This is a genomic window from Oleidesulfovibrio sp. (assembly GCF_047973035.1).
Classification (GTDB): Bacteria; Desulfobacterota; Desulfovibrionia; order Desulfovibrionales; family Desulfovibrionaceae; genus Oleidesulfovibrio.
The window spans coordinates 57,672-105,812 of sequence record NZ_JBKEBF010000035.1 but is presented as its reverse complement, the minus strand read 5'-3'; the positions used below and the strand labels follow the sequence as shown (position 1 = coordinate 105,812).

Sequence of the window (48,141 nt, the reverse complement as noted above, 5' to 3'; positions counted from 1 at the left end):
GCGCTTCTTCTCTCCGTAAAAAACTTGCCGCCGATACTTTGGCGCAAACACTACGTGGTATTTGCAGTTCCATTTTGTGTGGGCTAAACTCTTAGTGTCACCCATTGTGGCCTCCTTTTGATTTGCCACCTGCAGTTGCCAGACCGCAGGGATTAGTTAGCAAATCAAAAGGAGTTTTACTAATATCTCTATAGCTTTAAGCTTTACGGAACCCCCCGCCTAGCGGGGGGTTTTCTGCATACAAAAAAGCGGAGCGTATTTACGCTCCGCCACGTGTTAGCTGTTTTTCAAGTGACTCACTGCATTTTCGAACAGTACGGTACCCAGAGTGTCTTTTTCTCCTCTGGTCCAACCGGGGTGGTTTGTTTCGTGGTTAAAGGCTTCGGGATGAGGCATCAAGCCCAGCACACGACCGGAAGGATCAGTAAGACCCGCGATGCCGAGAGGGGAACCGTTGGGGTTCCAGGGATACTCCTGAGTAGGCTCAAGGCGTTCCGGATCGGCATATTGGAACACGATAAGATTTTCGTCAACAAGCCGCTGCAACGTTGAGTCATCTTTGGGGATTAGCTTTCCTTCTCCGTGTCGTACAGGAATGTAAAGCGAAGAAACACCCTTGGTGAAAATGCAGGGGCTTTTGTCGTTTGTCTTCAGGTGGCACCATCGGTCTTCATATCTTGCAGAGTCGTTATGGCTCAAAGAAACCTGGCGCTCAAAGTAGAGTGAATCAAGAGCCGGAAGCAGGCCAAGCTTTACAAGCAGTTGAAAACCATTGCAAATACCCATAATCAATCCACCTTTTTCAAAAAAGCCTTTCAGCTGGTTCAAAAGAGGTGTACCGTCAGCGGTGGTGGCATGCCGCCATCTTTGCGCCGCAGCCTGAGCAGCTCCCAGATCGTCACCATCAAGGAAGCCGCCGGGAAAAATGAGAAAATTGAAATCATCAAGACGGGTTCGTCCTGTCTCAAGATCAGAAAAATGGGCAATTTCTACAGTATCGGCACCAGCGATACGAGCGGCGTGCGCACATTCAACTTCGCAGTTGGTACCGTAGCCGGTAATAACCAGCGTATTCACCTGGGTCATTGTGACTCCTGAAAAAGTTTGCTTGACAGAGGAATGTCCATTCCGTAGCAACACACGTTTGTGCGTGCGGAGATATCCGGGCAGTTGCTGTTTGGAACCGCTGATAATAGTGACAGCCCCTGTCGGCGTCAATGGCTGACGGGGGATGTCGTTTTTGATATGATCAACTGTTGCTGTATGAAATGACCAGTCTTTGCGGCCATTTCTGAATCTTATCTTTGCCGAGGCAGGAGTTACATGAAAACCAAGTTTATCTTTATTACCGGCGGTGTGTTGTCATCGTTGGGCAAAGGTCTGGCTGCAGCCTCTATCGGAGCACTGCTGCAGGCTCGGGGACTAAAAGTCACCATCCAGAAGCTTGACCCCTATATCAACGTGGATCCGGGAACGATGAACCCGTTCCAGCATGGTGAAGTTTTTGTTACCGACGATGGGGCAGAAACCGACCTCGATCTTGGTCACTACGAGCGCTACCTTGGCGTTCCCATGAGCCAGCGTAACAACTACACCTCCGGCTCGATTTACCATCGCGTTATCACCAAGGAACGCCGTGGCGATTATCTGGGTGGTACCGTACAGGTTATTCCGCACATCACCGACGAAATTAAAAGCGTTGTGATGAATCTTGCCAGTGATGACCTTGACGTAGCACTGATTGAAATCGGCGGAACCGTCGGTGACATCGAGGGGCTGCCTTTCCTTGAAGCTATCCGTCAGTTGCGCTCAGATCTGGGGCGTGATCGCTGCATGTACATCCATCTTACGCTTGTCCCGTATCTCGGGGCAGCAGGTGAGCACAAAACAAAGCCCACCCAGCACAGCGTAAAAGAACTGCGCAGTATCGGCATTCAGCCCGACATCATTCTATGCCGTTGCGAAAAAGCCATTACAGACGATTTGAAGTCCAAGATTGCTCTTTTCTGCGACGTAGAAAAAGACGCCGTTTTCTCGGCCGTGGATGTAAAAAACATCTACGAAGTACCGCTGTCTTTTTACGAAGAAGGCTTTGATCAGAAAATTGCCATCATGCTGCAGCTTCCAGCTAAAAATCCGGAACTGGGCAAATGGCAGGAGCTGGTTGAAACCTGTGCTAACCCGAAAGGTAAGGTCACCATCGGTATTGTGGGCAAGTACGTCGACTTGAAAGAAGCCTACAAAAGCCTCCATGAAGCCCTTGTTCATGGTGGTGTGGCAAACAAGCTGGCAGTCGACTTTAAGTACGTTAACTCCGAACTGATTACATCCGACAACGTAGAAAGCTCACTCGAAAGCCTCGACGGAATTCTTGTTCCCGGCGGCTTCGGCAGCCGTGGTGTTGAAGGCAAAATTCTTGCCATCCGCTATGCACGTGAAAACAAAGTGCCTTTCTTCGGTATCTGCCTTGGCATGCAGTGTGCTGTAATTGAATACGCCCGTAACGTGGCTGGCCTGTCCGCTGCAAACTCTGAAGAGTTTGACGAGCAGACTCCCGATAAAGTCATCTACCTGATGACAGAATGGTATGACTTCCGCAGCAAGCAGGTAGAGCGCCGTGACTCCGGCAGCGAAAAGGGTGGCACCATGCGTCTTGGTTCCTACCCCTGCAAGCTGGTTAAGGACACCAATGCACATGCCGCATACGGTACTGATAATGTAGACGAACGTCACCGTCATCGCTTTGAGTTCAATAACGCATACATTGAGACTCTCGAAAAGGCAGGTCTGGTGTTCAGCGGGCTTTCTCCCGACGGAGAGCTTGTTGAAATCGTTGAAATTAAGGACCACCCCTGGTTCCTTGGTTGCCAGTTCCACCCTGAATTTAAATCTTACCCCATGACTCCCCATCCGCTTTTCCGCGACTTTATCAAGGCTGCGGGACAACAGGCCGCAAAGACCAAGCGGTAACGCTGAGACTCCTGTCTTTTACGGGGCACACTTCGGTGTGCCCCGTTTTTTTAGACTTTCAATCCGCTGCTGAATCAGATAGGTTTCCAATGCTTTTTTGGTTACACTGGTCATAATTCCAACACGCAATTGTCCGGCCAGTTAAAAATGTAACCTCATTTTCCTATTTCAACTCAGAGCAGTTATGAAAAGATCTTCTTCAGAATTATATTCCACACTTTGTAGCGGAAATTTTATTATTGCGGGCCCCTGCGTACTTGAAAGTTACGAGCTTGCGCTTGAAACTGCACATGCCGTGCGTGAAGCAGCAGGCGCCCATGGTCTGCCTGCCGTTTTCAAAAGCTCCTTTGACAAGGCAAACAGGACATCTATTACAAGCTTTCGCGGCCCCGGGCTTAGCAAAGGGCTGGAGTGGCTGGCGCGCATTCGCGAAGAGACCGGCCTGCCGGTGATCACTGATATCCACGAGCCTGAGCAAGCGGCGCCAGTTGCCGCAGCGGTAGATATAATGCAGATTCCTGCCTTTTTGTGTCGGCAGACCTCTTTGTTGCAGGCAGCCGCAAAAACCGGAAGCATTGTGAATGTGAAAAAAGGGCAGTTTGTTGCCCCTTGGGACATGCGTCCGGTTGTTGAAAAAATTAACGAAGCAGGGAATAGCCACGTCATGTTGACCGAACGCGGTGCTAGCTTCGGGTATAATAACCTTGTTGTTGATTTTCGCTCATTCTCGATCATGAAAGCTCTGGGCGTTCCGGTCGTTTTTGATGCCACGCATTCCGTCCAGCTGCCTGGCGGGCAGGGCTCCTGTTCTGGCGGCGACAGAAATCATGTGCCTGCACTTGCCAGAGCTGCAGCAGCAGCGGGTGCCAACGGAGTCTTCATGGAATGTCATCCTGACCCGGATAACGCGTTATGTGATGGTCCCAACAGTTGGCCGCTGGCAAAACTCGATGCGCTGGTAAGTGACCTTAAAAGCATCTGGAGTCTGGAATATGCGTGCTAGAGAACTTGCGCGCAATATCCGCCTGCTTGTTCTGGATGTAGATGGCGTATTGACCGACGGCGGCCTGTACTACTTTGGTGATGAGAAAATTGGCAAACGCTTTAATGTTCAAGACGGGCTGGGGATAAAGATGGCTCAGTCTGCCGGCATTGCCATCGCCGTCATCACTGGTCTGCACTCTGAAGCAGTTGAAAAAAGGGTTCGCGAACTTGGTATTGAAGAGTATCATCCCGGGTTCACATACAAAGCGGATGTTCTGAAGCAATTGCTGCAAAAATATGATCTTCAAGCTGAGCAAGTTGCTTTTTTGGGCGATGACTGGGTTGACCTTGCCGCTCTTGGTTTGGTCGGCCTTCCCATGGCCGTGGCAAATGCTCAACCGGAAGTAAAAGAAATTGCAAAACTGGTTACAGATGCCCGCGGGGGTGATGGTGCTGTACGCGAAGTTATCAGATTTATTCTGGAAGCCCAAAACAAACTGGCTCCTATGCTGAAGGAGTGGTCCGTATAAATGACCCGGAGAAGAGTATACTGGATAATTTGCCTGCTGGTGCTTTGTGCAGGGCTAATCGCGTACTCCATCTTGGGACATCGCTATACAAACGAAGTGCGCCGCACTGTATCAGATAAAGAGCCTGCCGCTGAGGGTAATGTTGACCTCGCTTTATCCGGCCTACGCCTGAATCAGGGTGAAAAAGGTAAAAAGCTCTGGAAGCTTGATGCAGAAAAAGCATTCTACGACCAGCAGGGCGACACTATCCGCATCCAGAAACCCGACATTGTTTACTACCTTTCTGATGACCAAGGTGAGTTGTTGGTTAAATCTGCATGGGGTGAAATCAAGCAGGTTGAACAGTTTATGCGCCTCTGGGAAGCGGTAGTGCTGGTTCAGACTGATAAAACTCTGAAAACAGAACTTCTGATTTATCAGGGTGGCTCCAGAGTTCTGACGATGCCGGATAAAGTGTGGTTGGATACAGCTTCAATGAATGGCACAATGCATGACGTGGTCTGGGCTCTTGATGACAACGTAATTCGATCTCGCAGCGATGTTGCAATGACTCTGTATCTTGAGGACAAGCTGGGCGAGATTGTTAAGGGAGAGAAATAAGATGAAAAAATATTTGTTGTATTTTGCTGTAGTCGGTCTGTTTACACTTACAATGCATGCCGGAATTGTTCATGCTGCGGATGATGAAATCCCTACGTCAATCACTTCTAAAACAATGACTTATGATGCAAATGCGCAGATCATAGTTTTTGAAGAGGATGTTTACGTGCTGCGTGGTGATTTCGAATTGTGGGCAGACAAAATCACAGTACATATTGATGAAAAAGCCGGAGCCGCGGAAAAGAAAAAAGAAGCAGAAGATCAGGAGATTGACGCCGGGCAGATTGAGCGGCTGGTAGCAGAAGGAAACGTTCGGATGAAACGGCAGACAAAATCCGGCGAATGCCGCAAAGCTACCTATACCGTAGCCAGCGGTGTGCTGGTGATGGAAGGCGACCCGATTCTGCGCGACGAAGGCAACAGCATCCGCGGGCAGGAAATCCGTTTTTATGTTCATGAAAATAAGAGTGAAGTTCTCGGCGCGCCTGACAAACCCGTAAACGCCGTATTCTCCGCCCCTAAGAGGACTAAGAAGTAGATGGCTGTCATTCAGGCTGAAGGACTGCGTAAGCAGTATGGTTCGCGAGAAGTTGTAGGCGGTGTGTCTCTGAATGTTCATCAGGGGGAAATTGTCGGTCTGCTGGGTCCTAACGGGGCAGGGAAAACGACTACATTTTATATGCTGATCGGCATTGTAAAGCCAAATGCCGGAGTCGTGAAACTGGATGACATCAGCATTTCCGATTGGCCCCTGCACGAAAGAGCCCGCGTCGGCTTAAGTTATCTTCCTCAGGAAAGTTCCGTTTTCAAAAAGCTTACGGTCACGCAGAATCTGCAGATGATTCTTGAGCATGTAGGCATTTCGAAAAAGGCCCAACGGGAAAGAGCGCAGGAATTACTGGAAGAATTCGGCATTACCCACATTGCAGACTCGTACGCCATGCATTTGTCGGGTGGGGAAAGGCGCAGGCTGGAAATTGCCCGTGCTCTCATCCGCGATCCGAAATTTATTCTTCTTGATGAACCCTTTGCGGGCATCGATCCACTGGCTGTGGATGATATTCAGGAAATTATTAAAAAGCTTCGTGAAAAAGGCATCGGCGTACTTATTTCTGACCATAACGTCAGAGAGACATTGAATATTTGTGATCGCGCCTATCTGGTTTATGAAGGCAGAATTATTCTGGAAGGGACGCCGGAAGCGATTGTAGCAGACCCCAAAGCCCGGAGTGTGTATCTGGGCGAAGGTTTCTGTTTGTAGGCACAGTTGCATCAACAGGGTATATGTGGCAGAAAAGAGGTGTGGAATGTATTTTGGAATGATTTTTGGATATGAATATCCTTCAAGCTATTTCCAATCAGATTTTGCAATCATAGCGAATCATAGAACCTTTCCGCGCAACTGTATTGTTCTGGATTTCAGTAGCATCTAAACTCCTGTTTATAACTCTAACTAGTTTTTATTAAAGGGTTCGGTTGAACAATGGCCTTAGAGTTACGACAACAACTTAAACTTGCACAGCAGCTTGTAATGACGCCTCAGCTTCAGCAGGCTATCAAGCTGTTGCAGCTTTCTCGTGTCGAACTCGTAGAAACTGTTCAGCAGGAGCTGCTGGAAAACCCATTTCTGGAAGAAACAATCGAAGAACGTGCCCCGCAGCAGGCTGAAGAGCGTGCTCCAAGAGCGGAAGAGGCAGACTCCTTCCGTCAGGAGCTTGTTCAAAATGCTGACTGGGAAAACTATCTGGGCGACTTTGCCAGCACTGGCAGACAAGCCGGAGGACGGGATTCCGAATCTCCTGAAGAGATGACTGCGTTTGAAGCACGCTATTCATCTCACCCCACGCTGGAAGGGCACCTGAGCTGGCAGCTCAGACTGTCTTCGATATCTGAAAAACAGGTTGAAATTGCCGATGTGATAATAGGCAATCTTTCTTCTTCCGGATATCTGCAAGCTTCGATCGAGTCTATTGCCGAAATGGCCGATGCAACTGAAGAGGAAGTGGAAAAAACGCTGCACACACTTCAAAGGCTTGACCCTGTAGGCGTGGCAGCACGAACTCCTCAGGAATGTCTGCTTGTTCAGATTGAGGTGCTTGGATACGATCGTGACCCGGTTCTAGTAGAGCTGGTCCGCGACCACCTTGAAGATCTTGAGAAGCGCCGATACAAGCCGCTGCTTCGCAAATATCGTCTGGCAATGGACGACCTTAAAGAATATCTAGATTTAATTCTGACTCTGGACCCGATGCCCGGAGCCAGTTTCGGATCGGAACAGCCGACATATGTTAGCCCGGATGTGTACGTTTACAAAAGTGAAGATGATTTTATTATTCTTTTGAATGAAGACGGATTGCCTCATCTTCAGCTAAATGAATTTTATAAAGACGGCATCAAATCTGCCTCTGACAAAGAGAAAGACTACTTTCAGGAAAAGATGCGCTCGGCTTCGTGGTTGATAAAAAGCCTGTATCAACGCCAACGCACCCTGTACAAAGTTGTTGAAAGTATTATTAAATACCAAAGAGGTTTTTTCGAAGATGGCGTTTCCAAGCTTCGTCCGTTGATTCTCAAAGACATCGCAGACGATATAGGAATGCACGAATCGACAGTCAGCCGCATTACGACCAACAAATATGTGGCGACTCCTCATGGTATTCTTGAATTGAAATTTTTCTTTAATAGTGCACTGGCGCTCAGTGATGGCACTGAAGTAGGGTCGGAAAGCGTAAAGGCGCTGATTAAAAACCTTATTTCAGAAGAGAATCCAAAAGAACCGCTCAGTGACGAAAAAATCGGAGAAATTCTCAAAGAAAAGTTGCAAGTCAATATTGCTCGAAGGACCGTGGCGAAGTATCGTACAGCTATGGGAATCCCATCATCCTCGAAACGCAAAGAGGTTTTCTAGAGGTTTTGGGGCTTCCGGCAGAAATGCCTGATCTTGAATCTCAGGAGGTTTTATGAACATCGCATTCACTTTTAAAAACTTCGAGCCGTCTGAACATCTTAAGAAATACGCAAACCGCCGATTTGAGAAACTCGGGCGTTTTTTAAGCAAGTCCGAGAACCTGGAGTTGCAGGTTCTGCTAAGCGTTGATAAGTTCCGCCACAAGGCAGATGTGCAATGCTCCGGTGACGGACTTAACCTCTCTGCTGTAGAGCAGAGCGAGGACATGTACGCGACCATTGATCTGGTGCTAGATAAGCTGGAAGCACAGGTCAAGAAACACGCAGAAAAAACAAAAGGTAAGCGCCGTACCAGCGGAGATAACAGTGTGCGCATGGATGTGTTCAGTTACACAGACTCTGGTGGGGTGAAAGAGCGCACCATCATTGAAACTGATGAAATTGATCCCAAGCCCATGCATATCGACGAAGCCGCCATGCAGCTTGATGCACTTGATTACGAATTCCTCGTTTTCAGAAATGCAGAAAACGGGCGTGTAAATGTTATCTACCGTCGCAAAGATAGCGACTTCGGGCTTATCGATCCGGGATTCTAATAATGAAACTGGGTGAATACCTAGATAAAGAACTTATAATTCACGAACTTTCCGCCAGCACCAAAAACGAGGTGCTGGCGGAACTCGTGAAGCCGGTTGTGAGCAAATACCCAGACCTGTCAGGTGAAACGATTATACGTATCCTGCAAGACAGAGAAAATTTGGGAACCACCGGAATCGGCGATGGAATTGCAATCCCTCATGGCAAAGTGGACGGTCTGGAGAAAATTATTCTTGTTGTCGGACGCAGTTCAGACGGGATTGACTTTGAAGCGCTTGATTACAAGCTTTGTAATGTTTTCTTTCTTGTTCTTGCTCCTGAACAAGTGGCAGGAATGCATCTGCGAATACTCGCCCAGATTTCTCGCCTTCTGAAAGATAAAGATTTCCGCAGCTCGTTTGCGCAAGCAGCATCCGCGCAAGAGCTCTGGACACTTCTGCAGCATGCATAGCAGCGTGTCAGCTGTGGCCCCTGTTGCAGGATCTTTTGTCATCCTGTGTTATTGCGGATGGTTTAGCTAGATGGATACCAGCGAAAACCTGCCTGTCATGATCGTTACCGGTCTGTCTGGAGCAGGTAAAAGTACTGTTCTCAATGTTTTTGAAGACCTGCGTTTTTTTACGATAGACGGTCTTCCTGTTGGCGTAGTGGCAGATCTTGTAGAGCATCTGGCGCGTGATGCCATGGGGCGCTATCGGGGCGTTGTTCTGGGAATGGATATACGTCAGTTTGACTTCCTTGATGATTTCGAAGGAGCAATGGGCAGGCTGGCAACTTTGGGAGTTGATCCCAAAATTATCTACCTTGAAGCAAGCAATGCTGTTCTGGTGCGGCGTTTTGCCACTACACGCAGACCTCATCCCCTTGAAGGAGGGGAAAAAGGACTGGAAGCCGCAGTAGAGCATGAACGGGAACTCCTGCGACCTGTTCGTGAGCGGGCAGATCTGGTTCTTGATACCACGGACTTTTCTATTCACGACTTGCGACGTGTTATTCAGAAAAAGTGGAGTACACTTGGGGGGAGCTTGAGAAGTCTTCGTGTAAACCTGATCACATTCGGCTTTAAATATGGTGCCCCTTCCGATGCCGATATGGTTTTTGATCTACGCTTCTTGCCGAACCCTTACTTTGAGCCTGCTTTAAAAGAACTTTCCGGTCAAGATCAGGAAGTACAGGACTTTGTGCTGGGGTGTGAGCAGGGAAAAATGTTCTTTCAACGTTTTTTAGACTTTATCTTGTTTCTTTTACCTCAATATGAGGCAGAAGGACGTTATCGAGTAACCATTGCCATCGGCTGCACGGGTGGAAAACATAGATCAGTTTCTGCAGCAGAGGCCTTGCGCGATGCTTTGAAAAAGTCTGATTATGCGGTAGCATTAGAACATCGCCACATCAATTTAGGCTGACAGAATTAATTAATAAATATCAATATAGCAGACTTTGCCATGTCATCTGAATCCACTGTCGATGAACCCATTGTAGGGGTTGTTCTGGTTACACATGCTGATTACGGCTCAGCGCTTTTGCGTGCTGCAGAATTTATTCTTGGCCCGTTGTCTGACTGCACCTCTGTCAGTGTTGACGGTACGCAGCAGGTTGGTGAAACCATCGACAGACTTAAAGAAGCTGTCCACAAGCTTGATAGAGGCAAAGGGGTAATCGTCCTGACTGACATGTTTGGCGGTACTCCGACAAATTTGAGCCTCTCCCTGTTGGGCAGTGCTGATATCGAAGTAGTCACCGGAGTAAATCTGCCTATGTTGCTGAAGGTATTTTCCGGACGTACTATGCAGTTGCAGGAACTGGCCCACGAGGCCAAGGAAGCCGGCGGTAACGGAATAGTTGTAGCCGGTGAAGTGTTACGACGTAAGACTCGGAGTAAATAGCTGTTATGTGGGTTCGAGTGGACAACCGTCTGATTCACGGTCAGATAATTGAGACATGGCTTCCGTATACCGGAGCCAAACACCTACTGGTTGTAAACGATGAACTTGCAGCAGATGATCTGCAGCAGCAGATAGTTTCGCTGGCCGTACCGGGCAGAGTGAGCATTACTTTTGTACGGGTAGACGAGCTGGATGACTTCGTTACGCGGCGCGGGGTGCCTCTTGATGACACGCTGGTTCTTTTTGCCAACTGTAAAGACGCAAGACGCAGTAGTGAAAAAGGATTCGCGTTTCAGGTGTTGAATATCGGCAACCTTCATTATGCTCCCGGAAAACGACAATTATGTCCTCATGTTGCGGTCTCAGAAGATGACGAAGCCTGTCTGCGTTTTTTTAAACGCAATAACGTGTCGCTCGACTTCCGGTGTGTTCCCAACTCGCCGGTGCAAGTAAAGGGCTGGTCATGATCTTTTCGATAAATTCGATTTTCTGGGCTCTTCCCATCGCTTTTTTTTTGCCCTCTTTTCCGTCACCCGCTTCAGTATTAATCTAGGCTTTTTTGAACGTCCGCTTGCGGTCGGCTTTTTATGGGCCATTATGACCGGAGAGTGGGAATTCAGCCTTAAGCTTGCTGTTTTTTTTGAGTTACTCTGGCTTGATCTGTTCCCTGCGGGAACCTATATCCCTCCTAATGTCGTTGCTTGTCTGCTGTTGACAATAGCAGGCAGTGAATACTTCGGGTTACGTTCTTCCGAAGAAATCGCAGTCCCCTTATTGTTGTCTTTGCCTGCCGCTTTTATCAGTTCAAAAATTGAATATATTCATAGAGCAATGCAGGATAAATCGTACAATCGGGCGCTGTCATGGGGCAGGGCAGGGCGCGGGGCCGCTTTTGCGGGCGATAGAGAAACAGCGCCCTATGGTATGATCATCTGGAAGGCGACAGGTGAACTTCTTGCGATGCAGGCTGTGTTTTTTATGCTGTCTCTGCTTGTGCTAATTGGCACTATCATAGGACTTTCGTCGCTGATGGGGCACTTGCCCTTTATAGAAGGGGTAAGCTGGAACTCGTTATGGTTTGTAAGTGCTGTCGGGGGCGTTCTTGCCGTACGAATACCAAGAGCCTACGCGATATTCATTGCAACTTGCTGTTTATTTTTATTTTATGCCCTCAGCGTTTAGCTGGGGGCTTTTCTTTTTTTCCTCTTTTTTTTGCATATTGGCGAGGATACCTCTTGGCAGTCGCACTTGATTGTGCTATTTGGCACAAACTCACTTGGCGCTAGGCGATCATTCGCTTTTCTAACAAGATTTATGGAGGATTCCACCATGGCTGTACTCGTAATGGGTCACATGAACCCCGACACCGACTCCGTTATTTCCGCAATTGCTGTTGCAGACCTGATGACCAAGCGCGGCACCGAAGCTGTTGCAGTTGCTCAGGGTGAATGCACTCCTGAAAGCAACTACGTACTTGAAAAGTTCGGTCTGACTGCACCTGAAGTTGTTACTTCCGTTGCAGGTAAAGAGCTGATCCTTGTTGACACCACCGATGGCGCTCAGCTGCCTGCTGACATCGCTGATGCCGACCTTAAGGGTGTTGTGGACCACCACAAGCTTGGTAACGTGACCACCTCCAACCCTCTGGAAATGTGGGTATGGCCTGTAGGTTGCTCCTGCACCGTTATCAAAGCTATGTACGATTTCTACGGCGTGGAAGTTCCTAAGGGTATCGCCGGCGGTATGCTGTGTGCAATCCTCAGCGACACCGTAATGTTCAAGTCCGTCACCTGTACCCCTCAGGACAAAAAGGCTGTTGAAGAACTGGCCAAAATCGCCGGTGTAGAAGACATCATGGCTCTGGGCATGGAAATGTTCAAGGTTAAGTCTGCCGTTGAAGGCGCTACCATGAGCGAACTCGTTTTCCGTGACTACAAAGATTTCGACATGAACGGCAACAAAGTTGGCATCGGCCAGTTGGAAGTTGTTGATCTGACCATTCTTGATCCTGTTAAGGATGGCCTGTATGAAGAAATTCAGAAAGTGAAGGCAGAAGGCCGTCATTCTGTATTCCTGCTCCTGACCGACATCATGAAAGAAGGCAGCGAAATGCTGATCGTTTCTGATGATGCAGCTGTTGTGGACAAAGCTTTCGGCGTAAAAGCAGAAGGTCGTTCCGTATGGCTTGACGGCGTAATGAGCCGTAAGAAGCAGGTTGTGCCTAACTTCGAAAAGGCATTCAAATAGGTTGTTGAGTTTCTGATGGCAAAGCCCGCCGGTGCAACCGGCGGGCTTTTTATTTTGGAAAGAAGAATAAAGTTGAACAGCTATCTTTTTTGCTGAAAAAAAGCGGAAAGTTGAGCGGAGCACTCTTTAGCGCTGACACCGCTCATATACCATACTTTATGGTTATGGTATGGCTGCTCCAGTCCATCAAAACAAGAGTCTACTGCTCCCGCCTTAGGGTCAGCGGCACCATAAACCACGCCTGAAAGGCGCGCATGAACAATGGCACCGGAACACATCTGGCAGGGTTCTAACGTTACAACCAGAATTGCTCCATCCAGCCTGTAGTTTTTTACCGCCTGACAAGCATTTCTGATGGCAACAATTTCTGCATGGGCACAGGGATCATTACATGCAACGGGGCAGTTGCGCCCCCGTCCGAGAATCTTTCCCTCCTTGCTTACGACCACAGCGCCTACAGGCACTTCACCTGCTTTTTCGGCACGGGCGGCTTCTTCCAGTGCAAGCGCCATCAACTCCTTCCAGCTATTCCAGCCGGAAGGGGGCGAAGGGATGATTTTCATCATGTGTTTCATTTGTACTTAGATAATTACATGCCGTTTGATGTAGTTGACAACCTCTTCGGGAGTATCTTTAACCGTAATAAGATCAAGTTCTTCCGCTCTAATGAACCCTTCGGCAACCATTCTGTCTTTGATCCAGTCCAGCAAGCCATTCCAGTAGCTGCTGTTGTACAAAATGATAGGGAAAGGCTTGATACGTTTTGTCTGCGTCAGAACAAACGCTTCAAACAGTTCATCCAACGTGCCTATTCCCCCTGGCATAACAACATATGCCATGGCGTATTTAATAAACATCAATTTGCGCACAAAGAAGTAACGGAAGTCACAACGGGTTGTAATATACTTATTGGAGCTTTGCTCAAAGGGCAGGTGGATATGAAGCCCCACGGACTCTCCGCCTGCTTCAGCCGCACCTTTATTGCCAGCCTCCATCAAGCCGGGGCCGCCACCTGTAATTACGCCGTATCCGGCTTGGGAAAGCAGCGCTGCAAGTCGCTCTGTTTCCTGATACAGGGGCTGACTGGGGTCTACTCGTGCTGATCCGAAAATGGATACGCAATTTTCAAGATCGTTCAGGCTTTCAAAGCCATCAACAAGCTCGGCCATTATTTTAAAAAGACGCCAGGATTCCTTAGTAGACAACGTATCAATAACATATTGCTTTGATTGGCTCATGTTTTTCTCCTTAATATATTCGTCAGTATAGAGTTTTGTGGCTAATCCCGCAATCCACTGAAATTTCTTGCGCTCGCCCGTCAGTCTGTTCATTATGACAGCACGCCCCCTTTAACACAGAGGTTCATACATGAAAGTTCAGTTTCTTGGCGCTGCGCGGACTGTTACCGGCTCTTGTTATATAATTGAAGCAAATGGCGTCCGTTTTGCTGTCGATTGCGGTATGCATCAGGGCAACAACGAAATAGAAAAACGAAATTACGATACCAGTGTGTATCACCCTGCAGAGCTTTCGTTTTTTCTGGTCACGCATGCACATATTGACCATACCGGGCTGTTGCCCAAAATGGTCCGTGATGGCTTTTCCGGCTCAATTTACTGTACAGAGCCTACACGTGATCTGCTTGAAATTATGCTGCAAGATAGTGCCAATATACAAGAAATGGAAGCTGAATGGCAAACACGAAAGCAGAAGAGAAAGGGAAAGAAGCCTGTAGACCCGCTGTATACGCAGGCTGATGCGGCACGCGTATCACGTTTTTTCCAGCATGTGGAATACAACACGCCGTTTTCCCCTGCTGAAGGAATCACCGTTACGTATAAGGATGCGGGCCATATTCTCGGTTCGGCATTTATGGAAATTGAAATCAGCGGAAACGGGCAGTTTTCACGATTGATTTTTTCAGGTGACCTTGGCAAACCCAACTCGCTTATTGTTCGGGACCCGGAGAGTGCTGCAGCGGCAGATTATCTTTTTGTGGAATCGACTTACGGAGACCGGAACCACAAAGACGAAAGCAACAGCAGGCAGGAATTTGCAGACGCTATCGCCTATAGCTACGCGGCAGGAGAAAAAGTCATCGTCCCCGCCTTCGCGGTTGAGAGAACGCAGGAAGTCCTGTACACCCTTTTCCTGCTGCAGAAAGAGGGTAAACTACCCATTGATATGCCCATATTTTTAGATAGTCCGCTGGCGATAAGGGCAACGGAAATATTCCGTAAGCATCCGAAGTTTTTTGACGATGATTTGCAAAAGCTGCTTATGTCAGGGGAAGACCCCCTTTCAATGCCTAACCTGCATTTGACAACGAAAACACAGGAATCGCAGGCTATTAACAATCATCAAGGGCCGGCTGTTATCATTTCTGCCAGCGGAATGTGTAACGCGGGCAGAATAAAGCACCATTTACGACACAACATCTGGCGTTCCGGTGCAAGCATTGTTTTTGTAGGGTATCAAGGTGTCGGTACCCCCGGACGCAGAATTGTTGATGGCGCACAGACCATACGCTTGTTCGGAGAAGATATTGCCGTTCAGGCAAAGGTATTCACTATTGGCGGCTTTTCCGGACACGCAGGTCAGCAGCAGATAGTAGACTGGATCGGCAAGTTTGCCACAGAAGATTTGAAAGTGTTTCTTGTGCATGGTGAAGAAAAAGCACAAAGCGCTCTCAAAAGACTTTTGGCAGAACGATTTAAGGTTGATGTCAGAATCCCCGGCTATCTGGAAGAAATCGAACTTGCCCCCGGGCAGGCGGTTGTTACGACTGAACAACCCAAACGGTATCAGGCTCAGGTCAATTGGGATTTTCTGCTTACAGAGACAGAGGCACGCATTGCTCAGCTTCAGGCTCATAAGCAAGACATCGAAAAACGTGACTGGGCACATCAGATAGAAATACGTGACAGATTGCTTGAACTTAACAATGAGATGCTCAGCATTCTCTCTGAACTATAACAGCTGTATACTATTATGAAAATTATTGGTGGTGATTACGGTGGACGTAATCTGAAGACGACAGTAGGGCCAGGGTACAGGCCGGCAATGGCTAAAGTACGGAAGGCGCTTTTTTCCATGCTGGAAGCGCGTGGCGTACACTGGCCTGAATGCAGGGTTCTTGATCTGTTTGCCGGAAGCGGCAGTTGCGGCTTTGAAGCTCTCAGCCGTGGTGCGCAAGAGGCTTGGTTCATAGAAAATAATCCTAAGGCTGTAAATGTTATCAAAACAAATGCAGCAACCTTAGGCGTGGAGCAATCCCGCTGGCAGGTCTTCTACGAGGACGTGAATAAGTTTTTACGTGTGGCACCTGCACGTCCTTTTGATCTGGTGCTGATTGATCCGCCTTACGGTAAAAATTTTGTCAGTCCTGCGGCAACGGCGCTTTTGCGCAATCGCTGGCTTTCAGATGACGCTATGATCGTAGCAGAAGCAGAAGCCGCTGTTACTGAGCTGCCCGAAGTTGACTCCCGACTTGAACTGCTCGTCAATCGAACCTATGGCCAGACAAGGATTCTCATATGGGGTCGCCAAGCGGAAAAATAGCAATCTACCCCGGAACGTTCGATCCGCTTACAAACGGTCATGCCAGCCTGATTCAACGCGGAAGCCAGATCTTCGACCATATTGTCGTAGCTGTTGCCAACGATACCCCTAAAGAGCCGCTTTTCACCATTGATGAACGGGTGCAAATGGCCGAAGCCGCTTTGAAAGGCACAGACAATATCACTGTCGAACCTTTTTCGGGGCTTCTGGTTGACTACGCGGAACGCAGAGGGGCCGGTGTAATCCTGAGGGGGTTACGGGCTGTTTCAGATTTTGAATATGAGTTTCAGCTTGCACTGATGAATCGCAAAATGAAACGCCATATTCAGACGGTCTTTCTGATGACAGACTATAAATGGCTGTACATCAGTTCAACAATCATCAAGGCTGCAGCTAGTCTGGGCGGTGACATTAAAGGATTGGTTCCGGATAATGTCTATCGTCGCCTGAGAGAAAAGTACGGATACCCGTATCCGCTTAATGAGTAGATATTCATGTCCGGCATCAGTCCTGTTCCTCTAGTCTGTCTTGTGGGCCCCACCGGGGCCGGTAAAACAGCAGCGTCTCTTTTTCTGGCAGAAAAATTCAATGGGGCTGTTGTAAATTGTGACTCAAGGCAGGTGTACAAGGATTTCCCCATCATTACGGCACAACCTTCTGCGGAAGAGCAGAGCAAGTGCCCTCACCACTTGTATGGCTTTCTTGATACGCGCGATAAAATGAGTGCCGGTGTTTTTTTAGATATGGCATCTCAGGCAATTTCAGCCATTCATGCTTCCGGTAAACTGCCACTGCTTGTCGGCGGAACGGGGATGTATCTAAAAGCTCTTCTTGAGGGTATAGCCAACATTCCCGATGTACCCGAAGAAATTTCTCTGAAGTGGCAGCAGCTATGCAGGCAGAAAGGAGCAGCAGCACTGCATGGGGTTTTAAAAGGCATAGACCCGCAAAGTGCAACGCGATTGCATCCGAATGACAGTCAACGAATTGTACGTGCTTTAGAGGTTCACGAGGCGACAGGAAAAACACTCAGCTGGTGGCATGAGCAACCGCTTCCTGCTTCTCCTTATCGTGCAGTCAAAATTGCTATTAAAACCACATTAGACGAACTGACCCCGCTGCTGGCAAAGCGTATTGAAATAATGCTGGCACAAGGCGCAATAGCTGAGGCAAAAGCTGCACTTGCTATATGCAGCGACAAGACTGCCCCGGGGTGGTCCGGAATCGGCTGCGCTGAAATCTATTCGTATCTGAAAGGCGAAATCGATTTAACGGAATGTAAACGTGTATGGCTGACGAATACCCGGCAATATGCCAAGCGACAGCTGACGTGGTTCCGAAGGGTTGAAAACCTGCACTGGCTTAACACGCATGATCTGGTTGCAATGGACGAGCTTGTCGAAACCCATCTGGCAACAGGAATTTAATAACGCGATGAAGAGTTTCCGCCACGTCGCTTTAGGTCTTGTAGCCTTCTCTATCTTGCTTTTTTCTTCTGCTAACTGCTTTGCACAACAGGAGGCTTTTGATCCGACACCTTTACGGACGCAGGCGATGACTCTGTATCGTCAGGGTAAGGTGCTGGAAAGTCTCGAACTTTGGCACGCCATCTATCGCCTTGGGCCGTCCCGCGCCGTAAAAGCTGAAGCGTTGATAATGCTTGCAGATATAAACGCCATGTTTCTGGACAGAAAAGACCGTGCCATAAGCCTGTATGAAAAAGGGATAGGGCTTGGCGGGCAGGCCAATATAATCGCCCGGGCATGGTATAATCTGGCTATGCTGCGATACGACAAAGGCGACTATAATGGTGCGAGTCTGGCTTTTAAAGGGTATCTTGACCGCTTTCCGAATGGTCCCAAAGCCGGCAGCAGCAGGCACATGCTTACACGCCTGCAACAAGACTCACGTTTTGGGAAGAAAAGCGTTCCTACAGATAGTGTCACGCCCAAACCTATTCCGCGTAAAGAACCTTTCGTAAGGGTCGCCTTACTCCACGACCGGGAGATCAGAATATTTCCGCCCGAAGATACTGTTGCCGGTTATGGAGTGAAACGCGCACGAATTATGGCTGGCTCAATCCGGGTAAGTGAACAGGGTGGCAGGGTAGCCCTGAACGGCAGAGCGCTGGCTTCAGAAGTTTCATTAATTGCCCGCTCCGGACTATTTGAAATTGGCGGAGCAAAATACTCTGGCTCTATATCCCTGCACGCGCTGGAAGGCAAAATTCTTGTGGTAAATAAGTTGCCGCTGGAACGTTACCTTGAAGGCGTGGTACCGTGTGAAATGCCGGTCTCATTCAAGCCTGAAGCTTTGCGCGCGCAGGCCATTGCAGCGCGTACGCATGCGTTATACATGCTGCTTCGTAGTAAAGAGCGGGCCTACGACGTTTGGTCAACAACTGCTTCTCAGGTATACGGTGGAGCTAGTAAGGTTGATCCGCGGACAAATGCAGCCATAAAAGCAACCCGAGGCAATATCCTTGTATATGGCAGCGGAATTGCCCTTGCGTTCTACCACTCGCACAGCGGCGGTGTACTGGAAGATGATTCCTCAGTCTGGGACGTTAATATGCCGTACTATTCGGCCCATGCCGACCCTGTCAGCAACAGAGTTAAAAAAATGACATGGCGGCATTCTATAAAAAAATCAGACGTTGCCCAAATGTTACGGAGCAGGGGCTACCCAGTCAGCAAGGTCAGCAGCATAACCGTGTTGCAACGTTCTAGTTCCGGCAGAGTGCTTCGTGTCCGTATCATGACTGACAAAGGTGGAGTGGAAATGACTTCCAACCCTTTCAGGTTAATGATCGGAGCAACAAAGATGAAAAGTACACTCTGCAATATCGGAACTTCCGGAAATAACATCACGTTTCACGGGGTTGGCTATGGACATGGTGTGGGTATGAGCCAATGGGGGGCAGAAGGTATGGCGCGTGAAGGTGCGGGCTTTAAGCAGATTTTGGCACATTACTACCCCGGCACATCTATACGTACATTATACTAAGTCCCAGGTGCGGAGGCTTTGCGTATGAAAAAAGCTTTGTTCGCTCTGATATCCACAATGGTGCTGAGCGCCTGTACTGTAGGCGAGGCAACAAGGCTTGCAAGAATAGCTGCAACCGGAGATATGGCAAGTGCAGCAGCCATGGCAACGGATAAAGGTATTCGCTATGCAGTAAATCCCGGACAGCTTGAGACTGACTTAAAAAGATTAAGCCGCAGGCTCAAACAGTTCCGCGATGCAATTATGGGTAACTGGGGCGATGGAGATGTTAAGGAAGCAGGCCCTAAAGAGTACGTAAAGTACACACAGAACTATCTTTCCAGAGCCAGCGTGGACTTTGATAAAGGTATCGTTACTGTAGAGACAATAGACACCGAGAATCCTGATAAAAGCCTGCGCAATGCGATTATCACCACGTTGCTTACTCCTGCTGATCCGCGCGCAGTTGATATGTACTCAGCCGGAGAAATCAAACTGGGGGAAGAGCCTTTTTTGTATAACGAAGTTCTGGATTTCCATGGCAAGCCTATCCGCTGGGCATGGCGGGCTGAAAGCTTTGCAACAGATCTTGTTCAGCGCCACAAGACTATGCGCGTCCTGACTGTAAACGGTAAGCGTAAAACAGTTCACAGCGTCACCTTCAACATGGTCAAGGATCATTTGCAGGTGCGTGCCCGTAAATTCCACACACCTGTCATGCAGTATGCAAGCGAGTATGGCATCAGCCCGAATCTTATCTATGCCATAATGCAGACAGAAAGTGATTTTAACCCGTTTGCGGTAAGTCACGCCCCAGCATACGGGCTGATGCAGGTTGTACCCTCTACAGCCGGAAGTGATGTTTACAAAATGTTAAACGGCCGGAAGGGTGAGCCGACTCCGGAGCAGCTGTTTACTCCCGAGGTAAACATTCGTTACGGAACAGCCTATCTGTACATACTGAATAAATGCTATCTTTCTGCCATTAACCATCCTGTATCACGCGAATACTGCGTCATTGCAGCATATAACGGCGGAGCAGGTGCTGTGTTGCGCAGTTTCCATCAGGATAGGGAAACTGCCGCTGCGATAATAAACTCCAAGTCGCCCGATGAGGTGTATGCAACGCTGCAAAAACGGCTTCCATCCATGGAGACCCGACGTTATCTGTGGAAGGTGGGGCAGGCCAGAAAACGGTTTGTGGCTCTGTAGGCAAAAAGCATTGCTGCATGTCAGCAGAACAGGTAGTGTCTGCCCGACTTATAGCAAACTGAATGTGTCTAATTACTTTTAACCATCGAAAATAAGAACTCTACTGGAGATGAATATGAGAAAACATGTTGTACTGGTGATTGTTACTCTTATTGTTGCCGCAATGCTTAGCGGTTGTAATCAGGCTGCGAAAACTTCGCCCTCCGTTGGTGTAGTGGATATGACCCGTGTTTACGAGGAATCCACTGCGGCCAAAGCAGGGCAACAGTACCTTGAAACACTTGCAGAAGAAGCCCGTAAAGAGTTTGAAGGCATGCAGGCCGACCTGAAAGGCGCAGAGGGCAACGAAGAAGCAACCCAGAAAGTGAGTGAAGCTGTTAACGACCTGCGCAACAGGATTAATGCCGCGCAGCAGCGCGTGATGGTTGCGCTCGATGATGGCTTGAAGGGTGTTCTGCAGGCCTACCGCACAAGCAAGGGCTTTGATGTGCTGATCCACAAAGAAAGCGCTATCTCTTATAGCCAGAGTATAGATGTGACTGATGACATCATTGCCGAACTTAATAAGGTCACGCTCGACTTTAATGACAAAAACGCAACTGAAGCACCTGAGGCAAAAGAAGAAGCTAAACAATAGACTTTCTTTTGTACATTTCAAACCCGCTGGCTTTGTCAGCGGGTTTTTTAGTGCCTTTATCCCCAAATAGACACTTGCAGTAGAGGAAAAAAAGTGCCGTGTGTGCAAAGCATTCTACATCAGACTTTTCCTATATCTGAAATTTTCAAGCTTATCCGCGGCCTGTCTTGTGCAGGTTGTTCTAGTTAAGACGTGTTAACAAAAAAACTCACACAAGATTGCTTGGAAGGGGGTGGGGGAAGATAAGCCATAAAAAAAACCCCGGCTATACCGAGGTTTAAAAATGGCGCGCCCGAAAGGATTTGAACCTCCGACCGCATGGTTCGTAGCCATGTGCTCTATCCAGCTGAGCTACGGGCGCGTATAAATGATATTAGAAAAATGGCGCGCCCGAAAGGATTTGAACCTCCGACCGCATGGTTCGTAGCCATGTGCTCTATCCAGCTGAGCTACGGGCGCGCATTACGTTTTTGGAAAGCTCTGTGCAAAGCTGCTTGAGAACTTCCCGCAACGTGGAAGTGCCTTATATGTTCGACGCTCTCAGACGTCAAGCAGTTTTTTGCAAGATCATGCTATTTTTTCAAAAAATGAGGTTTCAGAATCCGTCAACAATAACAGCTCTCTCACTGTCAGGCGGATTAGAGCGGATTCAGGCTGGTGTATTAAACTGTCCAGATGAGGATGAACTGAATGAAACAGAGCACGGGCACGTTCATATTCATCAGAGGCTAGTTGCAATTCTGCTATCGCTGAAACCGTCAGTGCTTTTGTTCCGGAGTGCAGTGCGGATGCGTGCAAGTGTCTGTCATCAATCAAGAGGCTTACCTGAGCAACCTCCTGCATATTCAAGAACTTGCGCGAATCCTTGCTCGTAACCATATATAACGTTACACCACCTTCAATTGAAACATAGGCCATCAAAGAGCAATGTGGTATTGGCAGTCTTCCACTCGAACAGCAGGCAGGAGTCCCAGTTGTAGCCAGTACGCACATGGTATTGCTTGCGATAAATCCAAGCATTTCATCAAGCATATACACTCCTATAAAATGACGATAGCTGAAAAACAAACTTACGCATTGAAATTGCTGAACAACCTTCTGGATGAAGGCTGTGATCCGCAAACTATTGCCGTGGCATGGACAGGGGGAAAAGATTCCACTGTCGCTCTGCACCTGTGGCGTTCCGTACTGCTTGCAAGAATGCCGGAAGTGGCAGTTCAGGCGTTGACAATTAATACCGGTTATAAATTTCCGGAAGTCATCACATTTCGAAACGCACTTGCCAAAGAATGGAATATCCAACTCCATGAGGTCAGGCCAACCATAGAATTGTCTGATTATCCGGTAGCCAGCGATGTAATACGTTGTTGTAACGAGCTTAAAGTCGTGCCCCTGCAAAAGGCAATAGAAACACGCAAGATACAAATCCTTATAACCGGAATCAGGCGGGACGAACACCCGTCCCGTCATACAACACTACCAGTTGAACAGGCAAAGCAACCAGAACACCGCCGAGTTCATCCTGTACTGGAATTTACCGAGCTTGATATCTGGGCATACACATTTGAATCTCAGTTGCCTTATTGTCCGCTGTACGATGAAGGATACCGGTCGTTAGGCTGCCAGCCATGCACATTTGCTCCGGACTCAGTTCTGAATGATGAAGAGAGAGCAGGGCGCAATGCAAAGAAAGAGGAAAACATGCAGGCTCTGCGAAGCCTCGGCTACTTTTAATAACGCATAAAAAAAGAGCCGCACCCGTAAAGGTTGCGGCTCATACTTATTTATTACACCCGATCACAAAAGACGTTTTCCATAAAGCTTTCCAGTGCATCGTCCATCTCATGGATGTAGTCCTGCACGTCTGTCACTTTATCGCACTTTGTACACCTTAAGTATACTTCGTGACAGGTTCTTTCTGCATTCAGCTTGCCGGCACACTCCCGGCACTCAATCGTGGTCTCAGCTTTACGAGCTCTGCTATAAGACAGTCCCCACATAACTAGCCCCCTTGGATATTAGCACGCGTTAGCGCAGCGCCCTAATAGCCTAAGGCCAGTACGTTGGCAACAGTAAAACGGTGTGTTGTTTTCCTTGCAGAATTTTATGTGTCATGTATGATTATTATAACTGCAACATGCCGATAACCTTGTAATCATCGGCTCAAATTATACGAATCAGGAGATAATCATGCTCAGCAAAACTATGGAGCAAGCGTTTAATGATCAGGTTAAATGGGAGCTTTATTCAAGCTACCTGTACCTTTCCATGTCTTCTTATTGCAATGAACTGGGCTTGGCCGGTTTTGCTAACTGGATGCGTATGCAGGCTCAGGAAGAGCTTTTTCATGCCATGAAAATATATGACTATATCATGGAGCGTGGCGGAAGAGCCATTATGCAGGCAATTGATGCTCCTCCTTCTGAATGGGATGGTTCGCTGGATGTATTCCAGAAGGTGTACGAGCATGAACAGCACGTGACGAGCCTCATCCATGACCTTGCCAATCTGGCACAGGATGAAAGAGATCATGCAAGCGCCATTTTCCTGCAGTGGTTTATTTCCGAACAGGTCGAAGAAGAAGCCACAGTTTCCGATCTGGTAAGCAAGCTTCGCCTTATTAATGGCGAAGGGCAGGGCCTGCTGATGCTTGATAAAGAACTCGGAGCCCGTGTGTTTACCCCTCCTGCCAATGCGTAATTATGTTCCCCTGCCTGACATACGGGCAGGGGCTTTTTTATGGATAGCATCCTATCAGCCGGAAGCCAGCCAAGGAGCACATCGTGAGCAATAAAGACAAATACATTGTCATAGGTGGCGAAGCCGGACAAGGGCTTGTTACTATTGGACAGATGTTAACTAAAGCTCTTGCCAGAAGCGGTTATGAAATACTGATTGCCCAACATTACATGTCCCGCGTCAGAGGCGGTCATAACACGTACAGGATCAGAACCGGTGTGGGCGAAATTGTTTCGCCGGTGGATGACATTGATATTCTGGTCGCTTTGAATCAGGAGACTGTGTCGCTTCATAAAAAGAACGTTAATGACAACGGTATTGTCATCCTTGATGAGAGCCTTGACTCCGAAGGGCTTAAAGCCATTAAAGTACCTTTCTCAAAACTTGCACCACGGCCTATTTACCAGAACATTTCCGGGCTTGCGGTTCTTGGTGAATTGCTGGGAATTGAAAGCGATGTGTTGCAGACCCTTGTCAAAAACACCTTCATGAAGAAAGGGGATGAGGTTGTTGCTCAGAATCTTGAAGTACTGACTGAAAGCTGCCGATGGGCAGGAGACTTTAAAACAAGTTGCACTCCGCTGCCTGCGCCAGAAGGAAATAAAAACAGAATTGTAATCCATGGCAACGAAGCGATTGCCCTTGGCGCTCTGGCTGCCGGAGTAAAATGCTGCTTCTTTTATCCTATGACTCCGGCAACATCTGTTGCACAAAATCTGATTACATACGCTAAGCAAATGAAAGTGCTTGTTGAGCAGGCTGAGGATGAAATCGCAGCGCTTAATATGGGGCTTGGCTCTGTTTATGCCGGAGCAAAGACGCTGGTGCCCACAAGTGGTGGCGGCTTTGCGCTTATGACAGAAGCAGTAAGCCTTGCGGGTGTTATGGAATCTCCCATTGTCATTGTCGTTGCGCAACGTCCGGGGCCGGCAACGGGGTTACCGACCAGAACAGAACAGGCAGACCTGAACCTTGTTCTTTACGCCGGACACGGAGAATTTCCCCGTGCCATATTTGCTCCAGCAACGATTGAAGGTTGCTTTGAGCTTACATACAAATCATTCGACGTCACAGAGCGTTATCAAACACCTGCCTTTGTGCTGACAGATCAGTTTCTGGCAGACTCATACAGGGCAGTGGAAAAATTTGACTTAAACGCCTTATCCCCTGTTTCCGAGCCGGACATGAGCCAGAACGGAGACAGAAACTACAAGCGTTACGCGTATTCGGATGACGGAGTCTCTCCCCGTAAGGTTCCCGGTTTCAGTAAATCGCTGGTATTAGCAGACTGTCATGAACATACGGAAGATGGCCATATTACAGAGTCTATGGAAGTCCGCGTCGCGATGAACGACAAGCGGATGAAAAAAGAAGAAGGAATGCGCGCAACAGCTATTCCCCCTCGTTACTACGGCGACAAAAACGCCAGCCGAATTCTTATAAGCTGGGGCAGCAGTGAAGGGCCTGTGCGCGAAGCAGCGGCACGTATGCGCAAAAAGGGAAAATCTGTCGGAGTATTAAGCTTTACACAAGTCTGGCCACTTAACTCTGAACAGTTTCTTTCTGTTCTGGAAGCCGCGGACGAAGTCATTGGTGTAGAAGGCAATGCAACCGCACAGTTTATGAGATTGTTACGTCAGGAAACAGGCTTTAACGTGCACAAAAAGGTGCTCAGGTACGATGGCAGACCATTCACTCCCCGTTACATATTGCAGCAGCTCGGAGAGCAGGAGGGCTGATTATGATAGATATTAAAGAATACGGTGAATACACAACTTCCTGGTGCCCCGGATGCGGAAACCATGATGTGCTTAAAGCCTTGAAACAAGCCCTTTCGGAGCTCGAACTTCAGTCCCATACTGTTGCCCATGTCTCGGGTATCGGTCAGGCTGCCAAAGCACCGCACTATATAAGCCTGAATGGCTTTAACGGTCTACACGGCAGGGGGTTGCCTTCTGCTCAGGCGGTTAAACTGGCCAACCCGCAACTCACCGTTATCGCAGAAAGCGGTGACGGATGTAATTACGGAGAGGGAGGTAACCATTTTCTGGCAGCAATCCGCCGAAATGTAGACCTGACCTTGCTTGCTCACGACAACCAGATTTACGGACTCACAAAAGGGCAGGCCAGCCCTACAACTATGGAGGGGCATGTGACGAAGTCGCAGCCTGACGGCGTATACAATTCTGCTTTCAACCCCATCGCCGTTGCCGTAACTATGCGGTGCAGCTTTGTTGCACGTGCTTTTTCCGGCAATGTGCCGCACCTTGTTTCTGTTATGAAACAGGCAATACAGCACAAGGGGTTTGCGCTGGTCGATATTTTCTCGCCTTGTATCTCATTTAATAAAGTTAATACATTCGGCTGGTACAAACAGCGTTGCTATGAACTTCCGGCCGATTATGACCCTACAAATTGGGATGCCGCCATGGAAAAAGCTCAGGAATTCGGCGAAAAAATTCCTATCGGGGTATTGTATAAAAACACAAGGCCGACCTTGGACGAACGTTTTGACTTTTTGAAAGAAGGCCCGCTTTGTACACAAAAAGTTGACTTGGGAACCTTGGACAACATTATGGACAGCTACCGTTAGGAGTTTTCAATGCATAAAGTTGTGCTGTTTCCGTTCAACGGTGAAGAAATGTGTTTCATTCATGTTCTGTTAAATGCAAAAGACATGAAAAGCAGGGGCGTTGATGTAAAACTGGTAGTCGAAGGGGCTGCTGTGAAGTTGTTGCCTTCCTTGAATGAGCCGGACCATCCTATGCATACTCTTTATGCACAGGTAAAAGAGGCAGGCATCATTTATGGAGCTTGCAAAGCCTGCTCGACAAAGCTGGGGGTCGTTGAGGCCATTCCAGCTTGCGGAATAGCGCTTGTAGGAGAGATGGGAGGCCATCCGGCCATGTCTGAATGGATAGAGAATGGCTATCAGGTGGTCACTTTCTAATTGGCCCAACGCCTTTGGATAACAAAAAAAGCGGGCACACAGTGTGTGCCCGCTTTACTTTTTACTGGCCTTGCAGAAGCGGTTTCAACAATACAAGTTCGGAATCAGGCACCACAGGCATATCCGGAGGGCGATTCTCACCAGTCACCATGTCACCGAATTTAATTATTTCAAATCCGGCAAAAACATGAGTCATAACATAAAAAAACCGGCTGGGTTCCCACGAAGTGTTCTTTTTAAGATAAGTCTCAGCCCCCAATGTCCAGTTAAATGAAGGAATATTGCCGGAGGCAACAGCAGGGCCCGAGGAGTCTTTATTGGCAATAGCCCACTCTCTGTAAGCCGGAAAATCAGTCATAAATTGTTTAAGCTCTTCTCCGGTAAAAGGGGGCTGCTTATGAAAATCAGGATCAGCAGCAAAAGCCGCCATAGAAGTAAGGCAGAAGACAAAGACGAAAAAAGCAGAGATGGCGGCGCGCATAATGGCTCCTGATAGGTGGTTTGTATAAAAAGAAGCCGACCAGACGGCCGGCTTCTGTCAGGCGGGGTTAAATTAGTCGTATTTAACCGAGCTGATTTTCATCAGCTTATCCCAGTTATTGATAGACTCAATGTAACGCAGAGTGCCGGTACGTCCACGGATAACCATGGAATGGGTCACTGCGCCGTTACCGGTGTATTGAACACCTTTAAGGAAAGTACCGCCGGAAATACCGGTGGCGGAGAAAAACACATCATCGCTACGGATAAGAGTATCTACGGTGTGAATTTCGCGCAAATCAATGCCAGCCTCAAGAATGGCTTCTTTTTCCACATAAGACTGCGGATCAAGGCGCGCAAACATTTCACCACCGATACCTTTGATGGCGCAAGCAGCCAGAACGCCTTCAGGAGTACCACCGGTACCCATCATGACGTCAACTTCAGAGCGGGGATCAACAGCCATCAAAGCACCGGATACGTCACCATCGGTATGCAGCTGAATACGTGCACCTGCGGCACGAACCTGTTCAATCAGATTGGCATGGCGGGGCTTATCCAGTACAAAAACGACAAGGTCATCTACGTCTTTATCAAGAGCCTTGGCAATTTTGTTCAGGTTTTCAGCCACTGGCGCGTCCAGATCAACCACGTTTTTCGCAGCACCGGGTACTACCAGCTTCTGCATATAAAAACTGGGGCCGGGGTTGTACATAGTTCCTGCGGGGGCAACGCCGATAACGGAAATGGCGTTAGGACGGCCATAAGCAAGCAGTTTAGTGCCCTCTACAGGATCAACCGCAACATCGAGGGCAAGGCCGTTGCCTGCACCTACTTTTTCGCCATTGTACAGCATCGGAGCTTTGTCTTTTTCACCTTCGCCGATAACAACCACACCGGAAATATTCAGCGAGTTAAAGCAAAGCCGCATGGCGTCTACGGCAGCCTGATCACCTGCGTCCTGATTTCCTTTGCCAAGCCAGCGGGCAGACGCCAGAGCAGCAGCTTCCGTGACACGTACAAGGTCAAGCGCGAGGTTCTTTTGCGGGGCTTCCATTACCTGTTCCCTCCGTCGGAAAATAGTGGACTTGCATTATATGCAGGTTGTTCATGAAATTGATTTATAGGGCCGTCTACTGAATCTCTGTATCGTAGAACTCCATTCAGTCAGACACACAGCCACTTAACTTATCCTAGGGTTGCCGTAGCTTCAAGAGGAAAAGGAGCGACTTGCTGCAGATTAAAAAAGGCGAATGCCTGTTTAAAGACACCCGCCTCAGTTGTTGTCCGTTCAGAGACTAGACTAACCCTGCCACGGAAAGAATGCCGCGCAGGTATTTTTCATTTTGGGGCAGCAGAGGAACCAGCGGCAGACGCAGTTCAAGCTCCAGTTTACCCATCATCGAAAGAGCGGTCTTTACAGGAATCGGATTAGTTTCACAGAACATTGCACGCGAAAGAGGTGAAAGTTCGTGATGAATTGTACGGGCAAGTTCAAGGTTACCTTCTGCAAAGGCTTTGCAAAGACCAGCCATCTTGCCGGGAACAATGTTAGACACGACAGAAATTACGCCACATCCGCCGACTGAAAGCAGAGGGAGCACTGTAAAGTCGTCTCCGGAAAGAACCTGAAAATCAGTACCGCAGAATTCAAGAATTTCTGAAACTTGTTTCAGGTTTGCAGAGGCTTCTTTAATACCAACAACTTCCGGCACGTCACGCCTGATCCGTGCAACGGTTTCAGAAGTCATGTTCACACCGGTACGCCCCGGAACGTTGTACATGATGTAAGGAAGCGATACTTCTGCAGCGATGGCTTTAAAATGCTGGTACAGACCTTCCTGAGTAGGTTTGTTGTAGTAGGGCGTAATAAGCAGAGCTCCATCCGCCCCGGCATCTTTAGCAAACTGAGCAAGCCCGATCGCCTCTTTGGTGCTGTTAGAGCCGGCTCCGGCCAGAACAGGAACCCGTCCCTTTACCTGATCAATGCATATGCGGATCACATCCCTGTGTTCTTCATGGGACAGAGTTGCAGATTCACCGGTAGTGCCACAGGGAACTATACCATTAATACCTTGTTCGATCTGCCATTCTATAAGATTGCGATATGCTTCTTCATCCAGACTGCCATTTTTAACGGGGGTTACAATCGCAGTAAGGGCTCCAGAAAATTGCATGTGCCTTCTCCTGTGTTTTGCATAAGTACGCGAAGTAAAGTCGCACGTACTTAGGGTAGGGTAAGATTCAGCGCCTCAAGGTTCATATCACCCGAGTAAATCAAAAGCGCCTTGCCTTCGAGGAAAACCGAGCCGTCTTCCAGCGATATGCCGAGCAACTCTCCGCCGGAACTGCGCACAGTAACTTGCGGCCCCGTAAGGCCGAGAGCATGTGTAATGACTGCACCTGCAGCAGCACCGGTGCCGCATGCATAGGTTTCATCTTCAACACCACGCTCATAAGTGCGAAGCATAATATTGTCGGAATCAAGAACAGTAACGAAGTTTGCATTGGTGCCCGCAGGAGCAAACCTGTCGTGGTATCGCAACGCCGCACCGAGTTTTCGCACATCAAGTTCTGCCGCATCAGCATCGAGCCACACAGCATGAGGAACACCTGTATTTACAAAGTGCACTTCATGCGTAAAGCCTTCAAACTGGAGCATATTATTAAGGCTGAGTTCTTTAGGGGGGGTAAGTTCAACCTTGACTGTGCCGTTGACAGCATCTACGCGGGCACGCACAGGTCCTGCGTCTGTTCCAAACACATGCTGCGGATCGGCAAAGCCTAAGTCGCAAGCCAGAAGAGCAGCGCAACGGGATGCGTTTCCGCACATTTCAGCCCGGGAGCCATCAGCGTTATAAAAGTGCCACCTGTAGTCCAGCTCAGGTGAATCGGGAGCCTCTTCCAGAAAAACAAGTCCGTCAGCTCCGACAGCGAAAGAACGCTTGCAAATTTTCTGCGCCCATTCTTCCATAGCTGAGACAGGCAGCTTCAATGACCTGTTATCAATAAAGACAAAGTCGTTTCCGCACCCCTGCATTTTATAGAAGGGCAGCGTCGTACGCGGTGTCCGCGTCATGGGGTAAATCTCCTGAGGTTGCCATTTGGTGCCCGCAATCATCAGAGTGTATTAAGAAAAATTGCCGCAGGTACCTCTCCTGCTGCAAACTTTCCGCACTACAATGCGTTACATCCCAAGTCCAGTCAACAGGTAGCTTTTTGTCGAATAGATAACAAAAAACGCCCGAAACGGCACTGCCGGTTCGGGCGAACTGGGATCAGAACAACATACTAGTTGTTGAGAAATTCTTTCAGCTCTTTACCCGCCCGGAAGAAGGGCAGCTGTTTAGGCTGAACGGTTACAAGATCACCAGTTTTAGGATTCCTTCCGGAGTAACCTTCGTACTGTTTAATCTTAAAACTTCCAAAACCGCGAATTTCAACGCGGTCACCATTCAGAAGAGCGTCTTTCATGGAATCGACAAACGTGGTTACCACAAGAGTGGCTTCTTCAATAGAGATGTTGTTTTCTTCAGATAAGACTTTAATCAATTCGCTTTTATTCATCTAGTGGCCTCCCCTAAAGAGGTATGGTTCAAAAAAAGAGTGTGTACAACGCGAATATTATGCAAATTACCTACAAGTTCAAGTCCTAATATTCTTTTTTATGCATTTCTTCCAGCAACGGGGTATCGGAGAGGGTTTCCATAACTGAAGCGCGATGGCGTTGCACCTTAACAGCTATCGAAAAAATATCCTTTGCTGCTGGCGAGTTATGGTTCATGCGCATAAGCGGAGTCTGCCTGCGCACAGCCTCGGGCAGCGCCTTATCATAACTCACTCCACCAAGAAATTTAGGGTGGAAACCTAAAAATTTGTCACACGCAGCGGCAAGTCGCTGGAAGGCCTGCTTCGTTTCAGCAGGACTTTCTGCCTGATTGACGACTACATGAAAATCTTCAATGCTATATTGTGAATGCAGCATTTTGATAAGAGCATAGCTGTCAGTCAGAGAAGTAGGCTCAGGGGTAATAATCACCAGCCGCATGTCCGCCATAGCCCCAAGCGAAAGAACCGTGGATGATATGCCTGCTCCCAGATCCATAAACAGGTAATCATAGCTGCTGAACAGGGGCATCAGCCTCTGGAACAGAATCTCTCTGGTATCGTTGTCCATTTCAATCAGGTCAGTCAAACCCGAGGCGGCAGGCATAAAATCAAAGCCACCTTGTTCAATGGGGACAACAATTTCCTGAGGAGCAATGCTGGTTTCAAGCAAATCATACATGGTATGCTCCGGTGTAAGCCCGAGCAAAACATCAAGGTTTGCAAGCCCCATGTCACAATCCATCAGAAGAAGCGGATGGCCGCCCTTATGCAGGCAAAAGGCAAGATTCAGTGCGAGGTTGGTTTTACCTACGCCGCCTTTACCGCTAAGCACAGAAACACTGAAAGTTTTTCTCATAGCAATATTGCTCTGTTACTCTTTTCCGGAAAAAAGAAGTTGCTTTTCCTGGGATTGAACCATGGTATTTTTATCGTAAGGCGCACCAGGGGTTTGGCGGGAAAGAACAACCCGGTTTTTTCCCGTCCGCTTTGCTTCGTACAAGGCCTCATCTGCATACGCTATCAGCCTGTCAGCAGGGCAGGGCATACTCCCCTTGCAGACAGCGACACCCGCAGAAAAAGTGATATGAAAAGGAGGATGTCCTTCGCAGTTAATGGGAATTTTACGCATAGCTTCCAACAGACGAACCACCATAAGGCGGGCTGTGATTGCCGATGCGCCGGGCAGAACAAGAGCAAATTCTTCACCACCTATGCGGGCTGCGACATCATACGCACGTTTTCCGGAATTCAGGTGGTGGGCCAGCCTCACTAAAACTTCATCGCCGCAAGGGTGCCCGTATGTATCATTCACGGCTTTAAAGTCATCAATATCCAGCATGACTACACTAAGCTGTGAATTTCCCCGCACCGAACGCTGCAGTTCCAGCTTCAGGCTCCGTTCAAACGAACGACGATTAGCAAGACCTGTAAGCGGGTCATGTTCAGATTGCCAGCTCAGGTTATCCAGCGCTTGCTGAACCTGCAGCAGGTTGGCTCCTTCAGTGTTGTCAAAAGGATAAGCCAGCCATTTTGACAAACCCAGCTTTTCAGCTGCGCGCGACCAATCTTCCATAGTGCAGCCGGGTATCAATCTGGTAACGGCAACCATGCACCCCGCATTATCAGGACCGGACTGGAGCCCTCCTTCCTGCAGGGCGCTTTTCAGCTGAGCCAACTCGGAAGAGGCCGCATCAAGCAACCTTTCACGACAGGGACCAGAGTCCGCACAGGTCGTTTCAGGCTGTTGTATCAGGTTGTCTTTGTTATCCATTTATCTGCCGTTCATGCTGGAATAAAAGGTGATTACGCATCAAGGCATCCAATTCGCCGTCAAGAACTGATTCAACATCACCAACTTCAAAGTTGGAACGATGATCCTTAACCAGCCTGTAAGGTTGCAGGGTATAAGTACGGATCTGGCTACCCCATGCGATGGCGTCTTTGTTGGCATAGTCCGCCTGGCGCTCTGCCTCGCGCTTGCGCAACTCTACTTCATAAAGACGCGCTCTTAAAATCTGCATAGCCGAATCTTTATTATGATGCTGCGATTTTTCATTCTGGCACTGTGCTGTGATACCCGTAGGGATGTGAGTCACCCGCACAGCAGAACTGGTGGTGTTAACGCTTTGGCCCCCAGGGCCGCTGGAGCGAAATATATCAACTCTTATGTCAGTTTCCTTGATGTCGATATTAATTTCTTCACCGGCGTCTGGAATGACATCTACTGAAGCAAATGAGGTATGCCTGCGGCCCGAAGCATCAAACGGAGAAATACGTATGAGTCTATGAATACCTTTTTCACCTTTGAGCAAGCCATAAGCGTTAGGCCCGTCGATTTTCAGGGTAACACTTTTAATTCCAGCTTCATCGCCGTCCAGATAATCAAGGTACTCAGTCTTAAACTCATGTTTATCAGCCCAGCGCAGATACATTCTAAGCAGCATCTGTGCCCAGTCCTGAGCTTCAGTACCTCCGGCTCCGGGGTGAACTTCCAGAATTGCCGGATGCTTGTCTTCTTCAGCGGATAACAGCAGGCCGACTTCGGTTTCTTCAAGCAACTGTTCAAGGAGTGTAATCTGACCCGAAAGTTGCTCCAGAACTTCCTGAGTATTTTCCTCTTCCGCCATCTCCAGCCAGCCTTCAAGCTCCTCTTTTGCTTGTTTCAAGGCTGTCAGTCTTGCAGATTCATTTTCCAGCTGGCTTTTTTCACGCAAAACCGGAGTCAGCTTTTCAGGCGCGTTCCATGCGTCAGGGCTAGAGAGCTGTTTTTCTATCTCTTCAAGTCGCCTAATCGTCGACTCGTGGTCAAAGACGCCCCCAAAGGGTGTGAAATTGCTGAAGGAGAGTGTTGCCTTGTGAACGAAGATCAGAAAGCTGAAGCATAAATTTATTCCTGCAAGCTAGCTTTGTGCCTGCGGCTTAATGCCACGCAGCCTGCCAGGGCAAGGCAGAACAGCAGCAGCAAAGCCGGCACAACGGCTTCATATATTGTATGATAAATGGTTGTTGTTGATATTCCCAGCACGTTGCCGGATATAATTGCCGGTTTAAACAAAGGACCAGTTTCAACTATCCGCCCATATGGGTCAATGATAGCGCTGATACCTGTATTGGTACACCTTGCGATATACCGTCCTTGCTCAACTGCCCGCACAGCAGTCAGCTGTAAATGCTGGTAAGGTGCCGACGTATCTCCGAACCATGCATCGTTACTGATATTAATCAATACCGTAGCACCGGCAGCTACCCGCTGTTGGGCCAGTTCGGAAAAAATGGATTCATAACAAATCAGTATGCCTAGCACAAGATTGCGCACTGTCAGCGGAGCAACCCGAGTCCCGGGGGTAAAATCACCGACCCCCTGCATCATTGTGCGCAAAAAGGGCAACTCCAGAAAGGGGGGAATATACTCTCCGAATGGTACAAGGTGCTCTTTGTCATAAAAACCGATGTCCTTTCCTTTTTCACTTACAAGATATGCGCGATTATAGGTAGAGTATTCGCCGAATTTATTACCCAGAATATAGCCCGGGGTACCTAACAGCAAAGGAGTTTGAAGCCTGCGCAGCTCTTCGCGTATAGTCTCTCCCAACGCATGTTCCTGATAGTAGAAAGGCATAGATGTTTCCGGCCAGACTAGAAGGTCAGGTCTGACTTTATCCACTGCCCCCTGAGACATACTCAGATATCTGTCCGCTGTTCCCTGCTGATATTCAGGCAGCCACTTCTGGTCCTGATTGATATTTCCCTGAATCAGAGAGACCATTGCAGGCTTTCCGTCCGGCAGGGGACTACTCAGCGTAATGTGACCAAAAACCGCAATACCGCCCAAAAGCGCAACGCCTGTCACGGCTGGCAACATCCGGCCCTGATTTATATAAACTGCATGCGTCAGCAGACATGCCGCACAAACCAGCAAAGCACCCAGACCCGTACCGCCCACAACAGACGCCAATTGAAGCATTACGGGCATGGCGACAAAAGCAGATGCCAGAGTAGCCCATGGAAATCCCGTCAGAATAACCTCTTTTGCAGCTTCAAGAACTGCCCATCCACATCCAGCCGCGATGCTGATACATAATGCTGCAGCAAAAGAATCCGCTTTACCGTCCCTGACTCCTGTAATCCGCTGCAGGCAGTGGCAAACTACAGCAAATAATGCTCCGAACAAACCAAGCCATGTGCCGACCAGCAACGCACAGGGAACGGCAAGGGCCAAAGATGCCTGACCATATACATGAACAGGATATGCAACCCAATATACTACGCAGCTGCTGCCGGCACCGGCAGCAAGCCAGCTTTGCCTGAAAGCAGACAAAGCGGAGCAAGCGGAAAGAGCAATCAGATAAAGGCCCGCGGGTACCAGCAGTATTGCAGGAGCAAATTGCAAATAAGGATTTGGTAGCCCGATGAACGCACCAACAACGACAATAAAAAAAAGAAGGGCTTGTCTTAGCAGAGAAGGGCGTAACGTCATAATCAAAGCTTCTTATACGCAGGGCTGGTAACCCGTTCATAAAAAAGGCGGCCCTAGGGCCGCCTTATTATTCTGCAGGCGTTATCCTGATGGTTTTTATTTGCTTAGCATCAGCGTCTGTCACACGATAAACATATTTTCCGACGGTGAATTCTTCTCCAGCTTGCGGAACATGCCCCGCAATTTCGGAAAGATAGCCGCCGATAGTTTCAACCTGATCGGATTCAAGCTTTTCATTGAGCTCTTCAGACAGATCCTCAAGAAAAGTCCGACCGGAAACATCAAAAATACCATCGCCGACTGGTCGGATTTCGTCTTCACGAGGAGTGTCGTGCTCGTCTTCAATGTCACCTACAATCAACTCAAGAACGTCTTCGATAGTCACCAGACCGGATGTTCCGCCATACTCATCAAGAACAATAGCCAGATGATTTTTTTGGCTGCGGAACTCCTGAAGCAATTCACTGACTTTCTTGGTTTCGGGAACAAAAATCGGCTGTCGCATAATCTGCGCCACCGGCACACCTAATTGTTCTGGTGCCGCAAAAAACTTGAGCAAATCTTTTGCAAAAACCACACCGGTGATATTATCCCTATTCTCCTGATAGAGAGGGATGCGGGAGTGTCCAGAGGAAATGATCAAGTCAACTATTTCGCTGATAGTACTGTCATCACCTGCACAGTCTATATCCGTGCGAGGTGTCATGATTTCGTCAACTTGCATTTCATCAAGCCGCAGAACGTTTAACAACATAGTACTCTCGTCAGAGTCCAGTTCTCCGTCATCCTGAGCTTCTATAATGGCTTGCTCGACACTGTCGCCGTTCTTCGCAGAAAATAGTTTGGAAAAAAGCGACCAGAGCCTACTGTCCGAGCCTTCGTCCAATGTCGTACTCCTTTTAAATGGTTACCGTACCTGCTGGGCAGTGGGACCTGAAATTTTATATATTGCAATAAGCACAACGGTCCAGCAAGGCAAGAGTCCGGGGCTCTGAATTAATAACAAGTTACTCTTCCAGCCCTTTTTCTCTATATAATTCAAGATGCCTTTTCATCGCCCAGTTGCCGATCACTTCAATGCCGTCTTCCTGCTTGAAGGGTACCCAGACAAGTTCATGCGTGCTGTTTTCTTTGTTTTTTGCCAGACCGATAAACTGAACACCCAGATCAACATTACGGGTTTCAAAATCAATAAAAGGGGTCTGCGTACGGCACAGCAGCCAGTAGCGATCGCGCTTGCCAAGTTCTGGCTCCCATAAATCAAGTAAAAGTATAAACCGTTCGGCAATGGTAAACGTTAAATTACATTTTTTTGCAACCTCACGGCGAATTTTAATACGTGCTCCGCCTGCCGAAAGGTTTACCAGTTCAAGCTCGGCTGTCTTGTTAGGAATATAGACCAGTTCCGGCTTGTCCCATTCCTTCACATTAAGCGGAATCCGGCCGGAAGAATCAAGCTTTTCCGCCCAGAGAGCCATGCCCAGAACGTACTGTTCAGGAGGCTCGATACGCAAAAATGAACGTTTCTGACGCTGCTCCAGCACTTCCGGCATGCGAATATTCATCATGCAGATGTTTTCGCCTTCCATACGTATTCCGGCGATAGTGCTGACAAACGTATAAAATATCACTCGCTTGTTTACTACAACGCTAAAAAAACATTCTACATGTCTGCCTATCCACTTAGGCGAAAGCTTACTTAAGCCAGAGCATTCAAGCAGCAGAGTTCCATGTTCAATTTCTATCGCTGAACAACTTGTCGAGTGGCGCCGCATTCCCGGGGTATGAAATTGCAGCTCCACTTTTCTGCGGGCGTCAATGGCTGACTGTATCTGTCTGGTAATGTCCGCAGGGCGCATAACCCATCCTGCCGGAACATAACCGCCATGCTTACGTTTGAGGTAGGACATGATTGCAATCACACCCAGCAGAACCCCGATAATTCCGCAAAGCGCCCCGATAACATACAGTGACTTTTCTGAAGTAAAGGATGTCGCCCCGAAACTGTTGCCAATTTCAGTAAAGTAGCTGGTGGTGCGATCAGCTGCGTACACACTTTGAAAAGGTATAACGTGCATATTCATAGATAGTTACATAGCTTGAAAACAGTTGAAACACTGCATGTTGCGGCTTGGTTGTTCCCCCCGCGTACATTGTGTCAAAAAGCAGACTATTTAGTTTTATTGCAAAAATAAAACCAAATACAGCCTGAATTACAGTTTTCCAGCTTTTTTCAGATGCACCTCTATGCATGTAAGCGCAGCAGGGGTAATACCGGAGATTCGGGCAGCCTGCCCCAAAGTTCTCGGCCGGACTGCGCTCAATTTTTCCACTGCCTCGCGGGTAAGGCCGTGAACAGCAGCATAGTCCACCTCGTCAGGAATCAAGACAGACTCATGGCGGGCAGAGCGGGCGACCAGATCTTCCTGCCTTTTAAGGTAGCCGGAGTACTTGACTATAGTCTGTGCTTCTTCGCAAACATCATCTGCGATATTAGCAACATCCAGCCCGAAGGGAGCAAGGTCACGCAATTGCAGATTGGGCCTGCGTAACAGATCGGCAAGACTTACCGCTTTGGTTGGAACAGCTTCATTCATCGCTGCAAAAACAACCCGCGCTTCGGCATCAGGCCTGACCTGCCGTGATTCAAGCTCAATCAGCAATTCTTTTAACGCGGCCTGTTTTTTGCTGTACAATGTCCACTGCAAATCATCTACAAGGCCAAGCTCCCGTCCGAGAGGGGTCAATCTGGTGTCCGCATTATTCTCACGCAGAAGCAATCTATGCTCGGCCCGTGAGGTAAACATCCGGTACGGCTCCAAAGTTCCCTTGGTGACAAGGTCATCCACCAGTACGCCAATGTACGCCTGATCTCTTCCAAGGATAAACTCGTCACGGCCCGTTAATGAGCAAAAAATATTAATCGCAGCCCAAAGCCCCTGAGCTGCAGCTTCTTCATACCCTGAAGTACCGTTCACCTGACCGGCAAGCCATAATCCGGAAAGAACTTTAGCTTCCAGTGTAGGCTTAAGCTGTGTCGGGTTTGCATAATCATACTCAATGGCGTAGCCCGGCCTGACAATTTGTGCCTTTTCAAGGCCGGGAATTGTGGCGATCATACTTTTCTGCACATCCAGCGGCAGACTGGTCGGAATACCACCAGGATAAACCTCAGGACTATGCAACCCTTCAGGTTCAATAAAAATCTGATGCCGGTCTTTTTCAGGGAAGCGGGCAACCTTATCTTCAATGGAAGGGCAGTAGCGTGCACCAGTACCGGTAATTACACCTGTAAACATGGGGGAACGCTCAAAACCGGCACGAATAGCTTCGTGAGTCTGTTCGTTAGTCCATGTCAGGTAGCATGGCACCTGCGGCATACGCACTTCTTTTGTGCGAAAACTGAACGGACGCGGAGGATTATCCCCGGGTTGCTCGCTCATAACGTCAAAGTTAATGCTGTCGCGTAATAAGCGGGGCGTAGTTCCGGTCTTAAGACGTCCAAGCACTAGCCCGATATCAGTCAGACTCTTCGAAAGCCCCTTTGCTGCCGGATCACCAAGGCGTCCGCCGACAAAGTTTGTAAGTCCCACGTGGATTAGACCGCTCATGAACGTACCGGCAGTTATACATACCGTACGAGAATGGAAGACCTGTCCGAGCTGAGTAAGAGCACCCACAACTCGACCGTTTTCTACCAGGATTGTTTCTGCGGTATCCTGCCATACCCATAGGTTTTCCTGACGAAAGATATCACGCTGCACAGCCTTCATATAGGCATCACGGTCAATCTGTGCACGGGTGGAGTGGACGGCAGGCCCTTTACTGGTATTAAGCAGCCGGAACTGGATTCCGGCTTCATCTGCCCACAGCCCCATCATGCCGCCTAATGCGTCGATTTCCTTTACCATGTGACCTTTTGCAAGGCCGCCAATAGCCGGATTGCAGGAAAGATGACCGATGCGGTCGACGTTGATGGTAAGAAGAAGGGTCTTCAGGCCCAGACGAGCTGCAGCCATTGCGGCTTCACAGCCTGCATGTCCTGCTCCGACCACAATAAGATCAAGCAGGTCAGGAATAGCGGGTTTATTTACTGGCATGGCTTAAAAAAGGCGCGCCGTCAGGACGCGCCATTGAATTTATGCTTGAGAATTCAAAGCAACGTGAAGCATGACCTTCGCGTCACCTATATTTGCCGAAATCAATGATCGCTCATTTGGCGTATGCGCATTGGAAATTATCTTGCTCCATACAACCGCGGGCAGATCAATGCGCCTGAGGGCGGCAGCAACAGTACCGCCACCGATACCCATTGGCCGCGCATCTGCATTGTAAACTGCTTTTACAGCCTGTTGCAGACTGAGAACAACAGGAGCGGCAGAATCTGTAGGCGTAGTCGCCTGTTCTTTCTGGACGCATTCAACAGTAATGCTTACGCCGTAATCCTGCTCAACACTCCGGGCAAGTTCCTCAACAGCGTTGATGACATCCTTAAGCTGGTACTCCGGAAGCACACGGCAATCGATGTAAAAAACATCATTTCCAGGCACGGTGTTCACATTCGGAACATTTGCATCTTTTTTAGTGGGAACAAAAGTCGAAACAGGGGGCACAAACAGATCGTTGCGCACGCTGAAGCGATCATGCAGCGTCTGCACTTTCAGAATCATAGCGGCAGCGCCGACCAAGGAGTTTATACCTTCTTCAGGACGGGAACCGTGGCACTGCTTGCCGGTAACGGCAACTTTAAGCCACAGAACGCTTTTTTCAGCCACTTCCAGCATGGTGCCGTCCGCATTTCCGCAGTCAGGCACAAGAATCAAGTCCTCATGCTTAAAAAGATCGGGAGCAGTGGCCAGAACATGATCAAGCCCGAACGTGTTGCCTGTTTCCTCATCAGCAACAAACAAAAAGCCGACATTTACATCCGGCACTACAGCATGTTTTTGCAATGCTCTAGCCATCAGAAGGCTTGAAACTATTGCCTGCTGGTTGTCTTCCACACCGCGCCCGATGAGAACATCGCCGTCAACGCGCAAGGTGTAGGGATCGCTTTCCCAAAGATCAAAGTCGCCCGGGGGGACAACATCCATATGCGAGATAATCCAGAAGGTTCTGGATTGGTCGCGTCCCGCAATACGTGCAACAATATTCGGACGATATCCGCAAGGAACTCTGATATCCGGGGCATTGATGGTTTGAATGTCACTGACGCCGAATTCACGCAGCTTCTCTATAATAAATTCGGCTTTAGCTTCTTCGCCTATGCCTTCGCTTTGCGGACATAAGGCCGGAATTGCAGTAAGTTCACGTTGCAGTTCAACAACAGTCTCGCGCTGGGAATCAAGATATGAAAAAAGGGTATCAAGCATTGTGTGCTCCTGACATACTCTGCACTGTATAGCATTTATGCCGTGGAAGGATGCAGCCTTGCAGGATGAATGTAAAGAAAAATCGAGCCCCAAAAACGGAAGGGCTGCCAGAGGCAGCCCTTTCGAAAGGTCGCAGTGGAAAAAGATTATTTGCCGCCGCGTGCAGCACGCTTGGATGCTTTAAGCGGGTTGATCTTTTTACCGCTGGCGGTAACCCGGGCTACGTGAGTAGCAAAGTTGCAGTCGCCCAGTACCCACTTCTTCGCGGGGAAGGGGTAGCTGGTGCAGAACTTTTCGCCTTCAAATTCACGAATGCGGTCGCAACCGTCACATTGCTCAACAACGGCCTCAAGGACCATACCTTTCAGCTCTACGCCTTCGGCAGTCTTCACCGCGCCTTCGAGCATTCTTTCGTTACTCATAATATAAAACCTCCCTGTCGCGCAGGTTGCGCGGTATTGTTCTTTAGAAAGCAGGAATCCATGATACGGATTGCGACAAATGTCAACCCAAAAGCGTAAAGACGCATTAGAAAAGCTGTCAATTATGCAAGCCGTTTCAGTACCCACTGCTTAATGCCGGCAATGTCTTTAAGCAAGGCATCGTAATCGAACCGAGTGAATTTACCATCACGAAAAACAAACTCGCCACCAACCATAGTGTGTGTGACTTCGTGCCCTGAGGCCGCGTATACAGCATGGGAGACAGGAGAGTAAAGAGGTTGCAGATTGGGCGATTTCAAGTCCAGAGCAATAATGTCTGCCTTTTTAGCAGGCTCTATGCTTCCGACCTCCGGCCATCCGGTGCAACGGCCTCCACCAAGGGTTGCCATATCGAAAACCTTCTGTGCTGGCGCACATGTCGGGTCCATACATTGCAGCTTATGCAACAACGCACAGGTAGCCATCTCGGTAAACATATTCAGATCGTTATTACTGGCTGCTCCGTCCGTGCCAAGTCCGACGGGAATACCGATTTTAAGCATTTCGGGAATTCTGGCAACGCCGGACGCCAACTTCATGTTGCTTTCGGGGTTATGAGCAACAGCCACACCTGTATCATATAATAAAGCAAGTTCGTCGTCTGTCACATCAACTGCATGGGCGATTGTCGTGCCCGACCTGAGCAGGCCAAGATCGTGACAATAGGGGACAGGGCGTTTACCGAAGCTTTCAATACACTGTGCTGTTTCTGTTACCGTTTCTGCAAGATGGATATGCAGGCCGCACCCCAGTTCGTCAGCCAGATCTTTGCATTGGCCTAGCAGCTCGGGAGTACTTGTGTATACGGCATGGGGCATGATTGCCTGACGAATCCGCGCATGCCCTTTGTACTTGTCATGCTGCCTGCGGACCAGATCAAAGGCGGCTTTTGTGTCGGCATAAGCAGGCGAAGGAAATATGAAAATCCCCTCACCCCCCTGCATACGAAGGCCAGCCTTATCTACGGCTTTGTACGTTGCATCTTCAATAAGATACATATCACAAAATGTTGTCGTGCCGGTTCTGGCCATTTCTGCACAGGCAAGCAGGGCGCCCGCTTCGACTATATCTGCTGTAAGATGTTTTTCTACAGGGAATACATGTTCGGTCAACCACTGCATAAGCTGCATATCATCGGCCAGCCCCCTCAGAAAGGTCATTGCAATGTGTGTATGCGAATTGACAAGGCCGGGCATAACCAGTTTGTCACTGAAATCAAAAAAATCAGCAGATTCCCACTGCGCATCGATCTGCTGCCAGTTACCCACTGCAATAATGCTGTCGCCCCTGATTGCAATTCCGGCATCATACACAATGTCTCTTTGCATATTCTGTGTTGCCAATATGCCTGCCTTTATAATGATGTCGCATGACTGCTTCATTCTGATCTCCTTTGTGGTAGACTGAGCTTGCGATGATAAAAAGACTACCAGATCAAGGCAATAATAAATCTATCGGAGCTGGAAATGACTTGGGGATGCTTACTTATCCACGGATTCGGCGGTGCGCCTTTTGAGATGGAACCTTTGATTGAACCAATTGAACAATTAGGAGGAACTGTAAAATGCATAACACTACCGGGCCACGATACCAGCATTGACGACTTCCGGACGACTTTTTTTGACGACTGGGCAAAGCATGCAGAACGGGAATACCTGAACCTGTCAAAAGAAGTTGAGCACGTTGCAGTAACGGGACTTTCCATGGGCGGGACTCTGTCGCTTCATCTTGCAGCCAGATTTTCACCTGCGGCTGTCATCAGTATTGCCGCACCTATCCATGTGTACCGGATTATCCCATGGGAAATGAAGGACTGGCGGTTACCCTTGGTACGGTTCATCAGGCATGTACGACCAGTCTGGCCCTGCGCTCCAAGGTCGAAAGAATCGCAAGAGATTGCCCCCTGGAAAGGGTACGATGGGGTCAACCTGTTGCCACAAGTTTGGAGCCTTGTGGAAGGGTGCAGAAGAGTAGGAAAAGAACTAGGTCAGGTCCGTTGTCCCGCACTGATTCTGCACGCACCTGATGATAAGACCTCACCAAGCAGTAACGCTTGGCGCATAGCGAAAAACATCAGTTCAGAACATCGTGAGCTGCATCTTATTCCAATCGAAGAAAAGGTAACCGCACACCATATGCTGACCACGCACAGAGAGACAAAGCTGCATGTACTAGAGTTGACCAAAATGTTTTTAGACAAGTTTTTTATACAAAATTGTAAAAAACAATAAGGTATGAAAAATAGGTCTAAAATCATATTCTTATATAATTTTAATAAATTAAATATATTATCTATGCAAACATTTTCACTACTCAAAACTTAACAACTCGACAATTGACATTTTTTGAACTTTTCCGTTATTTTTTGCCCACGATAACATTTCAAGTCAGTTTGGAAGAGCTGCTTTGCAATAAATAACATTTTTGTTCACAAACAGCGGTGTTGAGAGTCACTGCTATCAAGAGAAGGGGGCTCATCGTGGCATTTAAGCCCATCAGCCAAAAATTTACAGACTTTGTCATCGACAGAGACGATCCTCGTTGCATTAATTGCGAAGTCTGTGTCCGGCAGTGTTCTTATGAAGCTCATTATTGGGATGACACAAAACAGCGGGTCAGCTTTGACAGCTCCAAGTGCATCGGCTGTCACCGGTGTGCTGCCCAGTGCCCTACCCATTGCCTGACTATTCGCAGAAACCCTATGGAGTTTCGCGAAAATTCATTCTGGACTCCTACCTATATCAAACACATATACAAACAAGGCGACACTGGCGGTATTTTATTGTCCGGCACAGGTTCTCCGGCTGACAAACCGGTATACTGGGACAACCTTCAGCTGGATGCCAGCCAGGTGACGAACCCTTCCATCGACCCGCTTCGTGAGCCTATGGAACTGCGCACCTATCTGGGCTCAAAGCCGGACAGAATTGAATTTGAAGAAGGCGCTTCCGGATTCAAGCTGAAAGGTGAAATCCCTCCTCAAATCAAGCTTGAATATCCCTTGATGTTTGCGGCTATGTCGTTCGGGTCGATCAACTTCAACCTGCATAAAGCAATGGCGCAGGCTTCTACCGAATTGGGCATAGTGTACAACACGGGGGAAGGCGGCCTGCACCCATCCTTGTATGAATACGGCCCGAACACCATCGTGCAGGTGGCATCTGGCCGTTTTGGCGTCCATAAAGATTATCTGAACGCCGGAGCTGCTGTGGAAATCAAAGTCGGGCAGGGTGCAAAGCCCGGAATCGGCGGTCACCTGCCCGGTGAAAAAATTGATGAAGAAGTATCTCGCACACGCATGGTTCCGTTGGGTTCTGATGCAATTTCACCAGCTCCGCACCATGACATTTATTCCATCGAAGATCTGCTTCAGCTGATTTACGCTATAAAAGAAGCAACACGTTACCGTGTTCCGGTTTCTGTCAAAATTGCAGCGGTTCACAACGCTCCTGCAATCGCCTCGGGCATTGTCCGCGCTGGTGCAGATATTGTTGTTATTGACGGATTCCGTGGCGGCACCGGCGCAGCGCCGACCATGATTCGCGACAACGTAGGCATTCCCATTGAACTTGCATTGGCTGCAGTGGACAACCGGCTGCGTGACGAAGGCATCCGCAATCATGCTTCGCTGGTCGTTTCAGGCGGGATCCGTTGCAGCGCGGACGTGGTTAAAGCCATCGCTCTGGGAGCGGATGCGGTATACATCGGCACTGCTGCCCTTGTATCTGTGGGCTGCACGCTTTGCGGTCGTTGTTACACCGGCAAATGTCCGTGGGGGATAGCCACAAACGAAGCTCGTCTGAAAAAACGCCAAAACCCCGATGTTGCGGCAAAGCGCCTTGCCAACCTTATCAGGGCATGGGGCCATGAAGTTCAGGAAATGCTGGGCGGTATGGGGCTGAACTCAATTGAAAGCCTGAAGGGCAACAGAGACAAGTTGCGGGCAATCGGATTGAATCAGGTGGAACTGGATATACTGGGCGTAAAGCACGCCGGAAAATAGTTTCATCGGCCCGAAAATATGCACTCAATATCAGCACCCAAAAGCTCCGGCAAAGGGGAGAATATATAATGAAAGCTCCGGATAATTTCTGGCAATTTGACAAGGACATCTCTGGCTGCGGAGTCTTTGGCGTTATCGATAAAAAGAAGCAGCTTATCTCCGGCACAATGCCCATTAATGCCATGTGCACCATGCATGACCGTGGCAACGGGCTTGGTGGCGGATTTGCAGCTTACGGCATATACCCGCATCACGCAGATAAGTACGCTTTTCATGTAATGTGCGATGACCAGAATGGTCTGGACGGAGCAGAGCGCATCATCAAAGAATTTTTTGATATCGCAGAATCTCAGCCAATCCCCACCCGCAAGACTCTGGCAATAAAGAACCCGCCTATTGTCTGGCGCTTTTTTGTAACGCCTAAAGACGTACGCCCGCGTTGGGAACACCTTGATGAAGCGGACTATGTTGTCAGTGTTGTCATGCATATCAATAAAACCGTTGGCGGGGCCTTTGTGTTTTCCTCCGGTAAAAACATGGGAGCCTTCAAAGGGGTTGGTTTTCCCGAGGATATAGCTGATTTTTTCCGGCTGGACGAATACAGCGCCTACATCTGGACAGGTCATAACCGCTTTCCTACCAACACTCCCGGCTGGTGGGGCGGAGCGCATCCGTTCACCATTCTGGATTGGGCCATCGTGCATAACGGCGAAATTTCCTCATATGGAATTAACAAGCGCTATCTGTGCCAGCATGACTATGAGTGTACCCTGATGACCGACACCGAGGTTGTGGCATACCTGCTTGACCTGCTCATTAGAAAGCATGGTTTGAGCAAGCGCATGGCCAGCCGTGTTTTTGCCCCGCCGTTCTGGGATGAAATCGACAGAATGCCTGAAGAAGAACGCAAAGCCTGTGAAGCCCTGCGCATGGTTTACGGCTCTGCCATGCTTAACGGACCGTTTGCAATTCTTGTTACCGACGGCAAAAGCATGATGGGCCTGAACGATCGTGTAAAACTTCGTCCTCTTATCGTGGCGGAAAAAGATGACATGGTGTTTATGTCCAGTGAAGAAAGCTCGATTCGCGAAGTGTGCCCCCAGCTTGACAGAGTCTGGGCACCTAAAGCCGGCGAGCCTGTAATCGTAGAGGTGGAGGCCTGATTACCATGAGCAAAAAAGTAACCTTAGACGCTTCAGGCGTTTACTATAAACAGCTTAACGAGCAGATCCACGAGGCGCTGGAACAAGGCGCGGATACTATCGAAGTGTGCAATGTTCGTGGACAGCGATATCTTGGCAGTGCCATCGACGGACCGGTGACTTTTATATTGCACGGTGTGCCCGGGCAGGATCTGGGCGCGTTTATGCGCGGTCCCCGCATTCAGGTGGAAGGTAACGTGCAGGACGGCGTAGGCAACACCATGGACGACGGAACAATAGTGGTCAACGGCATGGCCGGAGATGTTCTTGGGTATGCCATGCGGGGAGGGCGAATCCTTGTCCGCTCTGACGTTGGCTACCGAGTAGGCATTCATATGAAAGCATATATGGACAAATCTCCCGTCATTGTTGCAGGTGGTAAAGCTGGTGACTTTCTAGGTGAATACATGGCCGGAGGAGCTATCATTCTGCTGGGTATGGAAACATCAAAGCCTGACGCGCCCATTACAGGCAGAAGCCTTGGAACCGGCATGCATGGCGGCGTGATTTACATACGCGGTACTGTTCCGGAGTATCAGCTTGGCCCCGGCTTGCAGTTTGAACCGCTTACAGATGACGACATGGCCTTTATACGCAAGCACGTTGATGCGTTTGCAAAAGAGTTCGGTAAAGACGCAGATGAAATCATGAACGCTGAATTTTCAAAGGTTAAACCATTCTCACACCGGCCCTACGGCAATATGTATGTGGGTACCAACTAGTCCAGAAAAGCGTTGAAACTTTCTGTTCAAGCAGGTAGGTAGATTGCGTTTTCCCGCATCTGCGGGCCGTAACGATAGAAACCTGACTGGAAGGAGGATATATGTTCTCGACTAGTGTTGCGTATGCCTTGGGTACCGGTGCAGAAGCCGGTGCACAGGGTGGAAACCCGATCATGAGCTTTGTGCCCCTGATCCTGATGTTCGCTATTTTCTACTTCATGCTCATTCGTCCTCAGCAGAAGAAGGCTAAAGAACATCGCGAAATGCTGGGCAACCTGAAAAAGGGTGACCGTGTTGTCACCGGTGGTGGCTTGCACGGACGCATCGTCGAAGTAAGCGATGACGTGCTGTCTGTCGATCTGGGCCAGACTGTGGTCAAAGTGAGCCGCGGATTTGTTTCCGCTGTGGTTGACTCCAAGGCCAAGAAGGAAGAGCCCCAGAAGGACGCAAAGAAATAGCGACACTCCGGTGTCTATCAAGCAAGCATACAGAAAAGACCGCATTGGCGGTCTTTTCTGCCTGTATGTTTGCTTTTTTGTTGTTCAAACGCCTGATGCCCTGCACCAGACGCCAGACACATCAATTACTGGTGTGATTTCAGAATACTGAATAGAGGAGTTGCAATGAAAGAGGGTCTGCGATGGAGAATCGCGCTCACACTCGTTGTGGCAGTTTTGGGCTTAGCTTATACACTGCCTAGCATTCCTGCTGTCAAATCCTCTCCGCTGCAGAAGATTCTGCCCGATACCAAAGTCAACCTTGGCCTTGATCTCATGGGCGGCATCCATCTGACTCTCGGAGTGGATGTAGACAAAGCGCTCGAGAATGCGCTGTCCCAGACAGGACAGGATTTACGTGAACTTGCGCAAGATGAAGGCATCTTTCTTATGCGCCCCAGAGTGGTTGCAGGAGAAAGACTGGAATTTATTCTGCTGAAAGATCAGCAGAAAACCGAGCTGGAAGACCTGCTCAAAAAGCAGTTCACCAAT

General features: G+C 48.8%; 53 protein-coding genes and 2 tRNA genes (1 of these 55 cut by a window edge). 32 read left to right on the top strand and 23 right to left on the bottom strand.

Going from position 1 to position 48,141, the window contains the following annotated elements; all coding sequences use genetic code 11:
* Positions 1–105, bottom strand: a 105-nt coding sequence (locus ACK5LI_RS11760; protein ID WP_416948049.1) for a transposase, incomplete at its 3' end; no start/stop codon positions are given.
* Between the two features lie 171 nt (positions 106–276).
* Positions 277–1,086, bottom strand: coding sequence for a phosphoribosylformylglycinamidine synthase subunit PurQ (locus tag ACK5LI_RS11755; protein ID WP_416949515.1), 810 nt, complete (start codon positions 1,084–1,086; stop codon positions 277–279).
* Between the two features lie 237 nt (positions 1,087–1,323).
* Here ACK5LI_RS11755 and ACK5LI_RS11750 point away from each other — a divergent pair, with 237 nt between their 5' ends.
* The 14 genes from ACK5LI_RS11750 to ACK5LI_RS11685 all read left to right on the top strand — a co-directional run bounded on the left by ACK5LI_RS11750 (position 1,324) and on the right by ACK5LI_RS11685 (position 12,721).
* Positions 1,324–2,970: a CTP synthase gene (locus ACK5LI_RS11750; RefSeq protein ID WP_416949513.1), complete on the top strand. Its 1,647-nt coding sequence runs from the start codon at positions 1,324–1,326 to the stop codon at positions 2,968–2,970.
* 184 nt (positions 2,971–3,154) lie between these two features.
* Positions 3,155–3,973: a 3-deoxy-8-phosphooctulonate synthase gene (gene kdsA, locus ACK5LI_RS11745; protein WP_416949511.1), complete on the top strand. Its 819-nt coding sequence runs from the start codon at positions 3,155–3,157 to the stop codon at positions 3,971–3,973.
* Positions 3,963–4,484 (top strand): KdsC family phosphatase, encoded by a 522-nt coding sequence (locus tag ACK5LI_RS11740; RefSeq protein WP_416949509.1) that lies wholly within the window; start codon positions 3,963–3,965, stop codon positions 4,482–4,484. The genes kdsA and ACK5LI_RS11740 overlap by 11 nt, the downstream gene beginning before the upstream one ends.
* Positions 4,485–5,084, top strand: coding sequence for an LPS export ABC transporter periplasmic protein LptC (gene lptC, locus ACK5LI_RS11735; RefSeq protein WP_416949507.1), 600 nt, complete (start codon positions 4,485–4,487; stop codon positions 5,082–5,084).
* Position 5,085: 1 nt separating this feature from the next.
* Positions 5,086–5,622 (top strand): LptA/OstA family protein, encoded by a 537-nt coding sequence (locus tag ACK5LI_RS11730; protein ID WP_416949503.1) that lies wholly within the window; start codon positions 5,086–5,088, stop codon positions 5,620–5,622.
* The gene (lptB, locus tag ACK5LI_RS11725) at positions 5,623–6,345 is read left to right on the top strand and encodes an LPS export ABC transporter ATP-binding protein (protein ID WP_416949501.1); all 723 of its coding nucleotides are present in this window, start codon (positions 5,623–5,625) and stop codon (positions 6,343–6,345) included.
* A gap of 222 nt (positions 6,346–6,567) precedes the next feature.
* Complete coding sequence (rpoN, locus tag ACK5LI_RS11720) at positions 6,568–7,992, top strand: RNA polymerase factor sigma-54 (protein ID WP_416949498.1); 1,425 nt, start codon at positions 6,568–6,570, stop codon at positions 7,990–7,992.
* Between the two features lie 52 nt (positions 7,993–8,044).
* Positions 8,045–8,587: a ribosome hibernation-promoting factor, HPF/YfiA family gene (hpf, locus tag ACK5LI_RS11715; protein WP_416949495.1), complete on the top strand. Its 543-nt coding sequence runs from the start codon at positions 8,045–8,047 to the stop codon at positions 8,585–8,587.
* A gap of 2 nt (positions 8,588–8,589) precedes the next feature.
* Complete coding sequence (locus ACK5LI_RS11710; RefSeq protein ID WP_416949493.1) at positions 8,590–9,039, top strand: PTS sugar transporter subunit IIA; 450 nt, start codon at positions 8,590–8,592, stop codon at positions 9,037–9,039.
* 70 nt (positions 9,040–9,109) lie between these two features.
* A complete protein-coding gene (rapZ, locus tag ACK5LI_RS11705) occupies positions 9,110–9,994 on the top strand; it encodes an RNase adapter RapZ (RefSeq protein WP_416949491.1) in 885 nt (294 codons plus the stop codon).
* A 39-nt stretch (positions 9,995–10,033) separates the two neighbouring features.
* Positions 10,034–10,474, top strand: coding sequence for a PTS sugar transporter subunit IIA (locus ACK5LI_RS11700; RefSeq protein WP_416949489.1), 441 nt, complete (start codon positions 10,034–10,036; stop codon positions 10,472–10,474).
* A gap of 5 nt (positions 10,475–10,479) precedes the next feature.
* Complete coding sequence (locus ACK5LI_RS11695; RefSeq protein ID WP_416949487.1) at positions 10,480–10,941, top strand: PTS sugar transporter subunit IIB; 462 nt, start codon at positions 10,480–10,482, stop codon at positions 10,939–10,941.
* Positions 10,942–11,071: 130 nt separating this feature from the next.
* The gene (locus tag ACK5LI_RS11690; RefSeq protein ID WP_416949485.1) at positions 11,072–11,656 is read left to right on the top strand and encodes a hypothetical protein; all 585 of its coding nucleotides are present in this window, start codon (positions 11,072–11,074) and stop codon (positions 11,654–11,656) included.
* A 147-nt stretch (positions 11,657–11,803) separates the two neighbouring features.
* Entirely contained in the window at positions 11,804–12,721 is a 918-nt protein-coding gene (locus tag ACK5LI_RS11685; RefSeq protein WP_416949484.1) for a manganese-dependent inorganic pyrophosphatase, read from the top strand.
* Between the two features lie 80 nt (positions 12,722–12,801).
* Here ACK5LI_RS11685 and tadA read toward each other — a convergent pair whose 3' ends face one another.
* Positions 12,802–13,287 carry a tRNA adenosine(34) deaminase TadA gene (gene tadA, locus ACK5LI_RS11680; RefSeq protein ID WP_416949482.1) on the bottom strand — a complete coding sequence of 162 codons (486 nt, stop codon included), beginning with the start codon at positions 13,285–13,287 and terminating at the stop codon, positions 12,802–12,804.
* Between the two features lie 15 nt (positions 13,288–13,302).
* Complete coding sequence (locus tag ACK5LI_RS11675) at positions 13,303–13,959, bottom strand: TIGR00730 family Rossman fold protein (protein ID WP_416949480.1); 657 nt, start codon at positions 13,957–13,959, stop codon at positions 13,303–13,305.
* Between the two features lie 130 nt (positions 13,960–14,089).
* Here ACK5LI_RS11675 and ACK5LI_RS11670 point away from each other — a divergent pair, with 130 nt between their 5' ends.
* From ACK5LI_RS11670 to ACK5LI_RS11640, 7 genes are all read left to right on the top strand, one after another.
* A complete protein-coding gene (locus tag ACK5LI_RS11670) occupies positions 14,090–15,697 on the top strand; it encodes an MBL fold metallo-hydrolase RNA specificity domain-containing protein (RefSeq protein ID WP_416949478.1) in 1,608 nt (535 codons plus the stop codon).
* A gap of 15 nt (positions 15,698–15,712) precedes the next feature.
* Positions 15,713–16,282, top strand: a complete 570-nt coding sequence (gene rsmD / locus ACK5LI_RS11665; RefSeq protein ID WP_416949476.1) for a 16S rRNA (guanine(966)-N(2))-methyltransferase RsmD — start codon at positions 15,713–15,715, stop codon at positions 16,280–16,282.
* A complete protein-coding gene (coaD, locus tag ACK5LI_RS11660) occupies positions 16,258–16,770 on the top strand; it encodes a pantetheine-phosphate adenylyltransferase (protein ID WP_416949474.1) in 513 nt (170 codons plus the stop codon). The genes rsmD and coaD overlap by 25 nt, the downstream gene beginning before the upstream one ends.
* A 6-nt stretch (positions 16,771–16,776) precedes the next feature.
* Positions 16,777–17,709, top strand: coding sequence for a tRNA (adenosine(37)-N6)-dimethylallyltransferase MiaA (gene miaA, locus ACK5LI_RS11655; protein ID WP_416949472.1), 933 nt, complete (start codon positions 16,777–16,779; stop codon positions 17,707–17,709).
* Between the two features lie 127 nt (positions 17,710–17,836).
* Entirely contained in the window at positions 17,837–19,288 is a 1,452-nt protein-coding gene (locus tag ACK5LI_RS11650; protein ID WP_416949470.1) for a SpoIID/LytB domain-containing protein, read from the top strand.
* 24 nt (positions 19,289–19,312) lie between these two features.
* Positions 19,313–20,479, top strand: coding sequence for a murein transglycosylase domain-containing protein (locus ACK5LI_RS11645; protein WP_416949468.1), 1,167 nt, complete (start codon positions 19,313–19,315; stop codon positions 20,477–20,479).
* A gap of 115 nt (positions 20,480–20,594) precedes the next feature.
* A complete protein-coding gene (locus ACK5LI_RS11640) occupies positions 20,595–21,116 on the top strand; it encodes an OmpH family outer membrane protein (protein ID WP_416949466.1) in 522 nt (173 codons plus the stop codon).
* A 284-nt stretch (positions 21,117–21,400) separates the two neighbouring features.
* On the opposite strand, the gene ACK5LI_RS11635 is transcribed toward ACK5LI_RS11640, so the two are convergent.
* The 3 genes from ACK5LI_RS11635 to ACK5LI_RS11625 all read right to left on the bottom strand — a co-directional run bounded on the left by ACK5LI_RS11635 (position 21,401) and on the right by ACK5LI_RS11625 (position 22,148).
* Positions 21,401–21,477, bottom strand: a tRNA-Arg gene (locus ACK5LI_RS11635).
* 21 nt (positions 21,478–21,498) lie between these two features.
* Positions 21,499–21,575 (bottom strand) — tRNA-Arg (locus ACK5LI_RS11630).
* A gap of 108 nt (positions 21,576–21,683) precedes the next feature.
* A complete protein-coding gene (locus tag ACK5LI_RS11625; RefSeq protein ID WP_416949464.1) occupies positions 21,684–22,148 on the bottom strand; it encodes a pyridoxamine 5'-phosphate oxidase family protein in 465 nt (154 codons plus the stop codon).
* A gap of 15 nt (positions 22,149–22,163) precedes the next feature.
* Between ACK5LI_RS11625 and ACK5LI_RS11620 the strand changes: the two genes are divergently transcribed.
* Positions 22,164–22,850: a phosphoadenosine phosphosulfate reductase family protein gene (locus ACK5LI_RS11620; protein WP_416949462.1), complete on the top strand. Its 687-nt coding sequence runs from the start codon at positions 22,164–22,166 to the stop codon at positions 22,848–22,850.
* A gap of 53 nt (positions 22,851–22,903) precedes the next feature.
* Here the strand turns inward: ACK5LI_RS11620 and ACK5LI_RS11615 are convergent, their stop codons facing one another.
* On the bottom strand, positions 22,904–23,116 hold the full coding sequence (locus tag ACK5LI_RS11615) for a dual CXXC motif small (seleno)protein (RefSeq protein WP_416949460.1): 213 nt from the start codon (positions 23,114–23,116) through the stop codon (positions 22,904–22,906).
* A gap of 190 nt (positions 23,117–23,306) precedes the next feature.
* Here ACK5LI_RS11615 and ACK5LI_RS11610 point away from each other — a divergent pair, with 190 nt between their 5' ends.
* From ACK5LI_RS11610 to ACK5LI_RS11595, 4 genes are all read left to right on the top strand, one after another.
* Complete coding sequence (locus ACK5LI_RS11610) at positions 23,307–23,816, top strand: ferritin (protein WP_416949458.1); 510 nt, start codon at positions 23,307–23,309, stop codon at positions 23,814–23,816.
* A gap of 83 nt (positions 23,817–23,899) precedes the next feature.
* Positions 23,900–25,594: a 2-oxoacid:acceptor oxidoreductase subunit alpha gene (locus ACK5LI_RS11605; protein WP_416949456.1), complete on the top strand. Its 1,695-nt coding sequence runs from the start codon at positions 23,900–23,902 to the stop codon at positions 25,592–25,594.
* Between the two features lie 2 nt (positions 25,595–25,596).
* Positions 25,597–26,448: a 2-oxoacid:ferredoxin oxidoreductase subunit beta gene (locus ACK5LI_RS11600; protein ID WP_416949453.1), complete on the top strand. Its 852-nt coding sequence runs from the start codon at positions 25,597–25,599 to the stop codon at positions 26,446–26,448.
* A 9-nt stretch (positions 26,449–26,457) separates the two neighbouring features.
* A complete protein-coding gene (locus ACK5LI_RS11595) occupies positions 26,458–26,805 on the top strand; it encodes a DsrE family protein (protein WP_416949451.1) in 348 nt (115 codons plus the stop codon).
* A gap of 61 nt (positions 26,806–26,866) precedes the next feature.
* On the opposite strand, the gene ACK5LI_RS11590 is transcribed toward ACK5LI_RS11595, so the two are convergent.
* From ACK5LI_RS11590 to ACK5LI_RS11520, 15 genes are all read right to left on the bottom strand, one after another.
* Entirely contained in the window at positions 26,867–27,286 is a 420-nt protein-coding gene (locus tag ACK5LI_RS11590) for a hypothetical protein (protein ID WP_416949449.1), read from the bottom strand.
* Positions 27,287–27,358: 72 nt separating this feature from the next.
* Positions 27,359–28,342 (bottom strand): class II fructose-bisphosphatase, encoded by a 984-nt coding sequence (gene glpX / locus ACK5LI_RS11585; protein WP_416949447.1) that lies wholly within the window; start codon positions 28,340–28,342, stop codon positions 27,359–27,361.
* A gap of 241 nt (positions 28,343–28,583) precedes the next feature.
* Positions 28,584–29,462 carry a 4-hydroxy-tetrahydrodipicolinate synthase gene (gene dapA / locus ACK5LI_RS11580; protein WP_416949445.1) on the bottom strand — a complete coding sequence of 293 codons (879 nt, stop codon included), beginning with the start codon at positions 29,460–29,462 and terminating at the stop codon, positions 28,584–28,586.
* A 50-nt stretch (positions 29,463–29,512) separates the two neighbouring features.
* Positions 29,513–30,364: a diaminopimelate epimerase gene (gene dapF, locus ACK5LI_RS11575; RefSeq protein WP_416949442.1), complete on the bottom strand. Its 852-nt coding sequence runs from the start codon at positions 30,362–30,364 to the stop codon at positions 29,513–29,515.
* Between the two features lie 212 nt (positions 30,365–30,576).
* The gene (locus tag ACK5LI_RS11570) at positions 30,577–30,852 is read right to left on the bottom strand and encodes an HU family DNA-binding protein (protein ID WP_416949440.1); all 276 of its coding nucleotides are present in this window, start codon (positions 30,850–30,852) and stop codon (positions 30,577–30,579) included.
* A gap of 85 nt (positions 30,853–30,937) precedes the next feature.
* A complete protein-coding gene (locus ACK5LI_RS11565) occupies positions 30,938–31,750 on the bottom strand; it encodes a MinD/ParA family protein (RefSeq protein ID WP_416949438.1) in 813 nt (270 codons plus the stop codon).
* Positions 31,751–31,765: 15 nt separating this feature from the next.
* Positions 31,766–32,665 carry a GGDEF domain-containing protein gene (locus ACK5LI_RS11560; RefSeq protein ID WP_416949436.1) on the bottom strand — a complete coding sequence of 300 codons (900 nt, stop codon included), beginning with the start codon at positions 32,663–32,665 and terminating at the stop codon, positions 31,766–31,768.
* A protein-coding gene (gene prfB, locus ACK5LI_RS11555; RefSeq protein ID WP_416949434.1) for a peptide chain release factor 2 occupies positions 32,658–33,777 on the bottom strand; the annotation gives its coding sequence in 2 pieces (ribosomal slippage) (positions 32,658–33,701 and positions 33,703–33,777; 1,119 coding nt in all). The genes ACK5LI_RS11560 and prfB overlap by 8 nt, the downstream gene beginning before the upstream one ends.
* 4 nt (positions 33,778–33,781) lie before the next feature.
* The gene (lnt, locus tag ACK5LI_RS11550) at positions 33,782–35,371 is read right to left on the bottom strand and encodes an apolipoprotein N-acyltransferase (protein ID WP_416949432.1); all 1,590 of its coding nucleotides are present in this window, start codon (positions 35,369–35,371) and stop codon (positions 33,782–33,784) included.
* 67 nt (positions 35,372–35,438) lie between these two features.
* Positions 35,439–36,257 (bottom strand): hemolysin family protein, encoded by an 819-nt coding sequence (locus tag ACK5LI_RS11545; RefSeq protein ID WP_416949430.1) that lies wholly within the window; start codon positions 36,255–36,257, stop codon positions 35,439–35,441.
* A gap of 121 nt (positions 36,258–36,378) precedes the next feature.
* Positions 36,379–37,455 carry a hypothetical protein gene (locus tag ACK5LI_RS11540; protein ID WP_416949428.1) on the bottom strand — a complete coding sequence of 359 codons (1,077 nt, stop codon included), beginning with the start codon at positions 37,453–37,455 and terminating at the stop codon, positions 36,379–36,381.
* Between the two features lie 129 nt (positions 37,456–37,584).
* Positions 37,585–39,471 (bottom strand): tRNA uridine-5-carboxymethylaminomethyl(34) synthesis enzyme MnmG, encoded by a 1,887-nt coding sequence (gene mnmG, locus ACK5LI_RS11535; protein ID WP_416949426.1) that lies wholly within the window; start codon positions 39,469–39,471, stop codon positions 37,585–37,587.
* A gap of 39 nt (positions 39,472–39,510) precedes the next feature.
* The gene (locus ACK5LI_RS11530) at positions 39,511–40,743 is read right to left on the bottom strand and encodes a M20 family metallo-hydrolase (protein WP_416949424.1); all 1,233 of its coding nucleotides are present in this window, start codon (positions 40,741–40,743) and stop codon (positions 39,511–39,513) included.
* 146 nt (positions 40,744–40,889) lie between these two features.
* Positions 40,890–41,165: a PxxKW family cysteine-rich protein gene (locus ACK5LI_RS11525; RefSeq protein WP_416949422.1), complete on the bottom strand. Its 276-nt coding sequence runs from the start codon at positions 41,163–41,165 to the stop codon at positions 40,890–40,892.
* 122 nt (positions 41,166–41,287) lie between these two features.
* Positions 41,288–42,607, bottom strand: a complete 1,320-nt coding sequence (locus ACK5LI_RS11520; RefSeq protein ID WP_416949420.1) for an amidohydrolase — start codon at positions 42,605–42,607, stop codon at positions 41,288–41,290.
* Between the two features lie 84 nt (positions 42,608–42,691).
* Between ACK5LI_RS11520 and ACK5LI_RS11515 the strand changes: the two genes are divergently transcribed.
* The 6 genes from ACK5LI_RS11515 to secD form a co-directional block, all read left to right on the top strand.
* Positions 42,692–43,456, top strand: a complete 765-nt coding sequence (locus ACK5LI_RS11515) for an alpha/beta hydrolase (protein WP_416949418.1) — start codon at positions 42,692–42,694, stop codon at positions 43,454–43,456.
* A gap of 248 nt (positions 43,457–43,704) precedes the next feature.
* The gene (locus ACK5LI_RS11510; RefSeq protein WP_416949416.1) at positions 43,705–45,228 is read left to right on the top strand and encodes a glutamate synthase-related protein; all 1,524 of its coding nucleotides are present in this window, start codon (positions 43,705–43,707) and stop codon (positions 45,226–45,228) included.
* A gap of 68 nt (positions 45,229–45,296) precedes the next feature.
* Entirely contained in the window at positions 45,297–46,391 is a 1,095-nt protein-coding gene (locus tag ACK5LI_RS11505) for a class II glutamine amidotransferase (RefSeq protein WP_416949414.1), read from the top strand.
* Between the two features lie 5 nt (positions 46,392–46,396).
* The gene (locus ACK5LI_RS11500; RefSeq protein WP_416949412.1) at positions 46,397–47,152 is read left to right on the top strand and encodes a hypothetical protein; all 756 of its coding nucleotides are present in this window, start codon (positions 46,397–46,399) and stop codon (positions 47,150–47,152) included.
* 101 nt (positions 47,153–47,253) lie between these two features.
* Entirely contained in the window at positions 47,254–47,610 is a 357-nt protein-coding gene (yajC, locus tag ACK5LI_RS11495; RefSeq protein ID WP_416949410.1) for a preprotein translocase subunit YajC, read from the top strand.
* Between the two features lie 165 nt (positions 47,611–47,775).
* Positions 47,776–48,141, top strand: the 5' end (the start) of a protein-coding gene (gene secD, locus ACK5LI_RS11490; RefSeq protein ID WP_416949408.1) for a protein translocase subunit SecD. It continues 1,227 nt past the right edge of the window; 366 of the gene's 1,593 nt are visible here — the first part of the coding sequence; the start codon lies at positions 47,776–47,778; the stop codon falls past the right edge of the window.

Bases quoted from the DNA above. Each gene is read 5' to 3' on its own strand.
- ACK5LI_RS11755 (WP_416949515.1), bottom strand. From the start codon at position 1,086: ATGACCCAGGTGAATACGCTGGTTATTACCGGCTACGGTACCAACTGC.
- ACK5LI_RS11750 (WP_416949513.1), top strand. From the start codon at position 1,324: ATGAAAACCAAGTTTATCTTTATTACCGGCGGTGTGTTGTCATCGTTG.
- kdsA (WP_416949511.1), top strand. From the start codon at position 3,155: ATGAAAAGATCTTCTTCAGAATTATATTCCACACTTTGTAGCGGAAAT.
- ACK5LI_RS11740 (WP_416949509.1), top strand. From the start codon at position 3,963: ATGCGTGCTAGAGAACTTGCGCGCAATATCCGCCTGCTTGTTCTGGAT.
- lptC (WP_416949507.1), top strand. From the start codon at position 4,485: ATGACCCGGAGAAGAGTATACTGGATAATTTGCCTGCTGGTGCTTTGT.
- ACK5LI_RS11730 (WP_416949503.1), top strand. From the start codon at position 5,086: ATGAAAAAATATTTGTTGTATTTTGCTGTAGTCGGTCTGTTTACACTT.
- lptB (WP_416949501.1), top strand. From the start codon at position 5,623: ATGGCTGTCATTCAGGCTGAAGGACTGCGTAAGCAGTATGGTTCGCGA.
- rpoN (WP_416949498.1), top strand. From the start codon at position 6,568: ATGGCCTTAGAGTTACGACAACAACTTAAACTTGCACAGCAGCTTGTA.
- hpf (WP_416949495.1), top strand. From the start codon at position 8,045: ATGAACATCGCATTCACTTTTAAAAACTTCGAGCCGTCTGAACATCTT.
- ACK5LI_RS11710 (WP_416949493.1), top strand. From the start codon at position 8,590: ATGAAACTGGGTGAATACCTAGATAAAGAACTTATAATTCACGAACTT.
- rapZ (WP_416949491.1), top strand. From the start codon at position 9,110: ATGGATACCAGCGAAAACCTGCCTGTCATGATCGTTACCGGTCTGTCT.
- ACK5LI_RS11700 (WP_416949489.1), top strand. From the start codon at position 10,034: ATGTCATCTGAATCCACTGTCGATGAACCCATTGTAGGGGTTGTTCTG.
- ACK5LI_RS11695 (WP_416949487.1), top strand. From the start codon at position 10,480: ATGTGGGTTCGAGTGGACAACCGTCTGATTCACGGTCAGATAATTGAG.
- ACK5LI_RS11690 (WP_416949485.1), top strand. From the start codon at position 11,072: ATGACCGGAGAGTGGGAATTCAGCCTTAAGCTTGCTGTTTTTTTTGAG.
- ACK5LI_RS11685 (WP_416949484.1), top strand. From the start codon at position 11,804: ATGGCTGTACTCGTAATGGGTCACATGAACCCCGACACCGACTCCGTT.
- tadA (WP_416949482.1), bottom strand. From the start codon at position 13,287: ATGATGAAAATCATCCCTTCGCCCCCTTCCGGCTGGAATAGCTGGAAG.
- ACK5LI_RS11675 (WP_416949480.1), bottom strand. From the start codon at position 13,959: ATGAGCCAATCAAAGCAATATGTTATTGATACGTTGTCTACTAAGGAA.
- ACK5LI_RS11670 (WP_416949478.1), top strand. From the start codon at position 14,090: ATGAAAGTTCAGTTTCTTGGCGCTGCGCGGACTGTTACCGGCTCTTGT.
- rsmD (WP_416949476.1), top strand. From the start codon at position 15,713: ATGAAAATTATTGGTGGTGATTACGGTGGACGTAATCTGAAGACGACA.
- coaD (WP_416949474.1), top strand. From the start codon at position 16,258: ATGGGGTCGCCAAGCGGAAAAATAGCAATCTACCCCGGAACGTTCGAT.
- miaA (WP_416949472.1), top strand. From the start codon at position 16,777: ATGTCCGGCATCAGTCCTGTTCCTCTAGTCTGTCTTGTGGGCCCCACC.
- ACK5LI_RS11650 (WP_416949470.1), top strand. From the start codon at position 17,837: ATGACTCTGTATCGTCAGGGTAAGGTGCTGGAAAGTCTCGAACTTTGG.
- ACK5LI_RS11645 (WP_416949468.1), top strand. From the start codon at position 19,313: ATGAAAAAAGCTTTGTTCGCTCTGATATCCACAATGGTGCTGAGCGCC.
- ACK5LI_RS11640 (WP_416949466.1), top strand. From the start codon at position 20,595: ATGAGAAAACATGTTGTACTGGTGATTGTTACTCTTATTGTTGCCGCA.
- ACK5LI_RS11625 (WP_416949464.1), bottom strand. From the start codon at position 22,148: ATGCTTGATGAAATGCTTGGATTTATCGCAAGCAATACCATGTGCGTA.
- ACK5LI_RS11620 (WP_416949462.1), top strand. From the start codon at position 22,164: ATGACGATAGCTGAAAAACAAACTTACGCATTGAAATTGCTGAACAAC.
- ACK5LI_RS11615 (WP_416949460.1), bottom strand. From the start codon at position 23,116: ATGTGGGGACTGTCTTATAGCAGAGCTCGTAAAGCTGAGACCACGATT.
- ACK5LI_RS11610 (WP_416949458.1), top strand. From the start codon at position 23,307: ATGCTCAGCAAAACTATGGAGCAAGCGTTTAATGATCAGGTTAAATGG.
- ACK5LI_RS11600 (WP_416949453.1), top strand. From the start codon at position 25,597: ATGATAGATATTAAAGAATACGGTGAATACACAACTTCCTGGTGCCCC.
- ACK5LI_RS11595 (WP_416949451.1), top strand. From the start codon at position 26,458: ATGCATAAAGTTGTGCTGTTTCCGTTCAACGGTGAAGAAATGTGTTTC.
- ACK5LI_RS11590 (WP_416949449.1), bottom strand. From the start codon at position 27,286: ATGCGCGCCGCCATCTCTGCTTTTTTCGTCTTTGTCTTCTGCCTTACT.
- glpX (WP_416949447.1), bottom strand. From the start codon at position 28,342: ATGGAAGCCCCGCAAAAGAACCTCGCGCTTGACCTTGTACGTGTCACG.
- dapA (WP_416949445.1), bottom strand. From the start codon at position 29,462: ATGCAATTTTCTGGAGCCCTTACTGCGATTGTAACCCCCGTTAAAAAT.
- dapF (WP_416949442.1), bottom strand. From the start codon at position 30,364: ATGACGCGGACACCGCGTACGACGCTGCCCTTCTATAAAATGCAGGGG.
- ACK5LI_RS11570 (WP_416949440.1), bottom strand. From the start codon at position 30,852: ATGAATAAAAGCGAATTGATTAAAGTCTTATCTGAAGAAAACAACATC.
- ACK5LI_RS11565 (WP_416949438.1), bottom strand. From the start codon at position 31,750: ATGAGAAAAACTTTCAGTGTTTCTGTGCTTAGCGGTAAAGGCGGCGTA.
- ACK5LI_RS11560 (WP_416949436.1), bottom strand. From the start codon at position 32,665: ATGGATAACAAAGACAACCTGATACAACAGCCTGAAACGACCTGTGCG.
- lnt (WP_416949432.1), bottom strand. From the start codon at position 35,371: ATGACGTTACGCCCTTCTCTGCTAAGACAAGCCCTTCTTTTTTTTATT.
- ACK5LI_RS11540 (WP_416949428.1), bottom strand. From the start codon at position 37,455: ATGAATATGCACGTTATACCTTTTCAAAGTGTGTACGCAGCTGATCGC.
- mnmG (WP_416949426.1), bottom strand. From the start codon at position 39,471: ATGCCAGTAAATAAACCCGCTATTCCTGACCTGCTTGATCTTATTGTG.
- ACK5LI_RS11530 (WP_416949424.1), bottom strand. From the start codon at position 40,743: ATGCTTGATACCCTTTTTTCATATCTTGATTCCCAGCGCGAGACTGTT.
- ACK5LI_RS11525 (WP_416949422.1), bottom strand. From the start codon at position 41,165: ATGAGTAACGAAAGAATGCTCGAAGGCGCGGTGAAGACTGCCGAAGGC.
- ACK5LI_RS11520 (WP_416949420.1), bottom strand. From the start codon at position 42,607: ATGAAGCAGTCATGCGACATCATTATAAAGGCAGGCATATTGGCAACA.
- ACK5LI_RS11515 (WP_416949418.1), top strand. From the start codon at position 42,692: ATGACTTGGGGATGCTTACTTATCCACGGATTCGGCGGTGCGCCTTTT.
- ACK5LI_RS11505 (WP_416949414.1), top strand. From the start codon at position 45,297: ATGAAAGCTCCGGATAATTTCTGGCAATTTGACAAGGACATCTCTGGC.
- ACK5LI_RS11500 (WP_416949412.1), top strand. From the start codon at position 46,397: ATGAGCAAAAAAGTAACCTTAGACGCTTCAGGCGTTTACTATAAACAG.
- yajC (WP_416949410.1), top strand. From the start codon at position 47,254: ATGTTCTCGACTAGTGTTGCGTATGCCTTGGGTACCGGTGCAGAAGCC.